This window comes from Micromonospora sp. LH3U1 (assembly GCF_028475105.1).
Classification (GTDB): Bacteria; Actinomycetota; Actinomycetes; order Mycobacteriales; family Micromonosporaceae; genus Micromonospora.
The window spans coordinates 6,899,702-6,956,069 of the sequence record NZ_CP116936.1; the positions used below are offsets into that span (position 1 = coordinate 6,899,702).

The window sequence follows — 56,368 nt, forward strand, 5'->3', positions numbered from 1 at the left end:
CCGACCCACGCCGACACCGCTGCCGATCAACTGCGACGGGCGGACAACCAGGCCCGGAGGCCGAGGACACCGACGGTGGTACCGATGGCGAGGGACGCGGCAATCAGCAGCGCGTGCACCCACAGAAAGCTGGTGGCGGCGCCGTCGGCCACCGTGCCGGACGCCCAGGACCGCGGGTCCTGCCAGATGGCCAGCGCGAACCGCGGCCAGATCACCCAGGTCCAGATTCCGACTCCGACCAGGAAGACGGCCCACCCTCGCGACAGCACCATGGCAGCCGAGTATGCCAGCGTGCCTGTTCAGCAGGCCGAACACGGACGCGACGTGGAGCTCTCACCCTCACCAGTCTGTTTCCAGCGGCAGCGGGGTGGGCACTGGGAAAAAGGACAGCTGAGGACCATCCACCGGAGGTGTCCCGTGCAACCCTCGATCTTCAATCCCTGGGCCTGGCGTGACCCGTCCGCCCTCGCCGGCGGGTACGGACAGACCACCCCCTCGGTCACGCCGCCGGACGTCCAGGAAGGTGGTCACGACGGCCCGGACGCCCCAGGCCCCGGCACTCCCGTCGACCTGGCGGGCTATCAGGTGGAGGCGAACGACGGGCGGATCGGCACCATCGACGAGGCAAGCAACGAGGCGGATGCCGGATACCTGGTGGTGGACACCGGGCCCTGGATCTTCGGCCAGAAGGTGCTGCTGCCGGCCGGCACGGTGGCCCGGGTGGATCACCAGGAACGGGTCGTGCACGTCGACCGGACTCGGCAGGAGATCAAGGACGCACCGCCGTTCGATCCGGATTCGGCCGACGCCGAGTACCGGGAACGTGTCGGCACCTACTACGCCGACAGTTACCTGCCGCCTCCGGGAGCCGTCCCGCGGGTAATGTGAGGCCGTGGTCCGGACGGGCAACTATGCGTCGGAGGCGGTCGACATGGTCGATGGCCTTCCGCTCGGTGCAGTGCCCGCATTCCCGACCAGCTCCGGCGATGGCCGTGAGCAACTCCTGAACGTCCTCCGTGCCGGTGGTCTGCGGTACCGCGCCGGCGCGCGATGGCGGACGGCTCGCTGAGCCGATCCCGCTGACCGAGAGGGGCCGAATGTGCCCCGCTCGGCGTGCGCCCACGCGTGACCCACCTTCGGATACGAGAGGCACCACCATGTCCGTCGCACGAATGCTCACCGGCGACCGGCCTACCGGCCGCCTGCACCTCGGCCACTATGTCGGCAGCATCGCCAACCGGGTGCGGCTGCACCGGCGTTACGAGAGCTTCTTCATCATCGCCGACCTGCACATGCTCACCACTCGCAACCGGCGCGAGGACATCGACCAGGTCTCCGGCAATGCCCGCGAGATGGTGACCGACATCCTCGCCGCCGGCGTCGACCCGGAACGGGCCACCTTCTACCTGCAGTCGGCCATCCCGGAGGTCGGCGACCTCAACACCCTCCTGCAGAACCTGGTCACCGTTCCCCGGCTGGAACGGGTCCCGTCACTCAAGGACATGGCCCGCGACGCCGGCAAGGAGGAGATGCCGTACGGGCTGCTGGGTTATCCGGTGCTCCAGGCCGCGGACATCCTCTGCGTCAAGGGGGAGGTGGTCCCGGTCGGCCGGGACAACGCCGCACACGTCGAGGTGACTCGGGAGATCGCCCGGCGGTTCAACCACCTGTACGGCCCGGTCTTCCCGGTGCCCGAGCTGATCTCGGCGGACACGTCGAGCCTGGTGGGCACCGATGGGGCGGCCAAGATGAGCAAGAGCCGGGGCAACGCGATCGCTCTCTCCGACGATGCCCCGACGGTGCGTCGAAAGGTGCTCGGCATGTACACCGATCCGAACCGGGTGCGGGCTGACGTGCCGGGCACGGTGGAGGGCAACCCGGTCTTCGCGTACCACGAGGTTTTCAATCCGGACCGGGATGAGGTGGCCGACCTGGCCCGGCGCTACCGGGCCGGGAAGGTGGGTGACGTGGAGGTCAAGGAGCGGCTGGTCGTCGCGCTGGAGGGGTTCCTGGCACCGATCCGGGAGCGCCGGGCCGAGATCGAAGCCGACCGGGGGTTGGTCGACCAACTGATCGTCGAGGGCACTGAACGGACCCGCCAGGAGGTACGCCAGACCCTGATCGAGGTACGCCGGGCGATGGGGTTGACCGGCGCGTACCAGCAGGTGCGGCGGCGGGCCGAACGGAGCCGACGCCGAACGGACGCCTCGACCTGACGCCGGGTCCGCTGCCGCGCCACCAGGCGGTGCCTCCCTGCGGCGGGACCGTATGAGCCGACGCGACCTCGGGCGTGGCGCAGAATGCGAGGATGAGGGGGATTTTCGGCATTCGTCCGGTGTCGGCTGCGGAAACTCACCGGACCACGATGTTCGAGATCTTCTTCGACCTGGTCTTCGTCTTCGCGCTCACCCGGGTCATCACGTTCATGGCGGGGTCGCCGAGCGCGCTCACCCTGGCCCAGGGGCTACTCCTCCTGCTACTGCTGCTCTACTCCTGGTCGCCGTACATCTGGGTGGGAAACCTGGTCCGCCCGGACGTTGGCCTGGTCCGCGCGGCCACCCTGGTCGCGATGGCGGCGATCTTCGTGGCCGCGCTGGTGCTGCCGGACGCGTGGCAGCAGGGCTCCGAGCTCTTCGACGCGCCGCTCACCCTCGCCCTTGCCTACGTGGTCGGCCGGGCCGTGCAGCTCGTGATTCTGTTCTGGGCGAGCACGACGAACCCCGCACTGCGCTCGACGCTGCGGTTCTTCACCGTGCCGGTGATCCTGGGTTGGGTTCCGCTGATCATCGGCGCGTTGCTCGGCGGCGCAGCCCAGACGGCGCTCTGGACGGTCGCGTTTCTGCTGAATGTCGGCGGTGCCCGGATCGCGGCCACCTTCCGGCCGTGGCAACTGCGCAGTGTGGACCACTTCACCGAGCGGTTCGGCCTGGTGCTCATCATCGCGCTGGGTGAGTCGCTGATCTCTGCCGGCGCAGGATCAAGGGCGATGGCACCGGTCGGTGTTGCCGTGCTGGCCGCACTGCTCGGCCTCACCTGCACGGTCTGCCTGTGGTGGCTCTACTTCGATCGGCTGGCGCCCGCCGCGAAGGAGGCCGTCAGCAACGTGCCGGGAGACCGGCGGGCCGACGTGGCCGGCGACGCGTACGGCCTCGGGCACTCCACGCTGATCATCGGCGTGATCTACGTCGCGCTCGGGATCGAAGAGGTGATCGCCCAGCTCACCGAGGAGTCACCCCACCCCGACGGGCTGGGGTGGGAAGCCGCCGCGGCGCTCTACGGAGGCGCCGCCCTCTACCTGCTCAGCAGGTTGGTCTTTCGCCGACTCACCATCCGCGCGGTGTACCCAACACAGGTCATCGCGGCGCTGTTACCCCTGGCCCTGCTGCCGATCGGCCGATCCCTGCCCCCGCTGGCGGCGCTCGCCCTGCTGACGGTCTTCCTGATCGGGGTGACCTGGTCTGAGCGGCGGGTGGACCGGCGCGACGAGCGGACCGGCCCGGCGCAGCCGCTCCTGCCGTGAAAGAAATCCTGACGCCGTGTCGATATCCCCGGGCCTCGTTCGTCGTCATGCTGTACGGCGACAGGCCGTACCGAGAGGAGCCGAAACGTGAAGTACATGCTGCTGTTCATGAGTCCCGCGACCGACGGGGAGGCCGTCGACAACGGGTGCACCTTCGAGGACTGGATCCGCTTCGACCGGGAGATGAAGGACGCCGGGATCTGGGTCTCGGGGCATCCCCTGCAGGACCTGACCACCTGCACGACCGTGCAGGTCGGCCCGGGCGGCGAGCGCACGATCACCGACGGTCCGTTCGCCGAGACCCGTGAGCTGCTCGGCGGGTACGACATCATCGACGTTCCGGACCTCGACGCCGCGCTGGACTGGGCGGCCCGTAGTCCGGGTGCCACCGGCGGCGGGTCGGTCCAGGTCCGTCCGATCGCCGAGATCGAGGTGCCGGCCTGAGCGTGCCGGGTGCGGGGGCAGCCGTCGGGTCGTCGGTGGAGGCGGTGTTCCGGGAGGAACGTGGCCGACTGCTCGCCTCGCTCGTGCACCGCTTCGGCGACCTCGACCTGGCCGAGGAGGTCGCCTCCGAAGCCATCGAGGCGGCGCTGGTGCACTGGCCGACCGACGGCGTCCCGAGCCGGCCGGGAGCCTGGCTGCTCACCACGGCTCGGCGTCGCGCCGTTGACCGGCTGCGCCGCGACCAGGTGCTGGCCACGCGGCTCGCCGTACTCCGGGCGGAGGCCGAGCGGGCGGAGGCCGCCCCTCCCGCCGACGCGGACCGCGACCTACCCGACGACCGGCTGGCGCTCTTCTTCACCTGCGCACACCCGGCCCTGGCCGCGCAGGACCGCGGAGCACTCACCCTGCGATTCCTCGCCGGCCTCACCACGACCGAGGTCGCGCGGGCCTTCCTGGTGCCACCCGCGACCATGGCCCAGCGACTCGTCCGGGCCAAGCGGAAGATCCGCGACGCCCGCATCCCGTTCCGGGTGCCGGGCGCCGACGAGCTGCCCGATCGCCTGCCCACGGTGCTCCAGGCCGTCTACTCGGTCTTCACCGAGGGGTACGCCGCCAGCTCCGGCCCGGATCTCCAACGGATCGACCTGGCCGAGGAGGCCATCCGGCTGGGCCGGATCCTGCGTCGGCTGTTGCCCGCAGAGCGGGAGGTCGCCGGGCTGCTCGGGCTGATGCTGCTCATCCACGCGCGGCGCGGCGCGCGTACCGGGCCGGACGGCGCCATGATCCTTCTCGACGACCAGGATCGTGGACGCTGGGACCATCCCATGATCGAGGAGGGGCGCGAGCTGGTGGTGGTCGCGCTGACCGGCCGAGCGCCCGGCCCGTACGGGGTGCAGGCCGCCATCGCCGCGCTGCACGACGAGGCCGCCGACGTGGCCAGCACCGACTGGCCCCAGGTGGTGGCGCTCTACGACGTGCTGCTCAGCCTGGTGCCCTCACCGGTCGTCGCGCTCAACCGTGCCGCCGCGGTGGCCATGCGGGACGGGCCGGAGGCTGGGCTCGCCCTGCTCGACGAGTTGGCCGACGAGCCGCTGCTTCGCGGCCACCACCCCTATCCGGCGGCACGGGCCGACCTGCTGCGCCGGCTCGGCCGCCACGACGAGGCCGCGGCGGCGTACCGCAGCGCGTTGACGCTGGTCGGCAATGAACCGGAGCGGGCGTACCTGCTCCGCCAGCTGGCGTCCGTCACCACCGACTGAACGGACCCGCCAGTCGCGGCCCCGCCCGCTGTAACCTTCACCGGTGAGTCTGCCCCTGCCTGCCGGTGAGTTCGCCGCGTACCTGTTCGACTGCGACGGCACCATCGTCGACTCGATGCCGATGCACTACCTGGCCTGGCAGCGGGCCCTGGACGAGTGGGGCTGCGAGTTCCCGGAGGACCTCTTCTACGCCTGGGGTGGGCGGCCGACCGCCGACATCGTCGTCACCCTGAACGAACAGCAGGGCCTGACCATGCCGGTGGCGACCGTCGTCGAACGCCGGGAGAGCTACTACCAGGAGCTTCTGCCGCAGCTCGCCGCCGTGCCCGAGGTGCTGGAGCACATTCACGACGCGCACCGGCGGGTCCCGTTCGCCGTCGTCTCCGGCAGCACCCGCGCGTCGGTCACCGCCTCCCTCGACGCGCTCGGCCTGCTGGACCGGTTCGACGTGCTGGTCTGCGCCGACGACTACACCCGGGCCAAGCCCGACCCGGAGGCGTTCCTGCTCGCGGCGGAGCACCTCGGCGTACCCCCGGAGTCCTGCCTGGTCTTCGAGGACACCGACCTGGGCATCCAGGCCGCGACCGCGGCCGGCATGGCATCGGTACGCGTGCCGCAACAGCGCACCCGCTGAGGTCTCAGCTGATCGTCAACAGGAGCTTGCCCGCGTAGGAGGTTTGCAGGCGCTTGTGCGCCTCCCGCACCTTGCCGAGCGGGAACGTCTCCGCGACGTGCACCACGAACGGCCCCGCCTCGATGAGTTCGTTGAGGCGCTGCAACTGTCCAGGGCTGGCTTCGCCGTCGTACGCCCGGACCACGACGCCGGGCCGCTCGCGCGGCTCCGGTCGCACACCGTTGGCGTACGCGACCACGCCGCCGTCGACCAGCGCCTCGGTGAGCCGGTCCAGGGTCTCGCCGGCGGCCATCGCCAGGATGGCGTTCACTCCGTCCGGTGCCGCATCCCGGATCCGGGCGAGCACGTCGGTCACGTCGCCGTGGCCGTCGAGGGACACGTCGGCGCCGAGGCGGGTCACCAGCGCGACGCCGTCCGCCCCGGAGGCCACAGCGATCACGTTCAGTCCCTGCCGTTTGGCCAACTGCACGGCCAGGTGGCCCTGACCGCCGCTCGCACCGAAGATCAACAACCAGGCGCCGGCCGACAGGCTGAGGGTGTCGAGCCCGGCCAGCGCGGTCAGCGCGTCGGTGGCCATGGCACCGGCGTGCTCCACCGGCACACCGTCGGGCAGCTTCGCCGCGTACTGCGCCTTGACCGCCGCGTACTCGGCGTAGAAGCCGCCCTTCGGCCGGGTGTTGGCGGAGACGTAGACCAGGTCGCCCACCGCGAGGTCGGTCACCTGGCTGCCGGCCGCGACGACGGTCCCGGCGCCGTCGGAGCCGGGCACGATCGGGAGGGCTGAGCCCTCCGGGACCAGCACACCCTGGCGCTCGTACGCGTCCCACACCCCGACGCCGGCACTCCAGACCTTGATCAGCACCTCGTCGTCGGCGATCTTCGGGATCGGCAGCTTCCGCAGAGTGATCACCTCCGGCCCGCCGAACTCGTCGAAGGCCGCGGCCTGCATCCGCTCTGGCACATCCCCGTCAACCATGTGGATTCCCTCTCCGTGCCGGCGTCACCGTCGCAGCATGCCGGCTCGGCGACAGACGTGGCCCGGGGCTGAGTGCCGTTCACCCACAAGGGCGACCGCATGCCCTCGGCGTGCCATGACGGGCGTAGCCGGGGCGGGGGCGGGAATGGCTGCCTACCCGGAGGCCGCGGACGTCGGGCGAGCACGGCGGTCACGCTGCCGGAAGGATCTAGGGAAGGGGCACCGTGCACGCTCCGTCGAAGCGCGCCACGGCCTGGCTCCTGGTGGCGCTGGCCGGGGCCTCCGGCTGCATCGACGTGATCTGCCTGACCAAGCTCAACGGGTACTTCGCCAGCGTGGTCACCGGCAACCTGGTGCATTTCGGCCACGCGTTCGCCACGACGGACGGCCGGTCGCTCGCGGGTGCGGTGGTGGCAGTTGGTGGATACGCCGTGGGGGTTGCCGCTGCCACGGCACCGTTGCGCCACACCCCGCCGGGTTGGAACGGCCGTACCGCGGTGGTGGCGTCGGCCGAGGCGGTGCTGCTGCTCGGGTTCACGGCAGGCTGGTGGGCCTGCTCGGCACGTCCCGGGTACGGCTTCGGGCTCGTGCTGCTGGGGGCGGCGGCCGTGGCGAGCGGCATCCAGAGCGTGATCACCGTTGGTGCCGGCGTACGGGGTGCGTCGACGACCTATCTGACCGGCTCGCTGACCGAGTTGGTCCGGCGTCGTGTCGTCGACCCGCACCGGATCGCCGATGTGGGTGGCATCGGTCGGTTGGCGGGGCTGGTGGTCGGCGCCGTGCTCGGCACGGTGGTGCTGCGGATGGCCCCCACCTGGGCACCGGTGCTGGCGGCGGTGCTGGTGATCACGGTGATCACGGTCGCTGTCGGTCTGACCCACCGCGCGGTAGCCACCGCTGGCCCTAGCCAGCGGCGTTGACGAGAGCCGCGATCAGGACGTCTGCGGCTCCTGACCACGCAGCGCCTGCTCGACGGCGTCGCGTACGCGGGCGTCCTCGCGCACCTTGCGCTGCGTCCGGTTGCGGCGCCGGTACAGGTACGCCCCGACGAGCACGGCGATCAGCACGACGAGCACCAGCACCAACATCCACGGCAGTGCCCAGCCGTGCGCGGTGACCTGGACCGGCTTGAGCGAGGTGGTGGAGCCCGAGGCGTCGGTGAGCAGCGGCGTGAGGGTCGCGGTCGCGGCCAGCGAGACAGCGGGAGCGACGCCGTGAACGGGCACGGTCACGTCCCAGCTCTCGCCGGGGAGCAGCTCCGGCGGCGCGGCGATGTCCTTCGCCCGGACCCGTAGTACGCCGAACGGGCCCGAGACCGATACCGCCTGCTGCCCGGACAGGGCGGCGTTGCCGACGTTGTGGATCGTGTAGGTGATGGTGGCGTCACCCTTGCTGAACGGGTTGGACGAGCCCCCGTACTTCACGTGCAGGTCTTCGATCGCGAGGTTCGGCTTCAGCTCGCCGCCGACCCGCAACTTGATCCGGATACCGAGGCGCCGGTCGACGTTGATGCCTTCGGCCTGGTCGGCCTGGGTCAGCGCGGTGAGGATGCCGCCGACGTAGTCACCGGGCGTGGCGTTGTCCGGAACGCTGATCTTGAAGGGAACCTGCGCGGTCTTCCCGGGCTGGATCACGACACTGCCGGCATTCGCCTTCGCCCAGGCGCCGATCGCAACGGATTTCTTGTCCTTGGTGAGCAGGTCGAGCTGGCCCGCGTCGGTCGTGAAGCCGTCGGCGGCGTACACGGACAGGGTCAGCGGCGCCGGGCCGCGGTTGGCCACGACCATGGCGTCCTCGACGGCGCCACCGGGATTGACGTTGTAGCTGTAGCTGGACCGAGCCTCGCCGTAGCCGTTGGAGGCCGTCCGGACCGTCCAGGCGACGTTGCCGTCCGCCGCCACGGCGGGGCCGGCACCGACGCCGATGGCCGCGACGGCGGCGAGCAGGGACAGCACGGTCGTACGGAGGAGCACGGCGGTCGAGGTCTTCCAGCGCGTTACGGACGGGTACATTTCGGATCCTTGAGGTGATCTTGGGAGGATTGCAAATGGGTGGCGGGGTAGGCCCCCGAAGGTGCCTACCCCGCCCGATGGGACAGTTCGGTCAGCTGCTCAGAGCAGTGATCGTGAGGGTGGTGCGGTAGCTACCCTTCGCGATGCTGTCCGGGATCTTCAGATCCAGGTCGGCACCGAGCCGGGCGCCGCCCCGCGCGTGACCCTGCGCGGCTGCGGCGAGGGCACTGGAGACCGAGAGACCCTTGCCCTGGTCGTCGAGGGACGACAGGACCGGAGCACCGGCCTCGGCACCCGCGCCACCGTCGAGCACGTACGGGTTCCAGCCCAGGTAGGAGCCGGAGAACGTCTTGTCGGCGTCGGAGAAGTCGCCGACGTTGGCCGAGATCGACCACGGGGCGAGCGAGCGGCGGCTGTCCGACACGAGGATCGGGTTGATCTTGCCGTTCGCCTCGAAGAAGGTGCCGTTGCGCTCCTGCGCGGTACCCAGGTCGACAAGACCGTTGTAGCCGTCGATCGTCCAGCCGAACTCGCCCGGAGCCGGGTTCGGCACGTTCACCTGGATGGCCTGGCCGTCACCGTTGAACGGGTGCACCGTCACGTTGTCGACGATCGAACCGACCGGCTGGCCGTCCGGGGTGTTGACGCAGGAGAGGCCGGCCTCGACCGACGCGTTCGGCGCCGCGCAGGTGCCGCTGCGCACGTTCGCCAGGACCAGCTTGTCGCCGCGCACCTGCACCTTGACGTAGCTGCGGACGTGCTCCTGGTTCTGCACGGAGTTGTACCAGTACTTGTTTGGGTCCAACGGGTCCGGGCCGTTGCCCCGGATGCCGGTGCCGGTGGCGTCCGGCTTCTTGATGTCGTAGTACTTCGAGCCGGAGGCCGAGTTGGCGGTCACGTAGATGACGCCACCCGGGCCGGGGAACACGTCGGCAGCACCCGGCTTCTCGGCCGGGTTCTCCTTCTGGCCGTTCTTGATCGAGTAGCTGCGCGAGTAGCTGTGGTCGTGACCCTGCAGCACCATGTCGATGCCGAGGTTCGAGAAGGCCGTCGTGAAGTCTTCCCGGCGCTGCTTGTTGTCCGTGTCGGTCGCGTGGCTGGCCGGCGAGTAGATGGAGTGGTGGTAGACCAGCACCTTCCACTTGGCCTCGGAGCCGTGCTTGTTCACCACGTCGGTGATGTACGAGACGTGCGCGGCGTCGCCAGCGTTGCTGCCGTCCGTCGGCAGCTTGTAGCTGTTGCTGTTGATGTCGATGAACAGCACGTCCTTGTAGACGAACCAGTAGTCACCACCGGACTTGGTGCCCGCCGGGTTCCCGTTGTCGTAGTACGGGGCCGTGCGGTCCGTGTTCGGGGTGAAGTGGTGCTGCTCGTAGGACTTGCCGCCCACGTCGTGGTTGCCGATGGTGGCGACGACCGGGTACTGACGCAGCTGGTCGGGCGCCATGAACGAGGTCCACTGGCCCTCGTCGTTGGCGGACTCGACGTGGTCGCCGCCCGAGACCAGCAGCTCGGCGTTCGGGTTGGCCGCGGTGGCGACCTTCAGGGTGTCCTCCCAGCCGGCCTGGTCCTTCAGCCGGTCGCCGGAGGAGCCGATCTGGGGGTCGCCGAAGAACAGGAAGTCGTAGTCGCCCTCGAAGTCCTGCGTCTTGAACGCGTACGCCGGGGACCAGCTGCCCTCGGCGCCGACCCGGTACGAGTACGCCGTCTTCTCGCGCAGGTTGCTGATCGTGGCGTGCCGGTTGAAGCCGGTGGTGGAGGTGTTCGCCCCACCGACGGCGTCGAAGCTGACGGCGTTGGCCGGGAACTCGCCGTTCACGATCTCGGCGGTCGGGGCGAGCTGGATCTTCTGTGCGGTGTCAGCGGAGGAGTACCAGGTCACGATTCGCTGGGTCTCGTTGGCGCCGACGCCGAGAATCACGCTGCTGATCGTGGTGGGCTCGGCCGCACTCGCGGTGGCCATCAGGCCACTACCGAGGGCCGCGCCCATTCCCAGGACCCCGGCTGCGACCCCGGCGACCAGGCGCCGCCGCACGAGCGCGGAGGCCCGTGTCGAGGTGCTCAATGTCATCGACATTGTTCCCTTTTCAAATAGAGAAATGGATTGTGCCTTCACCCGACACTGGGGAAGCAAATCAACGCTTTCGCTGCCCGATGAACCAACCATGAACGCGATCTTGCGAAGAACTGCACTTCCCGAACTACTTAGCCCTACTCATGATCCAGAAACGCGCTGCACAAACCAGATCAGCCCCATAATGGACACGGCCGCAGAAACACCGCCGGTCACCCAGAGTCCAGCTTTCGGCGCACGACGGCGCAGCACGAGCAGCAGCGGGAAGACGACGGCGATAATGGTCAACTGAACGACCTCGATGCCGACGTTGAACACCAGCAGCGACCACAGCAGGGTCCACGACCACGCTTCATCGATGCCCAGCGCGCCCGCGAAGCCCAGCCCGTGCACGAGGCCGAAGCAGAACACCACACCGAGGCGGATCCAGCCGGAACGGTCCAGGTTGAAGTGGCCGTGCCCGGTCGTGTCCAGGTCGGTCGCGTGACCACCGCGCCGCCAGATCCCCCAGAGGTGCCAGCCGGCGACGACGGCGATCGACAGCGCGATGACCGGTTCCACGATCGCCCCCGGCACCTCGACCAGGCCGAGCGCCGCGAGCATGAACGTCACCGAGTGCGCCAGGGTGAAACTGGTCGCCGCGAGCACGATCTCCCGAAGCCGCCGCGACCCGGCGATGAGCGCCAGCAGGAACAGAATGTGGTCGATCCCGGAGAGCAGATGCTCGGCGCCCAGCAGGAAGAACTCCCCGAACCGCTCGTACCACGCCTGCCCGGTCGAGAAGGATGGGTTCGCGGCGTCGAGTGCCGCACTGCCCGAACGGCCGTCGATCTGATAGGTGACGATCGTCTTGGTGCCCTTGACGAAGCCCTCGTCGTCAGGGAAGAGACCGCTGCGCACCTCGTGCTCGTCGACCTGCTCGGGGCAGGTCCAGTCCAGCAGCAGATTCGCGTACGGCACGCCGTCGCGCTCGCCGATCGTCGCGTCGCCCACCTGGGTCGGCTGGCATGCCGCACTCCCGGAGGTCACCGAGAACCGGTCGGAGACATACCTGCTGACCGTCGACACATGACTCTTCAGGGCTGCGGCCTGAGCATCGGTGTCGCCCGCCTCGAATGCGGCCGTTCCCGCCTGGAAGAGCGGATCGTCATCCCCGGAATCGGCGGCGGACACGACCAGGAGGTCATATTCGAGCTCCAGCGCCGTGCGAATGTGACCCTCATCTCCCGCTGTGATTTTCGTGTACACAGTCGACGAGAACCCGTGCGCGGACGCCGTTCCGGCGCCCAAAAACGGGATCACCGCCGCGGCGATCCCGACAGCGGTGACGATAACGGTACGGCGGACGCGCCCTAACATGCGACTCCCTCGGTTGGCCAGTGCACGCTGCACGCCGAGGGTGAACACCAGCCCGCGCACCGACGAACCGCCGGAGAACAACAAACCCGAGCGACTGCCCACAGATAATCGACGACCAAAATTGAGATAGGAATACGAAGAACTACGCGCACTTTCCGCCACCACTCGGAGGACGATCACCTTGCGCCCCCCGCTTCGAGCCGTTGCCATGCTGGCCGCGACCGCCGCGCTGGTCACCGCTTGCAGCTCCAGCGACGACTGGTCACAGCCGCACCCCGCGCCCAGCGCCATCGGCGCTCTCGGCCCCGGGTTCGTCGACCCCTCCACGAAGCCCGCTCCGGAGGCGACCATCACGCCTCAGCCCGGCTCGTGGGCCGACGTCCACCCGCCGAAGGACTACCGGGTCGTCCTGCTCACCAGCGGCGACGACAACCCGACCAAGGCGCTCGTGACGGCCGTCAAGGAGTGGGCCGACGACGAGCATGTCGACCTCAGGACGATCGTCATCGGCAATGCGCACGACGCCGTTCCCAGCATCGCCAAGGCCATGGAGATGGGCCCGGACCTCATCGTCAGCGCGGGCAACGACGTCATCGACGCGCTGGCGCTGGTCACTCCGAACCACCTGGACGAGAAGTTCCTCGTGGTGGGCGCGGAGTTGGCCGAGCCGACCCACAACGTCACCGCGGTCGACTGGGACGGTGCGTCGTTCCGTGGGGAAGGGCTCGGCATGTCCTCGACGTACGACCCGAACTCGTTCACGGCCGAGCGCTGCGCGGCGGCCATCAGGGCGGGCGTGGCGGCAGTCCTCAACGACCTGACCGGGATTGTGGTCTGGCTCTGAGGACCGGGCTCCGCCGCAGAGCCGGACGGCCCGGCGCGGAGGCTGGTGACCTCCGCACCGGGCCTGAGGATTACGCGGCCGAGCAGGTGGGCGTCATCCCCGCACCGGTGCCGGTGCCCTGGTAGCCGAACTCGGTCGACTGCCCCGGTGCGACGGAGCCGTTGTAGGCGACATTGGTGAACTGGACCGTGCCGGTGTTGCCGCTCCGGTTGGCGCTCCAGATGCTGGTGATGCTGGCGCCCGACGGCAGGGTCATGGTGACCGTCCAGCCGTTGACCGGCGCGGCGCCAGCGGTCACCCGCACCGTGGCGACGAACCCGCCCGTCCACTGGTTGATCGACACCGTCGCCGCACAGCCACCACCGGTTGGGGGAGGCGTGGTCGGGGGCGGAGTGGTCGGGGGTGGGGTGGTCGGGGGTGGGGTGGTGGGCGGCGGGGTGGTCGGGCCGTCGGACAGGACCGGCGTCTGCCAGTCCCGCCAGTCGGCCAACCGGCCGAGCGCCCTGCTGTGAATCCGGATCATGCCCGGCTCGTTCCCGGTCTTCAACAGGAACTTCCGGATGTTGTTCTGCAGCGGGGTACGCCACTCGGGGCGGTTGGCGCAGTGGCTGCCGTCCTGAACGTCCGACCAGTAGGTGATGTTGTCACCGGCGCCGAGCGCCTTGTAGACCTCCGCGCCGCCCAGGGCCGCCACGCTCGCCGACCGGGGGCCGAGGTTGGCGATGTGCGGGTTGTCCATGATGAACAGCCCTCGCGGCGCCACCATGGCGACCATCTCGTGCGTGTCCACCGGGAGCCTGTTCGGGCTGCCCGTGAAGGAGCCGAAGGCGTCACCCAGCCAGGGCTGCTCGCCGTACGCGCTGCTCAGGCTCTGCGCGCCCTCCCCGGGGATGCCCCGGAAGATGGGAACACCCGCGCTGCCGGACTCGATCGGCATGGTCAGGGCGATGCGCTGGTCGAACACACCGATCGCGAAGGCACCCTTGCCGTAACGGGAGCAACCGGTGACGCCCATCGCGTCGGCCTTGAGGATCCCGCCGCCGGACTGCTCGATGACGTCGATGATCCGGCTCACGCCCCAGCCCCAGGCGGCGAGCAGCCCGGTGCTGCTCGATGAGCCATAGATGCTGTAGAACGCGCCCTGCTTGTTGTTGCGGGGCGTGCCCTCGCGGCCGACCGCCAGAGGGTCGTAACTGATGACGGCGGCGCCGGCGGCCTTGATGGTTGCGGTGTCCGCGCCGAACCCGCCCACGACCACGACGGCCGGGAACGGACCGGTGCCGCTGGGCAGCTCGACCCGCGCCGAGAAGCTCGAGCTCCTACCGTTGTGCGACACGTTGACGGTGATGTTGCTGGTGGAGACCGTCCCCGTGACTGTCGCGGGCTTGACGGGCTTGTCGCCGTAGACGAACTTCTCCGCAAGCTCCTTGATCTCCGCCCGCCGGCAGCGCCAGTCGGACCTGGAGGTGATGGTCGTACCGTTCAGCTTCTTGAAGGGATCGGGAAGCTTGGCGTTGGTGGGCAGCGAACCCAGGTCGGGAAGGCCGGATACCGCGCAGTCGGCACCGTCGTCCTCGACGGGCGCGGCGGCCAGGATGCCGGCCGCAGCCGCCTCTGCGGATGTCGTTCTTGCTACTACCGTCACCGATCCAGCGATCGTGAGCGCTGCTACCGCGAGCGCGACGATCGTCGACCGGGTGATCGAGCGGCCCGAGCTGATGATCACCGGGGCTCTCCTTCCAGGCGTGGTGATGGGAAGGACGAAGCGTGATCGAAGATCACAAATGCCAGCCGCCCCAAGTGTCGGGCCAGCAATCGGAAAGTGTCAATGCTTGCCCGAAAGTTTCGGCGCGAGTGGCCGTCCTGCACACTCATTCGACGCAGAGGCACAGCCGCCAGGACATGCGTGTCTGTCGAGGTTTGGGCTGCCTGGTATGCCCATGCCCGGTTAGGCGACACGGTCGCACCGCACCGAAAAAACTCCGACAACGAGGTGTTCCGATCCGGCGGATCCGCCGGGTTGGCAGGCACCGGCCTGCCGGTCACCGTCGGCGTTCTCGGTGTGGTCGTGTTGCTCCGTTGTCGATCCGGGCGCGTCCCGTTCGTGTGGAGAGGGAGCGGGTGACGCGGTGTCGTCCGCCGAGTCGAGGGGTGAGGGCATGCGGAAACTGGTTGTCGTCGAGTTTGTGACGCTGGACGGGGTCATGCAGGGGCTGGGATCGCCGGACGAGGACCGGGACGGCGGGTTCGAGCACGGCGGTTGGGCGGGGCCGTTCTTCGACGACACTCAGGCATCCGCCGCTGTGGAGGGGCTGCGGTCGACGACGGCGTACCTCTTCGGTCGCAGGACCTACGAGAAGATGATCGGCTTCTGGCCGAGCCAGCCCGACGACAACCCGATGGCCGCACACCTCAACGCGACCCCCAAGTACGTCGCCACTCGTACTCTGATCGACCTCACCTGGCCCAATGCCCGGCGGCTCGACGGAGACCTCGCGTCGGCGGTCGCGGAATTGAAGTCAGAGGGTGAGGGCACCATCGTCGTGCTGGGCAGCGGGGTGCTGGTGCAGGCACTCGTCGCGAACGACCTGGTCGACGGGTACCGACTGTTCCTGCACCCGCTCCTGCTCGGCTCCGGCAAGCGGTTGTTCCGCGAGACGGGCCGGCCGAGACGACTGCGGCTGACCTCCTGCACGCCGACCAGCACCGGCGTGCTCATGCTCGAGTACGAGGTGTCGTAACCGTTCAGGCGCTGGTTCAGCGGGAGGCGGGCCCACGGTCCACGAACTCGTACGTGGTGGTCAGGCCCTCGGGCAGGTCGGGAACCAGGGCGTTGGTGCCGTCGACCACCTGGACGTAGCGCTTGCCCTGGAAGATCGAGTAGCTGCCGTCTGCGACCTGATCGATCCGGAAGAGCTGCGTCGAGGCGGCCGGGTCACATGCCTGGCCGCGTACGCTGCCCGGCGCGGCGTCGTGCACGACGGTCATGCAGACCGCGCTGGTGCCGGACGGCGCGGCCAGGATGATCCGGTACCTGTTCCCCTCGGGGCGTAGGACCCACAGCGCCCCGTCGGCGACGCCCTGCTCGGTGGTGGCCCGCACCTGGTCGGTGCCACGGCCGATCGCCAACGCGGCCCCGGCCATGCCCGGCATCACGATCTGGACCTGGCGTTTGCCGGCGAGGATCTCCTGCGGTCCGGCTGAGGCGGTCACGGACGGGGCGACAGATGGTGGGGCCTGACTGGCTGGGCCGACACCCGGCGTCTCGACGTTGCCCCGTACCTGCAACAGGGCGCTGCCAGCGGCAACGGCCACGACGGCCAGCCCCGCTGCGCTCACGGCCGCCCGCCGCCGCCGACGCCGGTCGCTGCGGTGGCGCAACGTCTGCGCTCCCGGCAGCGTGGCGACTCGCCGCACCTCGTCGGCGATCGCGGTGAGGTCATCGCGCGGATCAGCCATGGGAGGTCTCCTCCTGGTGCTCATCGGTCAGCAACCCGGCCATCACTCTCCGACCGCGCGCGAGGTACGTCTTCACGGTGCCGACTGGTGCCTGCATCTCGGCCGCCACCTCGGCGACGCTGAGATCGTTCAGATGGTGCAGCACGACGGCCCGGCGCTCGTTGGCGCTCAGCCGTTGCAGCGCCTGCAACAGGGCGACGTGGTCCTCGTTGAGTCCGGGCACGCCCTGGTCGACTGCGGCTCGGCGATGTGCGCGTACCCGGTTGAACGCCTTGCGCCAGCTGCTCACCGCGATCCGGGAGGCCACCCGGCGGACCCAGGCCTCCGGGCTGTCCGTCTCCCGTACCGTCCGCCAACGCTGCCAGGCCCGCATGAACGCCTCGGCGACGGCGTCCTCCGCCTCGGCACGGTTGCCGGTCAGCGCGTACACGTGACCCACGACCCGACCCGCACAGGCCGCGTAGAGGGCGTCGAACTCCTCGGCATCACGCATCCGACCGGTGCCCTCCCCTGCCTCGTCCCCTGGTCACCGCGCATGCAACCCGCCTGGGTCGACCGGTCACGTCGGCACGGGGGCAGTTTGTGACCACCGTCACAGCGGAGTGATCAACCTAACGACCTGGCCAGACGTCAACGTGCCGTCCCGGGAGAAGCCCGTGGCGGAGAGGACGATGTGCGACGACGGCAACGACGCGCCCTGACAGCCGGCGTACTCGCGACCGCGCTGGTCGCGGCGGGCCTGACGGCCCAACCGGCGAGCGCGCAGGTGACGCCTGGGGCCACGGTCTCCGGCGCTCCCGGCGCCTTCACCCTGATCACCGGCGACCGGGTGACACTGGACGCGGAAGGTCGCCCGGAGATCCAGCGGGGCCCGGGGCGGGCCGGCATGCGGTTCGTGAGCAGCCGGGAAGATGGTCACCAGTACGTCGTCCCGGTGGACGCGATGCCGCTGCTGCGGGACGGGCGGCTCGACCGACGCCTGTTCGACCTCACCGCGCTCGGCGAGTTCGGCTACGACGACCGGGCAGCCGAGTTGCCGCTGCTGGTCGCGTACCCGGAAAACATGGCGGCGCAGGCGCGGGCCGCGACCGTCGGGGGTGACGGCCGAGTGCGGGTCGACCTGCCCGCCGCCCACGCGCTGGCCGTGCGGGCGAACCGGGACGACCGGGTCACACTCTGGGGGTCGCTCACCCGCGGGACGTCGTCGGCGCGCACCCTCGCCGCCGGAATCACCAACATCTGGCTGGACGGCAAGCGCAAGGTCTCCCTCGATCGCAGCGTGCCGCAGATCGGCGCCCCGGCGGCCTGGCAGGCAGGATTCGACGGCACCGGCGTCACCGTCGGCGTACTCGACACCGGGATCGACGCGAGCCACCCCGACTTCGCCGGGCACCTCGCCGAGGTCCTGGACTTCACCGGAGGCAACGACCCCAGCGACGCGGTTGGCCACGGCACCCACGTGGCGTCGACCATCGTCGGTAGCGGCGCCGCGTCCGGCGGCAGATACCGCGGCGTGGCACCGGGCTCGAAGCTGCTCGTCGGCAAGGTCTGCGCCACCACCGAATGCCAGGACTCGGACATCATCACCGGCATGCAGTGGCTCGCGCCGCAGGCCCGGGTGGTCAACATGAGCGTGGGTGGCACCGACGCGCCCGGCCTCGACCCGTTGGAAACCGCGGTCCAGGAGCTGAGCCACCGGTACGGCACCCTCTTCGTGGTCGCGGCCGGCAACGAGGGGAAGCCGAAGTCGGTGTCCTCGCCGGCCTCGGCCGACGACGCCCTCGCCGTCGCCGCAGTCGACGCGGACGACCAGCGGGCCTACTTCTCCAGCCGCGGTCCACGCGTCGGCGACAACCACATCAAGCCCGAGATCAGCGCCCCCGGCGTCGACATCGTGGCCGCCGCCCCGGGCGGCGACTACGCCACCATGTCGGGTACGTCGATGGCGACTCCGCATGTGGCCGGCACCGCCGCGATTCTCGCCGGGCAGCACCCGGACTGGACCGGCCCGCAGCTCAAGGCCGCCCTGATGGACTCGGCAAAGCCGACCGGCGAGGACACCATCTACGAGCAGGGCGCCGGCCGGGTCGACATCGCCCGCGCGGTCGCCCAGCCGGTCGCCGCCGACGTCGCCGCCATCGACTTCCCGGTCCAGCGCTGGCCGCACGCCGACGACATCCCGCTCACCCAGGTCGTCGGTTACCGCAACACGGGCACCGCGCCGGTCACCCTGGCGCTGACCGTCGCCCCGGCTCCGGCCGGCATGCTCACCGTCAGCCCGGCCACGCTGGTGGTGCCGGCCGGTGGCCGCGCCGAGGCGACGATCACCGTGGACACCCGGGTGGACGCCCCCGACGGCGTCTACCAGGGAGCGCTCACCGCGACCGGCGCCGGCGACCTGCGGGTACGGACGCCGTTCGTGCTCAACCGCGAAATCGAGAGCTACGACGTACGGCTCAACCACACCGGACGCGACGGCAAGCCGGCCACGGAATACACGACCGTGGCGGCGAATCTGACCACCGGCGAGTTCAGCACCCTCGCCGTGCAACCGGGCGGCGGCACACTGCGGCTGCCCAAGGGCCGGTACGCGCTCTACAGCACCATCCACGAGGGTGCCGTGTCGACGCTGCTCGCGCAGCCGGTCCTGGACGTACGCGGCCCGATCACCGAGGCGGTCGACGCCCGAAGCGCCAAGCCGGTCGCGTTGACGGTGCCGCAGCGCGACGCCGCGCCCATCTCGATCAACGTGAGCGCGAACTGGAACGACGGCATGCGTTACCCGGGTGTCCAACTCAGCGGGGTGTCCGTCGCCGACATCTTCTTCGGCCGGATCGGGCCCGCCGTCGCGGCGCCCGAGTTCGCCGCCACGCTCGGCGTGGGACTCGCCCGCCCGGGCAAGGACCGGACCTTCCGGAACAGCCCCTACACCTACGACCTGGCGTACGTCCGCCAGGGCGACATGTTCACGGGCCTGACCAGGGCGTTGTCACCGAAGAACCTGGCCACCGTCAAGGCGACCTACCGAAGCCAGTCCACGGCGACGACGGCCGTCCGGTTCCACCGCGCGTCGGCGCCCGGCGGCTCGGGCCCGATCGGTTCGAGTACGCCGGTCGACCTGCCGTTCCACGGCACCGAGTACTACAACACCGACGGCGGCATCATCTGGACGTCCACCTTCGTCGAGGGGGACAACCTCACGACTCAGGAGTCGACCTTTACGCCGGGCCGGACGTACACCCAGACCTGGAACGCCGCACCCTTCAGCCCCACCGTGGCCCAGGCACCGACCCTGTCGCCCCTGGGGTACGCGGGCCGCGACGGCGACACCATCTCCATAGCGTCGCTGCCCCTGTTCGGCGACGCGACTGGTCGCCCCGCGAGCCGCGACGACCGGCCGGTGCAGCTCCGGCTGTTGCGCGACGGCAAGGAGATCGGCACCTCGGACAGCCCGTGGGCCGAGTTCGCGGTGCCCGCCGGTAAGGCCACCTACCGTCTGGAGGCGACCGCCACCCGCGACGCCCCGGACACCCTGTCGACGTCGGTCTCGGTGGCCTGGACCTTCACCTCGGCGCACACGACGTCGCCGGAGCGGTTGCCCCTGACGACGGCCCGGCCGACGCCCGTGCTCGACGACACCAACACAGCCCGGGTGGGCCGGATCATGACCATCCCGGTGGCGCTGGACCGGCAGGCAGGCTCGAAGGCCGCGCCCAACCGCACGCTCGGCGTGTCCGCGTCGTTCGACGACGGCCGGACGTGGGTCGCGTTGCCGGTGTTCCGGGACGTCGCCCTCATCAGTCACCCCCGGCGGGCCGGATTCGTCTCGCTGCGACTGACGGCTACCGACACCGCCGGCAACTCGGTCACGCAGACGATCCAGCGGGCCTACCGGATCGCCTGACCCACCGCCGGTTCCGGGGCGGAGGCTGATTGACGGCCGCCGCCCCGGAACCGGCCAAGGTGTATTCGTCAGCGCCTCAGGCGGTGAGGGCACCGTCGATGGCGATGGACGCACCGCTGATGAAGGTCGCCTCGTCGCTCAGCAGGAACGCGGTGAGTGCGGCAACCTCGTCGGACGTGCCGGCACGTCCGGTCGGCTGCATCGACAGGTAACGCTCCGCGGTCGACGGGGCCTGGCTGACGACACCCTGCCAGAGTGGAGTGTCGATCAGACCGGTGACCAGGGCGTTGACCCGCACACCGGAGCGCGCCACGTCGAGTGCCGCCGAGCGGGTCAGGCCGATGACCCCGTGCTTCGACGCGTTGTAGGCGGCCTGCGTCGCGTCACCCCGGACGCCGGAGACCGAGGCGTTGTTGACGATCGCGCCACCGCCAGAGGTGATGATCGCCGGGATCTCGTACTTGAGACCGTAGAAGACGCTCGTCAGGTTGAGGGCGAGCGACCGGTGCCAGTTGTCGCTGTCGGTCTCGCGGACGCTGGCCATCGGGCCGCCGCCCGCGTTGTTGAACGCGCCGTCCAGTCGCCCGAACTCGGACACCGCGGTGTCGACGAGCCGCGCCATCTCCTCCTCGACCGTCACGTCGGTCGGCACGAACAGGGCGCTACCGCCCGCGTTCCTGATCTGCGCGGCCACCTCCTCGCCCCGGTCCTTGTCCCGGGCACCGATGACGACGCGGGCACCCTCCGTGGCCGCCCGCTGCGCGAACGCCAGGCCCATGCCCTGCGTGCCGCCGGTCACGACCAGCACCTTCGAATCCAACCGTCCAGACATCTCGTCTCACATTCACTCGACTGGTAAGCCGCTGCGACCGCAGGGCTTCGCGAGCCGGAACGCTAGCCGTTTCTGGAACAGTCGACAAAGTAACTGCGCTCACAACAGGTCCTCGACAACCTCAGCTTTCCGAACAAATGGCGTGTTTCTCCCGCCCTGCCGGCCCGGAACTCCGGTATAGCTACCCGTCTGGGGCTGTAATCGCTGGCACATTCTTTGGTGGCCGTTCCACAACGCCGTTAGCGTTGGGCGAACCCGAGCAAGATCGGACAATTCACCTTTAAGGAACAGTCATGCCTACACGTCACGCCGTCCCGGAGTCTCAGCGGTGGAAGGCCCTGTTGTTCATCTCCATCGCTCAACTGATGGTGGTGCTCGACGGGGCCGTCATGAACATCGCGCTCCCCTCGGCGCAGCAGGCGCTGCACTTCACCGACGGGAGCAGGCAGTGGGTGGTGACCGCGTACGGTCTGGCCTTTGGCGGTCTGCTGCTGGTCGGTGGCCGGATCGGTGACATGGCCGGACGCAAGCGCACCTTCCTGATCGCGCTGGCAGGCTTCGCGATCGCCTCCGCGATCGGTGGCCTGGCGGCCAACGCCGCGATGCTGCTGACCGCTCGCGCGCTGCAGGGCGTGTTCGCGGCCCTGCTCGCGCCGGCCACGCTCTCGTTGATCTCGCTGTCCTTCACGCAGCCGAGGGAGCGCGCGAAGGCCTTCGGCGTGTTCAGCGCGGTCTCGATCGCCGGTGGCGCCGTCGGCCTGATCGTCGGCGGTCTGCTAACCCAGTATCTGAACTGGCGCTTTGCGATGTTCGTCCTCGTCCCGATCGCGATCATCGGCATCCTGGGTGCCAGTCGCACCGTCCACGACGACGGAGAGCGGCACCGCTCCCGCCTCGACATTCCCGGCGTCCTGCTGGCCAGCCTCGGACTCGTCGGCCTGGTCTACGGCTTCAGCGTCGCCGAGAGCCACGGGTGGTCCGCTGGTGTGACCATCGGATCGTTCGTCGCCGGCGTGCTGCTGCTGACGGCCTTCATCGTGGTTCAGGCGCGGGTCAAGTCTCCGCTGCTGCCGCTGCGCGTCCTGACCGAACGCAACCGGGCCGCCGCGTACCTCTCGGTTGGTCTTGCCATCGTCAGCATGTTCGGGATGTTCCTCCTGCTCAGCTACTACTTCCAGCAAGTCAAGGGATGGTCGCCGGTCATGGCGGGCCTGGCGTTCATGCCGATGGCGGTGCCGCAGGCCATCGGGGCCACGCAGATCGGCGCCCGCCTCGCGCACCGGATCGCCCCCCGGCCGATCATGGTTGGCGGCTATCTCGTCACCACGGTCGGTCTCGTACTGCTCGCCCTGCTCGACGCGAACAGCGGCTTCCTGGAGATCGCGTTCGCCGAAGCGGTGATCGGGCTCGGCATCGGCACCGCGTTCATGCCCGCGATGAGCATCTCCACCCACGGCGTCGCTCCCCAGGACGCCGGCGTCGCCTCCGCGATGATCAGCTCTTCACAGCAGGTCGGCGGCTCGATCGGCACCGCACTGCTCAACACCATCGCGACCAGTTCGGCCGCCACCTACCTGCTCTCCCACGGCGGCTCGGCGGCCCCGACGCACGAGCGGAACGAGGCGCTCATGCACGGCTACTCGGTCGCGTACTGGGTCGCCGTCTGCTTCGTGGTCGCGGCAGCCCTGGTCTCCGCGGTCATGGTGAACGCCGGGGCTCCGAAGCACGTCCCGGCCTCGGCGGACGAGCTCTCGGATGTCACACCGGTCGCCGTGCACTGATCGGTGCGACTCCGCGTGCGGTAGCGGCCTCGCAATCCAGTCGATTCCCCAGCAACGGCGCTCATCGGCGGTTTCCGCAGTGCCGGTGACGGTCGCCACGCTGGACCTACTCTCCCCTCACGGAAGAGTACGGTCGGTGCCGGTCGTCGTGGTGGGACTTGAAAGGCCTCCTGCGACGACCGTGCCATGTCCCGGGTGACGACATCCGCGGACCGCCCCGCCGACCTCTGCTGATCGGTGGGCGATGGTTGGGCGCGTCCCAGGTGACGCCCGAGTGGAAATGGCTGTATGTCTCCTGTGCTGTCCGCGCCGCCCCGGCCGCGTCTGTCCCGCCCGTCCTGGCTGTCGCCGAAGGTGTTCCGCACCGAGGTTCTCGCTGGCCTGGTCGTTGCGCTCGCGCTGATCCCGGAGGCGATCTCCTTCTCGATCCTGGCCGGGGTCGACCCCCGGGTGGGGCTCTTCGCCTCGTTCACGATGGCGGTGACCATCGCCATCTGCGGCGGCCGCCCGGCGATGATCTCCGCCGCGACCGGAGCCATCGCCCTGGTCGTCGCGCCGCTGGTCAAGGAGCACGGCTTGGACTATCTGATCGCGGCGGTGATCCTCGGTGGCGCGATCCAGATTCTGCTCGCGGTCCTTGGCGTGGCGAAGCTGATGCGGTTCATTCCGCGCAGCGTCATGGTCGGTTTCGTCAACGCCCTGGCCATCCTGATCTTCGCCGCCCAGGTTCCGCACCTGCTCGGCGTGCCGTGGCTGGTCTACCCGCTCATCGCCGTCGCCCTGGCAATCATGGTCGGGCTGCCCCGCCTCACCCGCGCGGTTCCGGCACCGCTGGTCGCCATCGTGGTGCTGACCGTGGTGACCGTGGCCGCGCACGCGGCGGTGCCGACCGTCGGCGACGAGGGCGCCCTGCCGGACAGTCTGCCCACCCTCGGCCTGCCCCAGATCCCGTGGACGCTGGACACCCTCACCGTGATCGCCCCCTACGCACTGGGGATCGCGCTGGTCGGGCTGATGGAGTCACTGATGACCGCCAAACTGGTCGACGACATCACCGACACCCATTCCAACAAGACCCGCGAGTCCTGGGGACAGGGCGTGGCCAACATCGTGACCGGGTTCTTCGGGGGCATGGGCGGCTGCGCGATGATCGGCCAGACAATGATCAACGTCAAGGCGTCCGGCGCCCGGACCCGACTGTCGACCTTCCTGGCCGGCGTCTTCCTCCTGATCCTGGTGGTCGCGCTCGGCGACGTGGTCGCGGTGATCCCGATGGCTGCCCTGGTAGCGGTGATGATCATCGTGGCGGTGTCGACGTTCGACTGGCACTCCGTCGCGCCGAAGACGCTCAAGCGGATGCCGTACGGCGAGACGATCGTCATGCTCGCCACCGTCGCGACCACCCTGGCCACCCACAACCTCGCCGTCGGCGTCGTGGTCGGCGTGCTCACCGCCATGGTCATCTTCGCGCGTCGGGTCGCTCGCCTGGTCGATGTCACAAGTGTTCTGGACCCGGACGGCGGCACCCGCATCTACTCCGTACGCGGCGAGTTGTTCTTCGCTTCCAGCAACGATCTCGTGGGTCAGTTCGACTACGCGAACGACCCGGACCACGTGGTCATCGACATGACCCACGCCCACGTCTGGGACGCCTCCTCGGTCGCCGCCCTGGACGCGATCACCACCAAGTACGCCACCCGGGGCAAGACCGTCGAGATCATCGAGTTGAACAAGCCCAGCGCCGACATTCACGCCACCCTTGCGGGCCAGCTCGGCGTCGGCCACTGATGGCCGCCACCAGCCGTGCGGTAGGGCCGGGGCACACCGAAGGCCGGTTGATGCAGATCGGCGAGGCCGCCGAACGCATCGGGCTGAGCATCCGCACCATCCGCCACTACGAGGACGCGGGCCTGATCGTCCCCTCCGCACGCAGCGAGGGCGGCTTCCGTCTGTACGCCGAACCCGACCTCGACCGCCTCGCCGTGGTCAAGCGGATGAAACCCCTCGGGTTCACCCTCGACGAGATGCGCGACCTGCTCGCCGTCCTCGATGCCCTCGACACCGCAACGGGCACCGACCGGGACACGCTGCTCGATCGGCTGGGCATGTTTCACACCGCCGCCACCACCCGCGTCACCGCGCTCCGCGACCAACTGACCATGGCCGAGGGCTTCGCCAGCACGCTGCGCGACAGACTCGACCACCACGGCGACCCCACGGTCAGAGCGGCACGGTTGCCCCGGGCCATGGACAGGTGACCGAGGACACGGTGCACTGACTCGTCCGGAAAGGTGAAATTGAATGCGTGAGCAGAGCAGGCGCCGCCGAGTGATGTCATGAGGTGCACTCTGCCGATCCGCGATCCGGGTCCCTCCAGTGCTGGCGCCGTCCCCACACCGGACCAACCGCCGCAGGCGACGACAGCCCATCGGCAGCGATGGGCGGTGGAGACGATGGGCGTCGGGCCCGACGACCAGGTGTTGGAGATCGGATGCGGTCGGGGAGCCGCCGTTTCCCTGGTCGCCAGCCGACTCACGACCGGCCGGATCGTCGCCATCGACCGCGCCGCGACGATGGTGCGGCTCGCGACCGAACGGAACATGGGCCACATCAACGCCGGTAGGGCCGAGATTCGATGTACCGAATTCGAGTCGGCCGACCTCCCAGCTCACCGCTTCACCAAGATCTTCGCGGTGAACCTCAGCCTGTTCTGGCTGGGCGACGCGACGCAGCAGGTCGACCGGATGCGGAGCCTGCTGGCACCGGGGGGACAGCTCTACGTGTTCGGCGAGCGGCCCACGGCCGCACACGCCACAGCAAACCTCACCGCGACCGAACTGCTGCTCGAAGCTCACGGCTTCGCCACCACCAGATCGAGCGCCACTCGCGGTCAGGGTCAGGTGCTCACCTGCGTCAGCGGCACACCAATCGAGTGAGGCTGGTGCTTTCGGCAGCGCACACCCGCTACGTGAACCGGGCGGGCTCGGCGTTGCGCCGGGCCCGCCCGTTCCGTTGCGTTCGATCCTGGACGCCGGCCGGTGGCCGTGCGTCAGTGGGCCTAGCGTTGCAGGGTCAGCAGGCCCGGCCGGTAGGGCAGGAGGCCGTAGTCGCCGCCGGAGCTGGGGGAACGGCCCTGGTAGAGCAGTTGCAGGTTGCAGGGGTCAACGGTCATGGTCTGGTCGGCGTTGGTCCGTAGCAGCTCGCCGTGGCTGATGTCGTTGGTCCAGGTGGCGCCGCTGTTGGCTTTGCCGGCGAAGGGGTTGCTCTCGGTCGCGGCCTGCGGGGTCCACGAACCGCCCAGGCTGGTCGCGGTGAAGGAACGGAAGTAGCGGCCCTGCGAGCCGATCGCCTCGACGATCATCAGGTACCGGTCCTGGCCCTGGAGCTTGTAGACCTGAACGGCCTCGAACAGGTTGTTCGTGGTGTCGCTCATGATCGTCGTGTAGGTGGAGCCGAAGCTGCCCGGGAAGTTCCCGATGGGCATGCTGGCCCGGTAGATCTTGCCGTTGTCGCCGGCGAAGAACAGGTACATGTTCGTGCCGTCACCGATGACCGCCTGATCGATCGGCCCGGTGCCGGAACCGGAGATACTCCCGGTGAACAGCGTCTGCGCCCCCGACCACCCATTCGGGTTCGTGGGATCACTGGAGGTCCGGTAGGAGAACGCCGTGCCACCCCACTGGTAGGCCAACACCCAGATGTTGCGCGGCGCGAAGTAGAACAACGACGGCGCGACAGTGGCCGAGTTCATCGCGTTCTGGCTGGCCGACGCCATCTCCGAGTAGTTCGTGAACAGCCCGAAGTTCATCGACCCCCAGCTCGACCCGAAGTCGTGCGTCGTCGCGTAGACCAGCTGCCGACCGTTGTACGGAGCGACGGTGAAGTCCTTCAGCGACACCCACCCCGACCTCGGGTTCGCCAACGAACCCGTCGACGACCAGCGGTACGTCGACGGCAGGTTGCACGTGCCGCCCGGCGGAGGCGTCGTCGGCGGCGGAGTGGTGGGGTTGCCCCCGCCATCGACGCGGACGAGTTGCCACTGCTGGTTGCTGCCGCCCCAGTCGTCGTACTGCACGATGTTGCCACCGTCGGCGGTCGAAGCGCCCTGCACCTCCACCGCCTTGTTGCTGTTCCTGCTGATCAACCGGACGTAGCCACTGTCGGAATCGGCCAACCGGAACTGCTGGTTGGTGCCGTTGCCGTCGGTCCACTGCACGATGCTGGCACCGTTGGCGGTCGAGAAGTTGTAGACGTCCAGCACCTTGCCGGACAGCCGCGACTTCACCCGGTAGTAGCCACCGCCGGAGTCGACGAACTGCCACTGCTGCTGGTTGCCGTTGTTCCGGGCCCACTGGGTGATCCGCGCGCCGTCATTCGTGGCCAGGTTGTACACGTCCAGGGCCTTGCCGCTGTTGCGGTTGATCAACACGTACCACGCGCTCGTGTCGACCGTCGCCGCGGCGGCGGGTGACGACACCACCGCTGCGGCACCACCACCGACCGCCACCGCCATCGCGCCAGCGGCAAAGACCCGCAGCAACCACCCACGCCGCCGCGATGGCGGCGCGATCGATGGAGACCTATCAAGGGCAGACATGATCCTCCTTCAATGACCAAGCCGAACGGTCTGCCCGAAGATGGGCGTACCGCGACACGTTGCGGGGCGCATGCGTCGGAGAAGTTAGCGCTAACAAGACGCCTGCATGCCCTGATGCACGCCTGATTCGAGGTCGACGAAGCAGGCTCGCCCGGTAAGCCAGAGGTGTCGTCGTCCTTAGCCATCGACTGTGAGCGATAACATGCCGTTCGTCAAGACGTAACTTGCTGGGAACATCAGTCGATGATGGACCGCAGCCCTTGGCGCGATCTCTCCTCACCGACTCCCCGCAGGCCACCACCTCTGCCGACGTCGCAGGACTGCGGCAGGGGCAGTTGAGGATGGCGGCACGTTGACGCTAACATCGACGCCCACCCATGGTGGAGCGTGCCCGAACCGGCCCTTGGCGCGGGAGGGCGCACCTCTCAGCCCGGCACCTTGGACGCGTGGACGGCCGTCGCGGTGACAGCCGCCTGAGCCGGCATGTCCGAAGGCCACACGTCAGCCGTCGTCGTGGCAACGGAGCCGGGGCCTGCGGCGGTCGGGGAGACATCGCCGTGCGTTCGCCAGCGGGCGGGCAGCGGCACGGCCAGATCCTTCAGCGACATGGTTGGCCGCTCCACCAGGTGCCAGGAGAGTGCCGCGAGGACACCGTGCCGGCAGTCGACGCCGCCAGGTACGTGATGAATCCGTACCGCACGCCGATGAGTAGGGCGAACACCTGCTGGCCGCCGCCAGTGCCGCCAGCATGAAATAGCAGAGCACCTCGTACCGCAGGGTCCACAGTGAGCCGTTCACCGGACCGCCACTCGCGATACCGCGTCCGTACGGCACGTCGGTCAGGATGCCGGAGATCGTCCACTGGTCCATGGCGAACAGCCAGTTCGCCCGCAGGTACGGCAACGGACCCTGCGGGTGGTCCCAGAAGCCGTCGAGGGTGCCGCGCTCGTGATACGCGATCGCCGGTATGATCAGCTTCGATACGTGCCGCAACGGGTCCCCAACTGAGTGGATCTTGAATCACCGCTCGCAGGTGTTGAGGTGGAACGAGTTGACCTGGCCTGCTAGGGGGCTGTTTGTGCGCCCGAAGGGACTCGAACCCCTAACCTTCTGATCCGTAGATTCCCAAAACTGCTTCGCGTCCGCACCCGTTCGCCCCGGTGGCTCCCGCCCGTGGCTCCCACCGACCCACGGCCGGAGCCGTCGGCCAGTTGTCGCCGTACTACCGCGCGCTCGATGCGTCTTCCTCGTTCCAGATGGAAATGACGTGCCCTTCTCCGTACTCCCCGATGACGCGAGAGCTCGCCTCATCGAGAGACGTGGCAAGGATGCGCAGGCGAATGCCAGGCTTGTCGTCGATCCAGATGAAGCCTACGTATTCCCGCATCGGCGGGCTCGGGTCTACGTGCACGTTGCTCTCCATAGGGTCACTTGAGAGCTGCCCATCAGCGTTCGGGTTCGCAACCGCACGCCTCGGGCTCGCGGGATCTCCTCGGTCAGCTTGCCCGCCCCACCCGTGCGCTGTTCGAGCGGTAAGGAATCGGTGGCTCCCAACATGGCTCCCACCGCCGCTCGAAGCCTGATTCCGGGGGACATGAAAGAACCCCCGACCTTGCCGTTTTGGCTGGTCGGGGGCTTCCTCTTGCTCTGTGCGCCCGAAGGGACTCGAACCCCTAACCTTCTGATCCGTAGTCCGAAGTAGATGTTGGTCTTCCCCAAATAGCACTCTATTCCAAATCGAGTCGGTCCGCAACCTCCCTAGTCCAACCCCGTCCAGCCACGTCCTTGCTGGTCCGGGCGCTGCGTGCGACTGCCATCGCTAACCATCGATTAGCGCGTGGGCTCGCGATAGCCGAAGAAATCCGGCTGCGTCCAGGTAAATCCACGCCCGTCCCCCGTCGCCCGAGCAGCCACCGAGCAGCCACGGATCTATCGCGGCGTTGGTCGACGTCAGCCAGCCGGCGGTAGATGCCCGATCGATCGGCTCGTAGATCGACCGCCTCGGCCAGAAGGGAAAGAGGTGTGCTTATGGATCGACCCGTCGAGACGATGTGTTGAGCGCGGTGAGAACCGGCCGACGGCCGGGTGCGGGAGTCCTGGTCGGTCGACGACCCGGACCGGGCGGGACTGGCGGCGGTCGCCCTCGCGTTGCGGGCCCATCTGGCCGCGCACCTGGGCCGCCTCGGAGTCTGCGCGGACGAGAAGTGCGCCGACGTCTACGCCGATGCCCCACCGGCCGCTCACCGCCGGTTCTGCTCGCTCACCTGCCAGAACCGGACCCGGACGGCGGCTTTCGCCGCCGCCGGGCCCGATCAGGGTGACGCGGGTGACGCGGCCCTGCTCCGCGAAGGGTTGGTGCGAATCCTCGAACGCGCTGGCCACGACATCGTCGCGGCCGTCGCAGACGCGCAGGCCCTGCTCACGTACGCGGCCAACTGCCGCCCCGACCTCGTCGTCACCGACCGGACGCGCCCAAACCCAGACGGACCGGCCGGGACGAGGGGGATGCTCGTCGGACGAGCAGCCACCGAGCAGCCACGATCGCTGCGGACCCAACGCGATGCACCAGGACGGACACGCCCGCTTCAGCCAGTACGGCCGGTGCGTCTGGCGGGCCAACGTGACCGCCTTCCTGATGGATGTGGCGAGATAGTTGGCGTCGGCCAGGCTCAGCGGATCCTGGGCCGACACGAACACCGCCGTGGGCATGCTCTCCTCGGGTTGGTCACGGTGCTCCAGTGAGAAGATCTCCACTTCTATCCCGCTGACCTCACCTTCGTGGGTTGTCATCACCGTCCGGGAGTGCCGCCGGGCCCGGTCACCCGAACTACCCGACGCCTCCCCGGCGTGGACCTTGACGCACCATGGCGGACACCCGTCGAGGCGTGCCCCCGTGTCCGGCTCGCGATCTGATTCAACGTTTCAAGCATCTCGAAAGGTTGACGCACGTTTGGCGCCGCGAGGCGGACACCGTGTCCCCCAAACAGCGCCAAGACCCCAACGTAGGGTTCCGCGTCTGTTGAGCAGTCGGGGGAACGGATGTACCGGAAACACGGCGTTCATCAGCCATTGACATTAGTTGATCCGTGTGGTTAGCGTGAGAGCGCTCTCACGCGTTGATGGCTCACATTGCTTGTCTAGGAAAAGCACTCTCGGTCGCCCCGGGCGGGAGTGTCCGTCGCCCACTCGCCGTGTCCGGCCGCGGGGTCGCCCCGGGCATGGCGTCGATCCGTCATCCCCAATGGAAAAGCGAGGCTCCCCGACATGAAGATCAGGAATGCAGGTTTCGCGGACCGAGCGCTATCACGCAGCCGCCGGCGCCTCATGGTCCTCCTCACCGCGGCCGTCACTGCGCTGGTCGGCAGCGTGGTCATCCAGCAGCAGCCCGCACAGGCCGCGTGGAACCTCGTGTGGGCCGACGAGTTCAACGGGTCCGGCGCGCCCAGCAGCGCCAACTGGAACTACAACGTCGGCAACGGCCTCAACCCCGGCCTCAATACTTTCGACGGCTGGGGCAACGGCGAGTGGGAGTGGTACCGCCCCGAAAACTGCACGCAGTCCGGCGGCAACCTCGTGATGCGCGCCAACTGGCTCACGACGCCCATCACGGTCAACGGCCGCAACTTCTACCAGACGTCGTGCCGCATGACGACGGACACGAAGAGGTCCTTCCAGTACGGCCGCATCGAGGCACGCATGGCGCTCCCGACCGCCGCCGGCTCGTGGCCGGCTTTCTGGATGCTCGGTGACTCGTGCGACGAGACGTCCACGAACGCCTACAACCCAGCGCAGACCTACTACGACCGCCTGCCCACCAACTGGGCCAGTTGCGGCGAGGTCGACATCATGGAACACGCGAACGCGAACGCGACCGTGACGAACAACATCTTCTGGGATCTCCGAACCGGCGTGTTCCCGTGGACAGCGGGTCAGAACGCCAACTACGTCGCGAACCCCGCCGTCAACAACGCCGCGGCCTTCCACGTCTATGCGATCGAGTGGACGGCCGCGCAGATCCGCTGGTACATCGACGGTGTGCAAACGCACGTGATCGACACGACACCGGCGACCTTGGAGGAGTTCCGCAAGCCGTTCCACGTCATCTTCAACCTGGCGCTGGGCGGCACGTACCCCGGACAGAACCCCGTGCAGAGCCAGTTCCCGCTCACCGCATCGATCGACTACGTGCGCTACTACCAGGACGGCGGGGGCACGACGCCGCCTTCCACGGGCGGACCCGCGACGCAGATCAACGGGCCGGGCGGCAAATGCGTGGACGTGGGCGGAAACGACACGGGCGGCAATGGCGCGGCCGTGCAGCTGTGGACGTGCCAGGGGCCTTCTGTTTCGAGGGACCAGCAGTGGAGTTGGGACGGCCAGACCCTGCGGACGTTGGGCCGGTGCCTCGACGTCACCGGCGCGGGTACGGCCAACGGCACGAGGGTGCAGCTCTGGGACTGCAACGGCAGCGGCGCACAGAACTGGGTCCAGGAAGGTAACCGGTTGCGCAACCCGAACTCCAACAGGTGCCTGGACTCCCCGCAAGGCTCGACAGCGGACGGCGCGCGACTACAGATATGGGACTGCAACGGATCAGCCGCACAGTCCTTCGTGAAGGCCGCGTGACGGCCGGCCGAGGGGCACGCTGACGGTCAGGGCGCGGGAGCGGACAGGCTCCCGCGCCCTTTCCGCGCGTTCCGGGATACGACCAGCGCCGGGTTTGTCCGGCGCGCTTCGCCACGACAACGCCCGAAGCGGATCTACGCCGACCGCGGCTACGACTACGACTGCTACCGCCGCGACCTACGCGCCAAAGGCATCACCCCGGTCATCGCCCGACGCGGCACCGACCACGGCTCCGGACTCGGCACTCGACGATGGGTCGTCGAACAGACCATCGCCCTACTGCACTGGTTCCGCCGCCTCCGCATCCATTGGGAGATCCGCGACGACATCCACGAAGCCTTCCTCACCCTCGCCTGCGCCATCATCTGCTGGCGCCGACTCCAACACTCAAAGAGTTAGGAGTTCTTAGGGGAGTTGTGTGTCGTTGACGATCCGTCGTACGGCCGCCACAGCCACCTTGAGTGGGATCCGCTCCTGCTCAACGATGTGTTCACCAGCCCCCACAGGACTGCCACTGCACCCCGGCTACCTCACCCAACGCCTACGCCTCCTGATCGGCCGCGCCGGACTCCCACCGATCCGCCTGCACGACCTGCGGCACGGCGCCGCCTCCCTCGCCCAGTCCGCCGGCGTGGACATCAAAACCATCCAACACCAACTCGGGCACTCCAACATCCGCCTCACCGCCGACGTCTACACCACCGTCCTTCCGCCGGCAGCCCGCAAAGCAGCCGACGCCACCGCCACCTACCTCATCGCTGCTGCCAAACCGGGCGCGGAAATCAAGCGGCAAATCGAACTCACCCGCGACCCCGACCCACAGGATGAGACGGCGAAGAACACGCCACGCCAAGAACCGGACAACAACAGAATGAAGGCCTGCCGGCAGCGCAAGGTCAAGCAACGGCGCAAAGCCACGCTGCGTCGCACCTACCGCACGGCAAAGCCCAACTGATACCTGCGTAAACGCAACACCGCTGACGAGACGCAGCGAGCACGACCAGGCCAACTCCCGACGAGCGGGCAACCGAACCCAGCAAGGTTGCCGCCGTTCACCGGGCGTTGGCCTGGTCGTGCTCACGTCGCCTCGGGCCTACCAAGGCCATGATCAGAAACACCGACACCCCTGCTGCCAACGTGTTGACCCGGAGAGTTGCCGTTAGATCCCAGAGACCCCAGAGTCGTAAAACGTCAAAGCCGCGAGGTCTCAGCCCTCGAGCAAGTTGCGCTGCTGCGCCGCCTGACGCTCAGCCTCGTCCTTGACCGCCGGCAGTGGCGCCACGGCCGCGGACGATGCGAGCGGAGTCATTCGCAGGCCATAGCCGCACCGAGATCCGGCCTTGATGATCAGCGGTGCCTGCGGTGGCGCGGGCCAGGCCAGGAAGTGAAACCGCTCGCCGGACTGATCGACCACCTTGTCGTAGTGGCGATCCCGGCCACTGGCATACATCCGCAGCCGGTAATAACCCGGGCCGCCCGAGCTGAGCACCGGAAGTTGCGGTCGTTCCTCCAGCGGCGACAGTTCGAGCTGCTCGACGGTCAGGTGACCGTTAGGCACGTAGAGACTGACCTCCGCGACGTCCTCCCAGGAAGCGAGATCGTTCCACTGCTCCTCGGTGTCCAAGCCTGGTTGCACCAGCGACGCGGCTGCGGTGACCTCGACGTAGCCGCGGTCAATGCCAGTGGCGATCAGCGCCGCGGAGTCCATGACGCCGGCCAGACCGGTGCAGTAGTCCATGGTCTCGAACGGTGTGTCCACGTCGCGGTCGGTGACGAAGAAGCCGTGATCCTGAACATGTATGCGCACCGGATGCGTCATGGGCATCATTCTGCCCTACCTTTCCTCGGGCTTTCGGGGCGCAGCATCGCGGGGCGCCTAGTTGTGCCGGCGCCCCGCGACGTGCTGCGCTGTTGGATCGTGTCGGTCAGCTTCCGATACCGACTCGGTACGGGTCGCTGTGGAGCACGCGGTAGTCGTAGAAGAAGGCAGCCATCAAGGCGCCCTGGGCGTTGTTCTCACTACCGGTGATCATGCATGCGCTGGCTCCGGACGGGCCGCTGAGGTTCGTGGGCGCGTTGATGCTGCAGCCGGAGAACGTACGTCGGCTACCGCCGAACGCAAGACCCTGGAAAGTCGTCGCCAGCGGGTACTCGTCGCAGCTCTTGCCGGCGATGCTCGGCGCGTCCCCGCAGGCCCGACTGCGGTTGAGGTTGATCGTCGCAGTTTCGACGTTACGGTTGAGCGGGTTGTCGAACGTCGCCCCCGGCAACCCGGAAGCCTGAGCACGCGACACGTGCGAGGCCAGGCTCGGGTAGCTGCTCTGGCTGTAGAGCACCTGCGCCGGGTACCACGGCACTACGCAGCCCACCCGCGCCGGACGGAAACCGTTCGCGCCCACGACGTTGTCGCACATGATCTCCGCCATCGCGAACGATTCCGTCGCCTGCGGGTAACCGACAGGCTGCAGGCTCAGGACCCACGTCGTTGTGCACTCTCCGACAGCGCCGACAGCCGTCGCGGTGGTCCGAGCGCCGGCTTCCCCGACACGGCTGGTGTTGTTCGCTGGCGCCAGCGACTGCACCGGGAACGACGAGGTGCCGTTGAGTACGCAGTCACCGACGGCCGACATCGTGCCGGTCACCGTGGAATTGCGGGCGTCACCCCACCCCGACCACGGCGACACACCGATCTGGTGGATCCAGTTGGGCAGGCTCACCGACCCATAGGTGAAGTCGTAGACGTCCATGCTCAATGCGCCTGTGACGGTGGGCCGGCCGTTCACGGTGCGCTCCGTGGTCAATGTCAGGCCGGTGATCAGGCACGCCTCCGTGCGCGACCCCGCCGCCGGAAGACCGTCACCGCTGCTGCTACACCAGGACGGGAACTGGCGTCCCATTTTCGCACCCAGAAATCCCAACCAGTGAGACGGGGCTGCTCCGTGGCTGCTCGGACGTCGGGGAAGCCTCTTGAGGGGTGCAACCGCCAAAAAACGGCCTCTGACCTGCGCAAACGTGTGTCACAACCGTGTCCCACACGTGACCCATACGAAAGCAGGGAATATAGCCGATTGGCTATATTCCCTGCTCAAGTGGTGCGCCCGAAGGGACTCGAACCCCTAACCTTCTGATCCGTAGTCAGATGCTCTATCCATTGAGCTACGGGCGCTTGTGCTCAGCCAGTCTACACACCCGGCTTTCGCGCGGAGACTCCGGGATTCGAACCCGGGAGGGGCTTTAAGACCCCAACCGCATTAGCAGTGCGGCGCCATAGACCAGACTAGGCGAAGTCTCCTCGGTGGCCAGCAGACCACCGCGCCCGAGGATACAGGTCGCCACCCACCGGGAGCAAAACGACTTCCGGGGTACGCCCACCAGGGCTGCCCGCCCCCGTGTTTCGCCGCTGTGCGGCGGCGCGTTCGGGACTACGCTCCATCGATATGCAGGAGCAGCCGTCCAGCGAGCCGACCCGTCGAGAGCCTGCTGAAAGAGCGCGTCGGCGCTCCCCGCAGGCCACCTTCACGCCGCCGACTGCCACCGAGCAGCCCGCGGAGACGGCGGCACCGCCGGCAACCCCTCCGGCGAGCCAGCGTCCTCGACGGGCCAAGGCCGCCCCGGCTGTGCTGTTCCAGCCACCGGAGCCGGACCGCCCGCTGCCCCGACAGCCGAGGCCCGCACCGACCGGCCCAGCGAGCATCGACCAGCCCGACCCGCCGAGCAAAGTCGACCAGCCAGGCCCGGTGAGCAAATCAGCGGACGTGGACCAGCCAGGCCCGGCGGCGGGCGTCGAGCCGGCTCTCCGGACGCCGAAGGCCCGGACCACCCCGGTTCGCAAGGCCGCCACCAGGAAAGCGGCCGAAGCGTCGGCCGAGGTGACCCCGAGCACGCCGGCAGCGACCCCGAGCAAGCGTGCCGCGAGCCCCACCAAACGAGCGGTGACGCCTCGCAAGAGCACCACGCCGAGAAAGTCCGCAGCGGAAACCGTGGTAGAGCAGCACCCGGCAACTGAGCAGCAGACCGCGCCGGCGCTGGCGCGTACCCCGGAAACGGAGCTGCGGGCCGTTGTCGCCCGCGTACTCGATCATCCGGGCTTCGCGCCGGAGCTGTTGGCCCTGGCTGCGGTGCGGGCGCTCGGGCCGGGCGCGGCCGAGTGGGCCGCGCGGTTGCGCGCCCGGTATCCGGACGCGTCGGCGGACGGCCTGGCCCGGTTGGCCACCCGGCGGTTCGTCCGCTCGGCGGGCGCGGGCGGGGCGACCGCGGCGCTGGCCGGTCTCTTCGCACCGCTGGCCGAGCTGGCCGTGGTGCTGTGGTCGCATTCGAACCTGGTGCTGCACCTGGCCGCGGCGTACGGCAAGGATCCCGCGCACCCCGACCGGGCCGTCGAGCTGCTGGTGCTCACCCAGGTGCACCCGGACACGGCGAGCGCGGAGGCAGCCCTCGCTGCCGCACAGACGGCGGGTGACCCGGTCGAGGGGGAGTGGCCGAGGGCGGCGGAGGCCGCTTGGCGGCTGGCCGCGCCGCTGACGGCGCAGGCCAGCGGCTGGGTTGCGTTGCGGCTGGTGGCCCGACTGCTGCCGGGCGCGGCGGTGCTCGCGGCTGCGCTGGGTGACGCGGCGGCGGCCGACCGGCTCGCGGCCCGAACGGTGGCCGTCTACCGCACCGGCCCGCGCTGACCGGTCAGAGCCAGTCGAACCACTCCCGGGGCAGCGACGCGTAGCCGACGAACGCGACCACGTCGAGCAGGGTGTGCGCGATGACCAGCGGCATCACCCGTCGGGTGCGCAGGTAGAAGAAGCTGAACACGACGCCCATCACCGCGTTGCCGACGAACGCGCCGAAGCCCTGGTAGAGGTGGTACGAGCCGCGTAGCAGCGCGCTGGCGGCGATGATCGCGGCGAGCCGCCACTGGAGCTGGCGCAGCCGGGTGACCAGGTAGCCGACCACGATCACCTCCTCCAGCACGGCGTTCTGCACGGCGGCGAGGATCAGCACCGGGACCGCCCACCAGACCTCCGGCAGCGAGGCCGGCACCAGCGTGGCGTTGATGCCCAACTGGGCCGCCACCCAGAACAGGGCCAGCCCGGGCAGGCCGATCAGCGCCGCCAGGCCGGCGCCGCGGGCCAGGTCCTGACCGGGCCGCCGGGCGTCCAGGCCGAGGGTCCGCGCCGGGTCGCCGGGGTCACGGCTGAGCAGGTGCACGGCGAGCAGCACCGGAAGCAGCGCGAAGACGATGCCGAGCAGCTGGTACGTGAGGTCCAGCCAGGGTCGGGCCGACGCCGAGGTGTTCAGCGAGGCGGTCTGCTTGGAGAGCGGACCTTCGGCGGTCAGCTTCGCGATGATCGAGACCACCGCGTAGACCGCGGACTGGCCGAGCGAGAGGCCGAGGACCAGCAGCGTTTCGGTGCCCAGCAGTCGGCGGGACACCGGGCGGGTCAGCTCAACGGTCACCGCACCACTCTGCCCGACGGGCAGCACCGGTGACATGGCCGACCGGCCAGCATGAGCCGATCGCACATTCTGTGCGACCAGTAGACACGCTCCGTGGAGATTCTATGGGCGCCCGATCCGCTGCCGTCTGGAGTAGGAGCGCCCCCGTGGACAACCTCGCGCGGTTGCTGAAGGAGAGCTGGACCCTGGTCGAGGACGAGCGGGCCCAGCTGAGCGGCCATTTTTACGCCCGGCTGTTCCTGCTCGACCCCGCCCTGCGGCAACTCTTTCCGGTGCAGATGACCGGCCAGGGCGACCGCCTGTTGGAAGCGATCATCACGGCAATCCACACGGTCGACGATCCGGAGAGCTTCGACGAGTTTCTCCGGGCGCTGGGCCGCGACCACCGCAAGTTTCATGTCGACGACCGGCACTACGCGACGATGGGCGTCGCGCTGCTGGACGCGCTGCGGAGCACCGCCGGCAACGGATGGAACCTGGAGTACGACCAGGCGTGGCGGGAGGCGTACGCGGCGATCGCCGCCCTGATGGTGGCCGGGGCGGCGGCCGACGACGACCCGCCGTTCTGGCACGCCGAGGTGCTCACCCACGAGCGGTACGGCCCGGACTCCGCCGTGCTGACCTGTCGGGCGCTACAGCATCCGCTGCGGTGGCAGGCGGGGCAGTACGTCAGCCTGGAGGTGCCGCGCTACCACCCCCGGGTGTGGCGGAACTACTCGGTGGCGAACGCCCCGAACGACGACAACGTGCTGGAGTTCCACGTGCGGTCGCCGGGGGCCGGCTGGGTGTCCGGCGCGCTGGTGCGTCGGGTGCGGCCGGGTGACCTGCTCCGCCTGGCGGCGCCGATGGGGTCGATGACCCTCGACCGTTCCTCGGAACGGGACATCCTCTGTGTGGCCGGCGGGGTCGGCCTGGCGCCGATCAAGGCGCTGGTGGAGGAGCTGGCCACCTTCAACCGGACCCGTTGGGTGCACGTCTTCTACGGCGCCCGGCAGGCGGCTGACCTGTACGGCCAGGCCGGGTTGGAGGAGTTGGTCGCCGTACACCCGTGGTTGTCGGTCACCGCGGCCTGCAGTGAGGACCCGGACTTCGACGGTGAGCTGGGCGACATCGCGGACGTGGTCGCCCGGTACGGCCCGTGGACCACCCACGACTGCTACGTCTCCGGCTCGGCCCGGATGGTCCGGTCGACGCTGCGGGTGCTCGCCGCGGACGACGTGCCGCCGCCGCACATCCGCTACGACACCTTCGGTGACCTCTAGACGTTCCTCCCCCCACACCGGGGCGCGTGCCCCCGCCCCCTGGGGCACGCGCCCCGGTCCCCCAATGGTCAGTAGCGCCAGGGGTGCCCGGTCTCGCGGTATTCCTCCACCGGCACCAACGGCACGCCGGGTGCCATCCGGTCGACGTAGAGCCGTCCCTCCAGGTGGTCGATCTCGTGTGCGACCAGCCGAGCCATGCCGAATTCGAACGAGGTGATGATCCGGCTGCCGTCCCACTGGGCATGTTCCACGTCCAGTCGCAGCGGCCGGGGCACCAGACCTCGGTGATCGAAGAAGGAGAGGCAGCCCTCGTACTGCTCGTCGGTGTCCGGGGCGGCGTCGACCACCCGGGGGTTGAGCAGGACGACCGGCTCGGCCAACCGGTCGGGGGGCCGCACCACGGCCGCCGCCCGGCCGATGCCGAACTGCGGGGCGGCGACGCCCACCCCCTTGCTGAACGGGTGCAGCTCGTCGAGCCGGGCCAGGGCCGTGGTGAGCCGGTCGACCACGTCCCGGGCAATCTGCTCTTCCCCGGGCAGGTCGAACGGGCGGACGCGCTGGCCGAGCAGGTCGGCGCCGCGTTGCACGATGCCGAGGCCGCGCATCCGGTCGCTGGGCCGGACCCGGGTACCGTCGGTGCCGCCGTCCGGGTCGGGTTCCGGGCGGGCGCGGAAGCGCCACTGCATCCGGTAGCGGGCGTTCAGCGGTGGGTCGTCGGTCTGCCAGTCGAAGATCGCCCGGTCATCCTCGTCATGGCGCTGCGGTGCCGTCCGCAGGGGGCCCTCCTCCGCGGAGAGCGAGGTCTCCACACCCCAGACCTGCGGGTCGAGCGTCGCGGGCAGATCCAGGCGTACGGCGAGCTGTCGGGTCGGTAGGCGGACGGCACGTTGGAACCAGGGGCCCCACTTGTCGTACCCGACGCTGTACGCGTACTCGATGGTGGCCCGGTCGCCCGGGTAGAGCGGGAAGCGCCGCTCCCCGTTCTCGAAGAGCAGCCAGATCTCCTTGAACGCGTCCCGATCGTGTTTAGCGCGCCAGTGCATGGGCTCCGGGTCACCGCCGTTGTCGTCTCGGCGGGCCTGTAGTTGCAGCTCGGCGAACGTGAGTGGGTGCTCCCGGTGGTGCCGGTTGGAGCGGCCGGGGTCGTTCGGGTATCGGTCGACGGCGACCCGGACCAGGTAGCGGGTGACCGGCTCGGTGCCGGCGTTGTACAGCTCGCGGTAGATGACGCACCGGTAGCCGTCGTCGGTGTGGGTGAGGGTGGCGAGTTCCCGTTCCACGACGAGGCCGGTGCCGGGTGGCAGCCACTGTCCGGGTTGGTACAGCTCACGGTGCGGCTGACCCGCGCGGGCGTGCCGTAGGTCGTCGTACTCCCGGAAGCGCTGCCAGATCGCCCCGCTGGCCTCCAGGACGGCCTCCGCGCGGCGGGCGAAGTCCTCGGTCGGGCGGTGCCGGCGCCCCTCGACGTGGCTCACGTAGGACGGGTCGAACCCCATCAGGACGGCCAGTTGTTTCTTGGACAGCCCTCGCCCGGTCCGTTGCCGGGCGAGCTCGGCCGCGAACGAGTCGGCAGCCCGTTCGAGGGGTGAGGTCGTCATCAGCTTCCTCGTGGCCGGGGATATAAGTTTCACGTTCCGTGCCCGAGCGCACACGTAACTGGCATCTTTTCGACATACCGCTTGACAATCCACCGATGACCATCGATCGTCCGGCGGCGTTTCTCAGCGCTACCGCCGGGTAGTCCCGGCAGAGCAGCAAGCGCTGCTGCCGGGAGCCTGGGTGACCTGGGCCTCCCGATCCGACCAAGGTGAGGCTTCCCTTAGACCCGGGGGCATGGTTAGGCTAGCCTTAGCTCAGGACGGCATGTGTCGTCCGCCGGGGCACACCCCCGGCCACGCGGACGGGGAGTGACTCAGGTGACAGCGGTGCTGCCGAGGCGGGACGCCACCGCCACGCCACTCGCCCCCGTCACCGCGGCGCTCCGGGCCATGTTCGGCACCGACGACCTTCCCGGGCTCGCCCGGGGCCTGCTGGTCGACGACGAATTCGGCTGGGCGCCCGCCACCACCCTGATCGACGGCAGTCGGCTGCCGGAGCTGCTGCGAGGCGCTGCCGTCCGCTGGGGCGGCACCCCGCACGCCTGCGCCGCGCTGGCCTGGAAGTCGTACAGCTACTGGACGGCGCTGCCGGTCGTGCTCGGCTGGGCCTCGGCCCGACGGGTGCCGCTGCTCGACCCGGCCGATGTGCTGATCCACTTCGAGGACCACCGGCAGCTGCTCACCATGGGCCTGCGCCGTGGCACCACCGTGGCGGTGCTGCCGAGCGACCCGCTGGCGCTCGCCGGCCTGCCGGAGGTGCGGGTCGTCGCCGACGAGGCAGAGCTGCTGGCCGCACTGCGCGCCTCCCTCCTCGACGCCCACCTGGCACCGCTCATCACGGCGATCCAGTCGGAGGTCCGGGTGGGCACCCGGACGCTGCTCGGCTCGGTCGCCTCCGGCATCGCGCACGGCATCCTGCGAGCGGCGGACGGTCTGCCCGGCTCGACGGTGCAGAGCATCGACACCCTGCTCGCAGCGCTCGACCTGGGCGACCTGATCGAGCTGGTGCCGGGGCCGACCGGTGAGCCGACCGTGCAGCGGCGCACCTGCTGCCTCGCCTTCACCCTGCCCCGGCCGAAGGTCTGCCAGGGCTGCTGCGTCCGCTAGCCCTGCCCGAGCCTCGTCGGCTCAGTCGGTCAACGACCTGACGTCCCACACCCACACACCGCCGGTGAAGACCGGCTGGATCCCGGTCAACTCGGTCATCCCCCGACGTAGCGCGGTCTCGTGCTCGTGCGGCCCGAGGATGACCACACCGGCCCGCCAGTAGCGCAGGTCGTCCACCGCCCGAACCCGGCTCTGCGGGGTGATCGGCGGCACCGCCCCGGTGCGCCGAATGGTGGCGAAGAAGCTGCTGGTGGGGCGGGGCGGCGCTCCGAACAACGCGACCCGCGGGGCCTCGGCGTTCGGGCGGGTGTCCGGGCCGAGGAAGTAGCCGCGGGCCAGCGGCATGTCCAGCCGGGTCGCCGCCGACCAACGCAGCGGCTCCGCGTAGGTGCTGTCCGGCAACGGCAACGTCACCACGCTGCGCCCACCAGTCACGTACGGACGCCAGGCCCCACTGGTCACGAAGGTGGGGACCGGGTCGAGGTGGTCCACGGGCAGCGGGGTGGGGACGATCGGCAACAGGGCCATCGTGAGCACGGTCGCGGTGGCGAAGCGGATCTGCCCTCTGACGGCCGGATGTGAGCTAGCCAACTCGCGGGCCCGTTCGGCACCGTAGGCGAGCAACAGCCCGATGATCGGGGTGATCGCCAACGCCCATCGGGTCGGCACCACCGAGTGCAGGATGGGCAGGTTCTCCAACGCCGCCCACGGCCCCGGCACACCCGTACCCCGGTTGTCGAAGCGGACCTCCCGGCCCAGCGAGAGCACCGCGAAGAGGAGCCCCAGCGCGGCCAGCGCGAGCACCACGACCGAGCGGCGCAACCACCAGACCAGTGCGATCACCAGCACCACCAGCGCCCAGCCGAAGAAGCTGTTCTCCTCGGTCGGGTTCTTGGCCAGGCCCGCCGCGGTGCGCTGGCTACCAGCAAGCGACTCCCGGGAGTACGCGACGAACGAGGCCAGGTCACTGGAGTAGCCGCGGATGAGGCGGGACAGCCCGGAGTACGCGTCCGGCCCGAAGAACTGCACGTACAGGGGGTACGCGAGCAGCAGCGCGGCGACCCCGGCGGCGACGGCCAGGCCGGCGAGAAAGGGCCGGGCCCGTGACCGCAGATCCGCGCGAGCCAGGGCGAGCACGGCGACGATCACGCCGAGCCCGATCGCGGTCATCAGCAGGATCTCCAGGTTGAGGAATGCCTGCCAGACGATCACGAGCGCGAGAAGGACCCCGTTGCGCAGCCAGCGGCCCGGTTCGCCGAGTCGTATCGTGCGCCAGATGATCAACGGGACGACGAACTGCGACACGATGTTCGGATGCCCATTGGCGTGCGAGACCATGGCGGGCGCGAACGCGCAAAAGCCGGCGCCCAGCCACGCCGGCCCGCGGGTGCCGATCAGGACCCGGGAGAGCACGAAGTACCAGGCCGTGGCGGTGGCAATCATGCCGGCGGTGAGAAAGACCAGGAATGTCGCCCGCGGACCGAAGAGCAGGGTGATCGGCGTCAGTGGCAATGAAATGGATAATACGGACGTATTAGCCATCAGATTGACGCCGTCTGGAACGTTCATCTGATCGGAATGGAACGGATACGCAAAATGCGTGACGACTCGCGCACCGTGCGCCATCATCCATTCGAACTGCGACTGATCGGACTGGTTGTCCCGCACGTCACTGCCCGGGTCCAACCAGAGCCGACCGGTTACCCAGAAACCGAGCACCACGAAGCTCAGCACAGCGGCGAGGTCGGCCCACATCCCTCTACGGGAAGGCCGAGCGCCTCCAGGGGCCCCTTCCACCGACGACGCGGCAGCCGGGCCGCCGCTGTCGCTGGGCACGTCCGGTTCGGGAGTAGTCATGACAATTCATAGGGTAGTCAGCCTATGGCGCTGCCGTGACATGTTTCGGGGTACTGCCGTACTATGTGCCGGGTTCGCCGACCGCCGATCGCGGACCCACCCCCCGACCACAATTCGGCCACCCCGATGCCTCGATTCTTCCGCCGTCTCAGCGGATGATTCACTCTGTCGGTCCAGGCACGGGTCGAGTTCAAACCGTGAGGAATCGACGCATGGCAGAAATCACTGGGGATCAGCGCGTGCAGTCCGAGGTGCTGGAAGGCCTGGCGACAGCCGTCAACCACCGACGCTGGTTCATCGAGCTGGCCGTGCCGTACCTCGGCGACGACCCGATCGAGATCGGTAGCGGCCTCGGTGACTACGCACTGGAATGGTCAGAGCGACTGCCCCGGTTCACCGCCACCGAGGCCGACCCGGACCGGCTGGTGCAGCTCAAGGAGCGCCTCGCCGACCGACCGAACATCGATGTCCGGCAGATGCTGCTGCCCCACAACGACCGGGGCCACTACAGCGCTGCGGTCTCGTACAACGTCCTGGAGCACATCGAGGACCACGTGGGCGCGCTGAGCAGCATGCGCGACCTGGTCCGACCCGGCGGCGCCGTGATCATCATCGTGCCGGCGTTCCAGTTCGCGATGGGCCCGGCCGACATCGCCACCGGGCACGTCCGCCGCTACACGAAGAAGACGCTCGGGGCGGCGATGACCGAGGCCGGCCTCACCATCGAGAAGATCCACTACGCCAACGCGTTGGGGCTGATCGGCTACTTCATGGCCACCAAGGTCTTCCGGCTGATGCCGAAGGAGGGCCCGATGGTCAAGGTGTACGACACCGTCGTCCTCCCCGCCACCAAGGCCGCCGAACAACTCGTCCGCCCCCCGTTCGGCCAGTCCGTCTTCGCCGTAGCCCGCGTCCCCTCCTAACCCACCCCACCCCACCCTCACCCCCGCGATCTTGCACTCGCGGTCGCCCTTGTGTCCCTGATGTCAGGGATGTCGGGGCAGTAAGTGCAAGATCGCCGGGGTCGAGGAGGGTTAGTCCTTGATTTGGTACGTCGGGCGGATCACCGCTCGAGCCAGGGTGTGGAACGTGAGGTTGAAGCCCACGTAGGCGGGGCTGGCATCGGGGGTCAGGTCCAGGCGGTCCACGTCGACGGCGTGCACCGCGAAGACGTACCGGTGCGGGCGGTCGCCGGCCGGCGGAGCCGCCCCGCCGTAACCCTGCTCGCCGTAGTCGTTGCGGACCGAGAACGCGCCACCGAGGTCGGTGCCCGCCGCGCCACCGGCACCGCTGGGCAACTGCGTGACGTCGACCGGCACGTTCACGAGCACCCAGTGCCAGAAACCGCTGCCGGTCGGCGCGTCGGGGTCGTAGCAGGTCACCGTGAAGCTCTTCGTCTCAGCGGGAAAATCCGACCAGGTCAGCTGCGGGGAGACGTTGTCACCCCCGGTGCTGCCATGCGCGTGCCGGGCATCCATCGGCTCACCGTTCTGCACGTCGTCACTCGTCAGCGTGAACGAGGGCAGCGTCGGCAGCAGCTCGTACGGGTCCGGGGCGATCGGTCGTTCCAGGGTCATCGGGACGCGTCCTTCCGGTGTGCGGAGTTACCAGCCCCTTCTTACCCCGCCGCGGCCCCTCCGACGACCGGAAGCACGCGCTGACCGACGGTGGTTTCCCGGAGCTACGGTTGAGTTCGGGCAACGTTCCTCAGGGGGACACCGTGGCCGGAATCTGGCGGGACTTCGTGACAGCCGTCCTCACCGCGTTCCGCCGCCAGGACGAGCGAGCCATCGCCGAGGAACGCCGACGCGCGGTCGAGCGACTGGCCGAGGAGACGATCCGCCGGGACCGGCGGGCCGCAGACCCGCCGGAGTGACAGACCCGCCGGAGTGACAGACCCGCCGGAGCGACCGGAACTCCGGATGCCGAGCCGCCCCGGGGTTGACGGTGACGATGTCCTGATGGGGCGGATCTTCGGGGGCACGGCCGGTGGCGTTACGAGGCGTGGGTTTCGGTCGCGTAAGGGCGAGGAACTTTCAACCTTCCCCGTGACGGGGGAGGTCGGTGAGCTAATGGATGCGTGAAAGTTCTCGCGATCATCGTCGGCGGCGGCATCGGTGCCACCCTGCGATACGTCCTGTGGCTCAATTTCGCCGCAGCCACGCCACCGCACTTCCCCTGGGTCACTTTCATGATCAACATCGTGGGCGCCTTCGCCCTCGGGGCCGTGATGACGCTGCTCGCGGCGCACCGACTGCCGGGGCCATGGGGCAAACCATTCCTCTCCACCGGACTCATCGGCGGCTTCACGACCTGGTCGCACTTCATCGTCGAGTCCGATCAACTGATCGGGGCGCGGCGTAGCGGGCTGGCCATCATCTACATCGTCGTGAGCATCGTCGGCGGAGTCATCGCCGCAGCGCTCGGCGCTCGCCTCGCGGAACTCAAGGTGGGCCATCCGACAACCGGGCGGGCGTGATGTGGCTCGGCATCGGAGTGTTCCTGGCTGGCGGGCTCGGGGCGCTGGCGCGCGCCGGAGTCGACGCGGCGGTGAAGCCCTGGTGGGCAGCACGTGTCTCCGGGTCCAGCAAAGCCTTCCCGGCCAGCACTTTCTTGATCAATGTCTCGGGCGCCTTCCTGCTCGGCATCATCACCGGCTATGCCGTGAAGAACGTCACCGGTGGGGCGCAGGACTTCACCACGATCGTCGGCGTCGGCTTCATCGCCGCCTACACCACCTTCTCCACCGAGGAGTGGCACACGCTGGGACTACTGCGCAAGAACGCGGCGGTCGAGGCGTTCAACGTGCTCGCCAGCCTCGGTGCGAGCCTCGTGCTGGCCGCGTTCGGCCTCTGGCTCGGCAGCCAGATCTAGCGAAACGGGAACGGGAAGAGCGGAGGGTGTGGGATTCGAACCCACGAAGACATCGCTGCCTTACCGGTTTTCAAGACCAGCGCCATCGGCCACTAGGCGAACCCTCCTGGGCCGCCACCCGCAGGTGAACGACCACGCATAGTCTGCCACGGCTCCCGTCGGGCGGCCCGGCGTCCCTCCCCGAATGCGCCGGCCAGGCGGGCTGGACAATCCACAGTGGTCGGCGGCATGAGCTGGGTGCGCCTGCGGCGCGCTGGGGCGTCGGGTAAGACTGAGCCCATGCGAGCCATCACCATTCCGCAGCCCGGTGGACCCGATGCACTGGTCTGGGCCGAGGTGCCCGACCCCGAGCCAGGCCCCGGCGAGGTGATCGTGGATGTGCGGGCCAGCGGCGTCAACCGCGCTGACCTGCTGCAACGGCAGGGGCACTACCCGCCGCCGCCGGGCGCACCCGCGTACCCCGGCTTGGAGTGTTCTGGGGTGATCACCGTGGTCGGCGCGGAGGTCGTCGGGTGGGCGGTCGGGCAGCAGGTCTGCGCGCTGCTGGCCGGCGGCGGGTACGCCGAGCGGGTCGCGGTCCCGGCCGGGCAGTTGCTGCCGGTGCCGGCCTGCGACCCGGTCGACGCTGGCGCGCTGCCCGAGGTGGCCTGCACGGTCTGGTCGAACCTGGTCCAGGTGGCGGGGCTCAGCGCCGGTGACACGCTGCTGGTGCACGGCGGCGGCAGCGGGATCGGCACCTTCGCGATTCAGCTCGGGTCGGCCCTCGGCGCTACCGTCCTGACCACCGCGCGGGCGGCCAAACACTCGCGGCTGCGCGAGCTGGGCGCGTCCCACCTGATCGACTACCAGGAGCAGGACTTCGTCGAGGAGGTTCGGCACGCCACCGATGGTCACGGGGCCGATGTCATCCTCGACATCATGGGTGGGTCCTACCTGGGCCGGAACGTCTCCGCGCTGGCCACCGGCGGGCGGCTGGTGACGATCGGGATGCAGGGTGGGCGTAAAGCCGAGTTGGATCTTGGCGCGCTGATGACCAAGCGGGCGAGCGTCGCCGCGACGTCGCTACGCTCCCGACCGCTCGCGGAGAAGGCGGAGATCGTCCAGGGCGTACGGGACGAGGTGTGGCCGTTGATCGAGACCGGCAGGATCCGACCTGTCGTGGACCGGCGGCTGCCGATGTCCGAGGCGGCGGAGGCGCACCGGCGCGTCGAGTCGAACGATCACTTCGGCAAGGTGCTGCTCACGCGCGGGTGACGCAGGCGGGCGAAGGGCTGGTCGCTCGGGTGACGCGCGCTGGCGTCAGGCGGGCGAGTCCGCCGGCGTGGGGTCCTCGGTCGGTCGGGGCAGCATCAGTCGGGCACCCGGCCCTTCGCCGGCCAGGGCGTCCTCAGGGTTGTAGAGCGCGCAGCGCTGCATGGAGAGGCAGCCGCAGCCGATGCAGCCGTCCAGATCGTCGCGGAGCTTGGCGAGCAGTCGGATCTTCTCGTCCAACCGGCCCCGCCAGTCGGCGGAGAGTCGCGCCCAGTCCTGTGGGCTGGGCGTGCGGGCTTCGGGGAGCGAGTCCAGTGCCGCACGGATCTCGTCGAGCGAGACGCCGACCTGCTGGGAGATCCGGATGAAGGCGACCCGCCGCAACTCGGCGCGGGCGTACCGGCGCTGGTTACCGCCGGTACGGTCGGCGCGGATCAGCCCGAGTCGCTCGTAGTAGCGCAGCGCCGACGGCGCCACGCCGGAGCGGACGGACAACTCGCCGATCGTCAGTAGATCCAGCATCACCAGGTCCTTGAGTTGAAGTGCACTTCAACTCAGAGAGTAGTGGCATGGCCACCACACCGACCACCGACAGCGGCTCCCGGGCCGACGCTCGTTGTTTCTGGGATCAGCGGGCGGGTGCGGCGGCGGGACGGCGGCGGGCGCGTTCGCGACCGAGGATCCAGATCGCCTCGACGCCGTCCTTCCAGGTGATCTTCTTGCCCTCTTCCCGGCCACGTGCCCGGTAGCTGATTGGCACCTCGTACGGCCGGATCCGGCGGCGCAGCAGCTTGCCGGTCACCTCGGCCTCCATGCCGAAGCCGCGCGAGCGCACCTCAAGCGACCGGTAGAGCGCCACCGGCATCAGCTTGAAGCAGGTCTCCAGGTCACCGATGTACGAGTTGAACAGCACGTTGGCCGCCATCGTGACGCCCTTGTTGCCCATCACGTACCAGAAGCTGTAGGCGCTGTGGCTGCCGAAGGTGCGATTGCCGTAGACCACCGTGGCCCGCCCGTCGAGCACCGGGTCGAGCAGCTTGGGGATGTCCTGCGGGTCGTACTCCAGGTCGGCGTCGAGGATGACCATGTAGTCGCCCTCCGCGCTGTCGACCGCCGTCTTGATGGCGGCACCCTTGCCGGCGTTGCGCTGGTGGGTGATGACCCGCAGGCGTGCGTCGTCGGCGCGGCCGAGGACCTCGCCGGTGCCGTCCCGGCTGCCGTCGTCGACGACGACGAGCTCGATCTCGCAGGGGTAGTCAACCGCCAATGCCTGCTTGAGGGCATCCGCGATGCGTTCTTCCTCGTTGTAGACCGGCATGAGGATCGAGAGCTTCACGGAAATCTCCACGGTGGCGGCGACACGTCAGGCATAGCCTAGCCTGGTTGGATTGCGCGTCGCTTGCCGCCACCGTCGGGCCGTCGGCGTGGCGGGCGCAGGCCGATGGTGTTTACTTCGCGCCATGTCGGCTGCCGGCTCCCTGCTCGCGGCGGTTCCCGCCGCCGCGGTGCTCCTGCTCACCGCCGCGATGAGGCCGCGCGCGGCCGGCGCGGTGGCACCGCTGCCGCTCGCCGTGGTGCGCGCCGCCCTGCTCAGCGGGGCGTACGCGGTGCTCGTCGTCGAACTTCTCGGCGCGTTGCACGCGCTGACCCGGCCGGCGTTCGCTGCCGCCTGGCTGCTCTTCCTGGCCGCTGCCGCGACAGCAGTCGGTGTGCGGCGACGACGAGCCCCGCGTCTCGCGCAGCCGCCCACCGCCACACCGCAACCGGTGCCGGTCGGCGCCGGGGTGTCCGGTGGCAGCCCCGAGACGACCACCCCGGCCGTCGAGCACGGTGCGGCCGGGCCCGACGCCGCACCGAACCGGACCGGTCGGGCACCCTCCGGCCTGCTCGCCGTGGCGCTCGACACCTGGCGTACGGCAGGTCGGGGCGAGCGGCTGCTCGCCGGCACGATCGGCGGGCTGGTCCTGGTGGAGTTGCTGGTCGCGCTGCTGGCCGAGCCGAACAACTTCGACTCGCAGACGTACCACCTGCCGAAGGTGGAGCACTGGGTGGCCCAGGGCGACCTGGACTTCTGGCCCACCGCCATCCACCGGCAGGTGACCATCCCGCCCGGAGCCGAGTACCTGCTGCTGCACCTACGCCTGCTCACCGGTGGGGATCATCTGTACAACCTGGTGCAGTGGGCGGCCGGAGTGGTCTGCCTCCTGGTGGCCGCACGGATCACCGCGCAACTCGGCGGCGGCCGGAGGGCCCAGTTGCTCACCGCGTTCGTGCTGGCGACCACGCCGATGGTGGTGCTCCAGGCGACCAGCACGCAGACCGACCTGGTCTGCGCGGCGTGGGTGGCCTGCGCGGCGACCCTGGTGCTGGACGGGCTGCGCCGGCGGACCGGCTGGGGCACGGTGCTCGGGTTGGGTGCGGCCACCGGCCTGACCGCGGTGACCAAGACCAGCGGCCTGATCGCGGTCGGCCCGCTGCTGGTGCTCTGGGGATTGGCCCAGCTCAGGCTGGCCCGGGCCGAGAGCACGACACCGGCTGGGGCTGCTAGCCCGGCTACGGCTACCGGGGATCGGCGGTGCCGGGCGGTTGGCGGGCTGGCCCGCACGGTCAGCGGTTCGGTGCTGATCCTGCTGGTCGCGGCCGTGGTGGTCGGCCCGTTCCTGGCCCGGGTGACCGCCGAGTTCGGGCACCCACTGGGGCCACCCCGGCTCCGCGAGTCGATCCCGATGGAACGGCACGACCCGGCGTCGATCCTGGTCAACGCTCTACGGATCGGGCACACGGCGTTCGACACGCCGCTGGCGCCCCTACGCCGGGCCGGAGCTGAGGTGATCATCGACGGCGCGGACGCGATCGGAGTCGACGCGCAGGCCCGCGCGATCACCTTCGGTCGGGAGGTCTTTCCGGTGCCGGCCTGGTATCCGGACGAGGACCGGGTGGCGTTTCCCCTGGCCGGGGCACTGGCGGTGATCGGTGCGGTCGTCGCGCTCGCCCGTCCGCGCCGGATCGACGCCGAGCAGACCGGGCCACTGCGCGCGTACGCGGTGGTGGTGCTGACCACCGTCCTGCTGCACACCTCGATGATCAAGTGGCAGCCGTGGGGAAATCGGCTGATCCTCTACGCCCTGGTGCTCGCGGTGCCGCTGGCCGGGCTCTGGCTGGACGCGCTTCTCCGTCGGCGGTCGGGTGGCGCCGCGGCGGCGGTCGGCCACGGGTGGCGGTCGGTGGCCACGCTGGCGGCCGTCTCCATGCTGGCCGCCTCGGCGTTGGCCGGGGTGCTCGCCCTGTCGTACGGCTTTCCACGGCGGCTGGTCGGCGCTGGCTCGGTCTTCACCACCTCGGACTGGGACACCCGGTTCCTACGCCGCCCACAGTGGGCCGACGAGTTCCGCTGGGCCGCGACGGCGGTCCGCGACAGTGGTGCCCGACGGATCGGGCTGGTCGAGCAGAACGACAACTGGGAGTACCCGTGGTGGTTGCTGCTGCGGCAGCCGGACGGACGCTCGCCGGAACTGGTGGCGTTGCAGTCGGTGCTGCCGGATCGGCCGCCGGCCGATCCCTCCTCGGTCGACGCGATCGTCTGCACCGGTAGTCAGCCGGCCTGCGCGAAGCTGGTGCCGGCCGGCTGGCGGCTGGAGTTTCGCGGTTACGTCGGTTACGCGCTGCCGCCAGGCCGCTGACCCAGCGGAGCCGCTGCCGAGCAGCGTGCCGCCCGGATAGTCCGATCCGGGCGGTTCAGCATTCCGCGCCCAAGAATCCGAGGCGCATTCACATCCATTGATCCGCACGTTACCGTCTGGTAACTCAATCGACGTCCCGCGATTGAGCCGAAAGGAGTGCGTCGATGCCTGCAATCCCCGCCAGGCCCGAACGCGCGACCCGACGACGGGCCATCACCATCGTCGTCGCCGTCGCCGCTCTCGTCCTACCGATGCTCGCCGGACCCGCCGCCCCCGCCAGCGCCGCCGACCGTCCAACCGTTCAACCACTCCCCGCCAACCTTGAGGCCATCCGGGCCGCCGAAGCCACCACCCTCTACGGCAGCCCGCAGATCCGCCCGATCGACCAACGCCGCACCGCGCTCATCACCATGGGTGACAGCCAGATCTCCGGGGAGGGGGTCGGCAACTACGTGCCCGGCACCCACCAGGACGGCAACTGGTGCGACCGCTCGTACGACCAGGCGGTGTTCCGCACCGGCATCCCGTCGGACGCGCGGTACAACATCGCCTGCTCCGGTGCCACCCCATGGAACCTGATCGCCGGTGGTCCCACCCAGCACAATGAGCTCAACCAGGGCGACTACCTGGGGATCAAGGCCCGCAACACGCACGTGAAGCTGATCTGGGTGGTGGTCGGCGCGAACGGCGACGGCACCATCCAGTTCGGACCGGTCGCCACCGACTGCGCGATCAGTCGGGTCTTCCTCCAGGGCAACTGCTACCCCACCTACACCGACCAGTGGACGATCCGCACCGACGGCAGCCGCCGGGCGGTGGCGGACGCCCTCACCGACATCCGGCAGACCATGACCAAGGCCGGCTACCTGCGCTCGGACTACGAACTGGTGCTCATGTCCTACCCGAGCCCGGCCAGCCCGGACGTGGAGGACAACCCGAACTTCCCCGGCTGGTACTCCGGCGGCTGCCTGCTCTACCTGGCCGACGCCGCGTTCGCCCGGAACAAGGCGGTGCCGATGTTCGAGACGGCGCTGCGGGCGGCGGCCACCCAGACCGGCACCCGCTATCTGGACGCCAGCCGACTCTTCCAAGGCCACGAGGTGTGCACCGACAACACCTCGGTCCGCGGCCTCAACATCGAGATCGGGATCTGGAACGAGAACGCCGCCCGGCAGTCGTTCCACCCCAACGCGCGCGGGCACGGCATGTTCGCCCAGTGCATCACCCAGTTCTGGAACTCCGGGCAGAACCAGGCCACCTGCGTCGACCCGGCCAGCACCGGCAGCGGGGTGCTCTACTCGGGCCTGATGCAGTTCAAGCAGTTGCGCAACCTGGCCACCAACACCTGTGTCGACGGCAAGGGCTACGACTCACGCAACGGCACCAACCAGCAGTCGTACGGCTGCCACGGCGGGCGCAACCAGGGATTCTGGTACGACTCGACCAGGCGGTCGCTGCACTCGGAGCTCTCCCACGACCGCTGCCTCGACGTCGCCGGCGGCTCGATGACCTCCGGCACGGCGGTCAACATCTACGACTGCAACGGCACCCCCGCACAGCAGTTCACCTTCGTCGGTAACCAGATCAAGCCGGCCAGCGCCAGCGCCCTCTGCGTGGCGTTCGACAACCCGTCGTCGGGCACTCCCCGGCTGCGGTTGGCCACCTGCTCCACCAGCACCCGGCAGCAGTTCTCGTTCGAGGCCCGCACCGCCTCCAACCCGGTCGGCTACGGGCACGACGACTTCATCGGCTCCCGCGTCTACTGAGGTACGAGGGGGCCCTGGCGTCAACCAGGGCCCCCTCGCTCACTTGGCGCGGGGGATGAGGATGAGCCGGGCCACGCCCTTGTCGCCGTCCTTCGCCCCGGCGACGCCGAGTTTCGTACCGACCTTGACGTCGCTGGCCTGCACGGTGGCCCGCCGCTCGACGACCCGCAGGTCGTCGCCGAAGGTCCACGTCATGGTGAAACCGTCGGTGGACTTGACGGTCATCGAGTCGCCGTCGATCGCGGTCACCTCGCCGCGCTGCACGACGACGGTCTTCGTACCGTCCTTGGTCTGCACCACCGCCTCACCGTGCAGGGTGTTCTTGCGCAGCAGCACGCGGGCCTGGCGGCGCTTGCGCCACTCCTCGCCGCGCTTCTCCCGGGCCTTATCCTGGGCCGTGGGTGAGGCACCCGGCGCCGAGGTGGCCGGCGCGGCGACGGTCTGCACGTCCAGCTCGTTGGCGTCGAAGCCCATCGCGGCCAGCGCCTGGCCCTCCACGCCCATCGCCGCGGCGACGTCGACAGCGGCCTCCCGGGCGGGCTGGCTGGCCACCTCGGCCGCGCCGCAGCCGGTGAGACCGAGCGCGACAGCCGCCAGCAGTGCCGTGGTGCCGGTGGCGAATCCCCAACGTGGCATGACTCTTCCTCTCGTCAGTGGAGTCCTCAGCCTTCCCCGGAACGACGAGCGGAGCGTCAGGCCGACGTTCGAGCCAGGTAAGGATCACCGGGCAGCCGGACCGTGAAGGCGGCACCGCCCTCCGGTGCGTGCCCTACGGCGATCTCGCCGCCCAGTCGTCGGACCAGCCCAGCGGCCAGCGCCAGACCCAAACCGCTGCCCACCTTGCGCACTCCCCGGTAGCGCTGGTGCAGCGCACCGCGTTCGAACGCCACCGCCAGGTCGTCGTCGGTGAAGCCGGGCCCGCCGTCCCGGACCTCCAACACACCGCCGGAGGCCGGGTCCGCGCCGGCCGGCCGGACCGCGAGCACCACCGGCGACCCCGGGGGTACGACCCGGAGCGCGTTCTCCAGCAACCCGTCCAGCACCTGCCGGATCCGCCCCGGATCGGTGTACGCGGGCACCGGCTGACCGGACGTCTCCACCCGGAACGGCACCCCCACGGCCGCGCACCGGCCGGACCAGGTCCGCTCCGCGTCCAGCGCCAGCTGGGTCAGGTCCACCGGCACCGGTTCGAGAGGGAAGTCGGCGGCCTCCAGTCGGGCCAGCGCCAGCAGGTCGCCGATCAGCCGGTCCAGGTGTTGGGCCTCGGCCAGCATGGTCCGGCCGGTGTCGACGGTGTCATCCGCGCCGAGCACCCCGTCGGCGAGCGCCTCGGCGTACCCCCGGATCGCGGTCAGCGGGGTGCGCAGTTCGTGCGAGACGGACAGCAGGAACTCCCGCTGTCGGCCCTCGCTTGTTGCCAGTGCGCCGGCCAACCCGTTCAACGCCTCGGCCAGGTCGGCGACCTCGTCCGGCGGCTCGACCGGCACCCGGACGGCACGGTCGCCGGCACGTAGCCGGGCGGCGGCGGTGGCCGCGACGCGGATCGGCCGGGCCAGCCGACGGGCCAGCAGCAGCCCCGCCACCACACCGGCGGCCAACCCGGCCAGGAGCGGCAACCAGAGGCTGAGCAGCACCTGGGTCCACAGCCCGTTCGCCGAGGGACGGGACAGCACCACCCCGTTGCCGTGGGGCAACGCCCGGCCCTCGACCAGGGCACGTTTGCCGTTGACAACGCGTCGGACCGACACGTTGCGGCCCTGCTCGATCCGCTGCACCACCCGTGCCGGCAGGCCCGACCGGTCGACCGCCCCGCGCCTGATCAGGTACGCGTCGATGCCCTGGTTGCGCAGTTGCTGGATGAGCCGCTCCTCGTCGGCGCTGCGACCCCGGTCGAGGCGGGTCCGCAACACCTCGGCGGCGAGCCGAGCCTGCGCGGAGAGCGCCTTCTGATCGCTTCGCTCCGCGCCGCGGATCGCCAACGGCACCGCGACGATCGCGGTGACCAGCACCGACACCAGCGCCACCGCGCAGGTGACCAGCACCGCCCGGGCGGTCAGCGTACGGCCGAACCGGCTACGTCGAGGTGTGGGCGGTGGGCGGGTGCCGACCACCGGCAGGGCCATGGTCGGCGACTCGGCGCGCCCGGGTTGGTCAGGCATCGACCGCGTACCCCACGCCGCGGTGGGTCCGGATCACGCTGGTCGAGCCCAGCTTCGCCCGCACCTGGGCGATGTGCACGTCCACGGTGCGAGTGCCGGCGTGCGCCGCGTAGCCCCAGACCCCGGCCAGCAACTCCTCCCGGCTGAAGACCCGGCCCGGCCGGGCCATCAGGTGGGCCAGCAGGTCGAACTCGGTGGAGGTGAGCTGCACCGGGACGCCTGCGGCGGTAACCGTCCGACGAGCCGGGTCGAGCGTCACCGGGCCGACGACGCGCGGCCGGTCCGCGCCCTCCGGGCCGCCGGCGGAACGGCGCAGCACCGCGCGTACCCGGGCGACCAGTTCCCGTGGACTGAACGGCTTGGTGACGTAGTCGTCGGCGCCCAACTCCAGGCCGACGATCCGATCCACCTCGTCGTCCCGGGCGGTGAGGAAGATGACCGGGGTCCAGTCACCGTCCTCGCGCAGCCGGCGGCAGATCTCGGTGCCGGGCAGGCCCGGCAGCGAGATGTCCAGGACGCAGGCCACCGGGCGCAGCCGGCGGGCGGCGCTCAGGCCAGCGTCACCGTCCCGTTCCAGGTGGACGCCGAACCCGTCACGGGTCAGGTACAACCGGACCAGGTCGGCGATGGCCGGCTCGTCCTCGACCACGAGGACGAGCCCGCGGTGCGGCGGTTCGACGGTCACCGGCCCATGATTGCCGACCCGGTGCGCTCGGCGCGCTCGGTGCGTGTTCGGGTTCGGTAAAGGCGGCGCAGAGCCCGGTGGGGCGTCAGCTCACCACAGCGGGACGGAACACGCTGGGCCGCACTGCGGCCGGCGCGTCACCGATGGTGGCGACGATCCGCTCACGGGGCATCCGCAGGCGGGTCCGGAACGCGTGGTTGAGCAACGCGTCGAGCTGCCAGACCCGCTTCGGGTGACTCGTACGGATCAGAAACCGCTCACGGATCCCGTCGATCGCGGTGGCCGCCAGCTCGACCGAGTGCAGCCGCGGGTCCGGGCTCCAGGTCACGTTGCTCAGCTCGCGCAACTCGGTGTTGAGGTGCA

The 56,368-nt window shown here is 69.4% G+C and carries 51 protein-coding genes, 3 tRNA genes and 1 pseudogene (1 of these 55 only partly in view); 28 read left to right on the forward strand and 27 right to left on the reverse strand.

Annotated features, from left to right (window positions below; all coding sequences use genetic code 11):
* Positions 1-26: 26 nt before the first annotated feature.
* Entirely contained in the window at positions 27-272 is a 246-nt protein-coding gene (locus PCA76_RS31680) for an SCO4848 family membrane protein (protein WP_272614159.1), read from the reverse strand.
* 145 nt (positions 273-417) lie between these two features.
* On the opposite strand from PCA76_RS31680, the gene PCA76_RS31685 reads away from it, so the two are divergent.
* From PCA76_RS31685 to PCA76_RS31710, 6 genes are all read left to right on the forward strand, one after another.
* Positions 418-888 carry a PRC-barrel domain-containing protein gene (locus PCA76_RS31685; protein WP_272614161.1) on the forward strand — a complete coding sequence of 157 codons (471 nt, stop codon included), beginning with the start codon at positions 418-420 and terminating at the stop codon, positions 886-888.
* A gap of 269 nt (positions 889-1,157) precedes the next feature.
* On the forward strand, positions 1,158-2,216 hold the full coding sequence (gene trpS, locus PCA76_RS31690; protein ID WP_272614162.1) for a tryptophan--tRNA ligase: 1,059 nt from the start codon (positions 1,158-1,160) through the stop codon (positions 2,214-2,216).
* 92 nt (positions 2,217-2,308) lie between these two features.
* The gene (locus PCA76_RS31695; RefSeq protein ID WP_272614163.1) at positions 2,309-3,520 is read left to right on the forward strand and encodes a low temperature requirement protein A; all 1,212 of its coding nucleotides are present in this window, start codon (positions 2,309-2,311) and stop codon (positions 3,518-3,520) included.
* Positions 3,521-3,616: 96 nt separating this feature from the next.
* Positions 3,617-3,964, forward strand: coding sequence for a YciI family protein (locus PCA76_RS31700; protein ID WP_336298083.1), 348 nt, complete (start codon positions 3,617-3,619; stop codon positions 3,962-3,964).
* Positions 3,965-3,966: 2 nt separating this feature from the next.
* The gene (locus PCA76_RS31705) at positions 3,967-5,223 is read left to right on the forward strand and encodes an RNA polymerase sigma factor (RefSeq protein WP_272614165.1); all 1,257 of its coding nucleotides are present in this window, start codon (positions 3,967-3,969) and stop codon (positions 5,221-5,223) included.
* A gap of 43 nt (positions 5,224-5,266) precedes the next feature.
* Positions 5,267-5,857 (forward strand): HAD family hydrolase, encoded by a 591-nt coding sequence (locus tag PCA76_RS31710; protein ID WP_272614167.1) that lies wholly within the window; start codon positions 5,267-5,269, stop codon positions 5,855-5,857.
* Between the two features lie 4 nt (positions 5,858-5,861).
* Here PCA76_RS31710 and PCA76_RS31715 read toward each other — a convergent pair whose 3' ends face one another.
* Positions 5,862-6,833: an NADP-dependent oxidoreductase gene (locus PCA76_RS31715; protein WP_272614169.1), complete on the reverse strand. Its 972-nt coding sequence runs from the start codon at positions 6,831-6,833 to the stop codon at positions 5,862-5,864.
* Positions 6,834-7,057: 224 nt separating this feature from the next.
* On the opposite strand from PCA76_RS31715, the gene PCA76_RS31720 reads away from it, so the two are divergent.
* Positions 7,058-7,753 (forward strand): YoaK family protein, encoded by a 696-nt coding sequence (locus PCA76_RS31720; protein WP_272614170.1) that lies wholly within the window; start codon positions 7,058-7,060, stop codon positions 7,751-7,753.
* A gap of 12 nt (positions 7,754-7,765) precedes the next feature.
* Here the strand turns inward: PCA76_RS31720 and PCA76_RS31725 are convergent, their stop codons facing one another.
* From PCA76_RS31725 to PCA76_RS31735, 3 genes are all read right to left on the reverse strand, one after another.
* Positions 7,766-8,845, reverse strand: coding sequence for a WxL protein peptidoglycan domain-containing protein (locus PCA76_RS31725; protein ID WP_272614172.1), 1,080 nt, complete (start codon positions 8,843-8,845; stop codon positions 7,766-7,768).
* Between the two features lie 91 nt (positions 8,846-8,936).
* Positions 8,937-10,916: a purple acid phosphatase family protein gene (locus PCA76_RS31730; RefSeq protein ID WP_272614173.1), complete on the reverse strand. Its 1,980-nt coding sequence runs from the start codon at positions 10,914-10,916 to the stop codon at positions 8,937-8,939.
* A 144-nt stretch (positions 10,917-11,060) separates the two neighbouring features.
* Positions 11,061-12,515 carry a HupE/UreJ family protein gene (locus PCA76_RS31735; protein ID WP_272614174.1) on the reverse strand — a complete coding sequence of 485 codons (1,455 nt, stop codon included), beginning with the start codon at positions 12,513-12,515 and terminating at the stop codon, positions 11,061-11,063.
* Between PCA76_RS31735 and PCA76_RS31740 the strand changes: the two genes are divergently transcribed.
* Entirely contained in the window at positions 12,487-13,122 is a 636-nt protein-coding gene (locus tag PCA76_RS31740; RefSeq protein ID WP_272614175.1) for a hypothetical protein, read from the forward strand. The genes PCA76_RS31735 and PCA76_RS31740 overlap by 29 nt on opposite strands.
* Before the next feature lie 70 nt (positions 13,123-13,192).
* Here PCA76_RS31740 and PCA76_RS31745 read toward each other — a convergent pair whose 3' ends face one another.
* Positions 13,193-14,848, reverse strand: a complete 1,656-nt coding sequence (locus PCA76_RS31745; RefSeq protein WP_272614177.1) for a glucuronyl esterase domain-containing protein — start codon at positions 14,846-14,848, stop codon at positions 13,193-13,195.
* A gap of 433 nt (positions 14,849-15,281) precedes the next feature.
* Here PCA76_RS31745 and PCA76_RS31750 point away from each other — a divergent pair, with 433 nt between their 5' ends.
* Positions 15,282-15,863, forward strand: coding sequence for a dihydrofolate reductase family protein (locus tag PCA76_RS31750; RefSeq protein ID WP_272614179.1), 582 nt, complete (start codon positions 15,282-15,284; stop codon positions 15,861-15,863).
* 16 nt (positions 15,864-15,879) lie between these two features.
* Here PCA76_RS31750 and PCA76_RS31755 read toward each other — a convergent pair whose 3' ends face one another.
* Positions 15,880-16,581, reverse strand: coding sequence for an RICIN domain-containing protein (locus PCA76_RS31755; protein WP_272614180.1), 702 nt, complete (start codon positions 16,579-16,581; stop codon positions 15,880-15,882).
* On the reverse strand, positions 16,574-17,074 hold the full coding sequence (locus tag PCA76_RS31760) for a sigma-70 family RNA polymerase sigma factor (protein ID WP_272614181.1): 501 nt from the start codon (positions 17,072-17,074) through the stop codon (positions 16,574-16,576). The genes PCA76_RS31755 and PCA76_RS31760 overlap by 8 nt, the downstream gene beginning before the upstream one ends.
* A gap of 180 nt (positions 17,075-17,254) precedes the next feature.
* Here PCA76_RS31760 and PCA76_RS31765 point away from each other — a divergent pair, with 180 nt between their 5' ends.
* The gene (locus tag PCA76_RS31765) at positions 17,255-20,485 is read left to right on the forward strand and encodes a S8 family peptidase (protein WP_272614183.1); all 3,231 of its coding nucleotides are present in this window, start codon (positions 17,255-17,257) and stop codon (positions 20,483-20,485) included.
* Between the two features lie 76 nt (positions 20,486-20,561).
* Here the strand turns inward: PCA76_RS31765 and PCA76_RS31770 are convergent, their stop codons facing one another.
* A complete protein-coding gene (locus PCA76_RS31770; RefSeq protein ID WP_272614185.1) occupies positions 20,562-21,317 on the reverse strand; it encodes an SDR family NAD(P)-dependent oxidoreductase in 756 nt (251 codons plus the stop codon).
* A gap of 293 nt (positions 21,318-21,610) precedes the next feature.
* Here PCA76_RS31770 and PCA76_RS31775 point away from each other — a divergent pair, with 293 nt between their 5' ends.
* The 4 genes from PCA76_RS31775 to PCA76_RS31790 all read left to right on the forward strand — a co-directional run bounded on the left by PCA76_RS31775 (position 21,611) and on the right by PCA76_RS31790 (position 26,034).
* Positions 21,611-23,098, forward strand: a complete 1,488-nt coding sequence (locus PCA76_RS31775; protein WP_272614186.1) for an MFS transporter — start codon at positions 21,611-21,613, stop codon at positions 23,096-23,098.
* Positions 23,099-23,386: 288 nt separating this feature from the next.
* Positions 23,387-24,886: a SulP family inorganic anion transporter gene (locus PCA76_RS31780; RefSeq protein ID WP_272614187.1), complete on the forward strand. Its 1,500-nt coding sequence runs from the start codon at positions 23,387-23,389 to the stop codon at positions 24,884-24,886.
* On the forward strand, positions 24,886-25,356 hold the full coding sequence (locus PCA76_RS31785) for a MerR family transcriptional regulator (RefSeq protein WP_272614189.1): 471 nt from the start codon (positions 24,886-24,888) through the stop codon (positions 25,354-25,356). Before PCA76_RS31780 ends, PCA76_RS31785 begins: the two co-directional genes overlap by 1 nt.
* 78 nt (positions 25,357-25,434) lie before the next feature.
* Positions 25,435-26,034 carry a class I SAM-dependent methyltransferase gene (locus tag PCA76_RS31790; protein ID WP_272614190.1) on the forward strand — a complete coding sequence of 200 codons (600 nt, stop codon included), beginning with the start codon at positions 25,435-25,437 and terminating at the stop codon, positions 26,032-26,034.
* 122 nt (positions 26,035-26,156) lie between these two features.
* Here PCA76_RS31790 and PCA76_RS31795 read toward each other — a convergent pair whose 3' ends face one another.
* The 3 genes from PCA76_RS31795 to PCA76_RS31805 form a co-directional block, all read right to left on the reverse strand.
* Positions 26,157-27,695, reverse strand: a complete 1,539-nt coding sequence (locus tag PCA76_RS31795) for a non-reducing end alpha-L-arabinofuranosidase family hydrolase (protein ID WP_272614191.1) — start codon at positions 27,693-27,695, stop codon at positions 26,157-26,159.
* A 425-nt stretch (positions 27,696-28,120) separates the two neighbouring features.
* Entirely contained in the window at positions 28,121-28,303 is a 183-nt protein-coding gene (locus PCA76_RS31800) for a hypothetical protein (RefSeq protein ID WP_272614192.1), read from the reverse strand.
* 614 nt (positions 28,304-28,917) lie between these two features.
* The gene (locus tag PCA76_RS31805; RefSeq protein WP_272614193.1) at positions 28,918-29,118 is read right to left on the reverse strand and encodes a hypothetical protein; all 201 of its coding nucleotides are present in this window, start codon (positions 29,116-29,118) and stop codon (positions 28,918-28,920) included.
* Between the two features lie 662 nt (positions 29,119-29,780).
* Here PCA76_RS31805 and PCA76_RS32930 point away from each other — a divergent pair.
* The 4 genes and pseudogenes from PCA76_RS32930 to PCA76_RS31825 all read left to right on the forward strand — a co-directional run bounded on the left by PCA76_RS32930 (position 29,781) and on the right by PCA76_RS31825 (position 33,276).
* Positions 29,781-30,437, forward strand: a complete 657-nt coding sequence (locus tag PCA76_RS32930) for a CGNR zinc finger domain-containing protein (RefSeq protein WP_442930181.1) — start codon at positions 29,781-29,783, stop codon at positions 30,435-30,437.
* A gap of 429 nt (positions 30,438-30,866) precedes the next feature.
* Positions 30,867-32,321, forward strand: a complete 1,455-nt coding sequence (locus tag PCA76_RS31815) for a ricin-type beta-trefoil lectin domain protein (protein ID WP_272614195.1) — start codon at positions 30,867-30,869, stop codon at positions 32,319-32,321.
* A gap of 102 nt (positions 32,322-32,423) precedes the next feature.
* A pseudogene (locus PCA76_RS31820) lies at positions 32,424-32,720 on the forward strand (transposase); the annotation flags it as partial.
* Positions 32,721-32,805: 85 nt separating this feature from the next.
* Entirely contained in the window at positions 32,806-33,276 is a 471-nt protein-coding gene (locus tag PCA76_RS31825) for a tyrosine-type recombinase/integrase (protein WP_272619781.1), read from the forward strand.
* Positions 33,277-33,528: 252 nt separating this feature from the next.
* On the opposite strand, the gene PCA76_RS31830 is transcribed toward PCA76_RS31825, so the two are convergent.
* From PCA76_RS31830 to PCA76_RS31845, 4 genes are all read right to left on the reverse strand, one after another.
* The gene (locus PCA76_RS31830) at positions 33,529-34,140 is read right to left on the reverse strand and encodes a hypothetical protein (protein ID WP_272614197.1); all 612 of its coding nucleotides are present in this window, start codon (positions 34,138-34,140) and stop codon (positions 33,529-33,531) included.
* Positions 34,141-34,246: 106 nt separating this feature from the next.
* On the reverse strand, positions 34,247-35,104 hold the full coding sequence (locus PCA76_RS31835; protein ID WP_272614198.1) for a NucA/NucB deoxyribonuclease domain-containing protein: 858 nt from the start codon (positions 35,102-35,104) through the stop codon (positions 34,247-34,249).
* Positions 35,105-35,411: 307 nt separating this feature from the next.
* Positions 35,412-35,487: transfer RNA gene (locus PCA76_RS31840), tRNA-Arg, on the reverse strand.
* A 35-nt stretch (positions 35,488-35,522) separates the two neighbouring features.
* Positions 35,523-35,613, reverse strand: a tRNA-Ser gene (locus PCA76_RS31845).
* A gap of 145 nt (positions 35,614-35,758) precedes the next feature.
* Here PCA76_RS31845 and PCA76_RS31850 point away from each other — a divergent pair.
* Entirely contained in the window at positions 35,759-36,991 is a 1,233-nt protein-coding gene (locus tag PCA76_RS31850) for a hypothetical protein (protein WP_272614199.1), read from the forward strand.
* Between the two features lie 4 nt (positions 36,992-36,995).
* On the opposite strand, the gene PCA76_RS31855 is transcribed toward PCA76_RS31850, so the two are convergent.
* Positions 36,996-37,766 carry a CPBP family intramembrane glutamic endopeptidase gene (locus PCA76_RS31855; RefSeq protein ID WP_272614201.1) on the reverse strand — a complete coding sequence of 257 codons (771 nt, stop codon included), beginning with the start codon at positions 37,764-37,766 and terminating at the stop codon, positions 36,996-36,998.
* Between the two features lie 146 nt (positions 37,767-37,912).
* Between PCA76_RS31855 and PCA76_RS31860 the strand changes: the two genes are divergently transcribed.
* Complete coding sequence (locus PCA76_RS31860; protein ID WP_272614203.1) at positions 37,913-39,028, forward strand: globin domain-containing protein; 1,116 nt, start codon at positions 37,913-37,915, stop codon at positions 39,026-39,028.
* A gap of 68 nt (positions 39,029-39,096) precedes the next feature.
* On the opposite strand, the gene PCA76_RS31865 is transcribed toward PCA76_RS31860, so the two are convergent.
* Entirely contained in the window at positions 39,097-40,626 is a 1,530-nt protein-coding gene (locus PCA76_RS31865) for a peptide deformylase (protein WP_272614204.1), read from the reverse strand.
* 330 nt (positions 40,627-40,956) lie between these two features.
* On the opposite strand from PCA76_RS31865, the gene PCA76_RS31870 reads away from it, so the two are divergent.
* The gene (locus tag PCA76_RS31870) at positions 40,957-41,733 is read left to right on the forward strand and encodes an IucA/IucC family C-terminal-domain containing protein (RefSeq protein ID WP_272619783.1); all 777 of its coding nucleotides are present in this window, start codon (positions 40,957-40,959) and stop codon (positions 41,731-41,733) included.
* A gap of 21 nt (positions 41,734-41,754) precedes the next feature.
* Here PCA76_RS31870 and PCA76_RS31875 read toward each other — a convergent pair whose 3' ends face one another.
* Positions 41,755-43,590, reverse strand: a complete 1,836-nt coding sequence (locus PCA76_RS31875) for a hypothetical protein (protein WP_442930182.1) — start codon at positions 43,588-43,590, stop codon at positions 41,755-41,757.
* A 212-nt stretch (positions 43,591-43,802) separates the two neighbouring features.
* Between PCA76_RS31875 and PCA76_RS31880 the strand changes: the two genes are divergently transcribed.
* Positions 43,803-44,513, forward strand: a complete 711-nt coding sequence (locus PCA76_RS31880) for a class I SAM-dependent methyltransferase (RefSeq protein WP_272614206.1) — start codon at positions 43,803-43,805, stop codon at positions 44,511-44,513.
* Positions 44,514-44,624: 111 nt separating this feature from the next.
* Here PCA76_RS31880 and PCA76_RS31885 read toward each other — a convergent pair whose 3' ends face one another.
* Entirely contained in the window at positions 44,625-45,167 is a 543-nt protein-coding gene (locus PCA76_RS31885; RefSeq protein WP_272614207.1) for a YbhB/YbcL family Raf kinase inhibitor-like protein, read from the reverse strand.
* A gap of 143 nt (positions 45,168-45,310) precedes the next feature.
* Between PCA76_RS31885 and PCA76_RS31890 the strand changes: the two genes are divergently transcribed.
* The 3 genes from PCA76_RS31890 (at position 45,311) to PCA76_RS31900 (ending at position 46,464) form a co-directional block, all read left to right on the forward strand.
* Entirely contained in the window at positions 45,311-45,466 is a 156-nt protein-coding gene (locus PCA76_RS31890; protein WP_272614208.1) for a hypothetical protein, read from the forward strand.
* A gap of 204 nt (positions 45,467-45,670) precedes the next feature.
* A complete protein-coding gene (locus PCA76_RS31895) occupies positions 45,671-46,069 on the forward strand; it encodes a fluoride efflux transporter FluC (protein WP_272614209.1) in 399 nt (132 codons plus the stop codon).
* Positions 46,069-46,464 carry a fluoride efflux transporter FluC gene (locus tag PCA76_RS31900; protein WP_272614210.1) on the forward strand — a complete coding sequence of 132 codons (396 nt, stop codon included), beginning with the start codon at positions 46,069-46,071 and terminating at the stop codon, positions 46,462-46,464. The genes PCA76_RS31895 and PCA76_RS31900 overlap by 1 nt, the downstream gene beginning before the upstream one ends.
* Positions 46,465-46,484: 20 nt before the next feature.
* Here the strand turns inward: PCA76_RS31900 and PCA76_RS31905 are convergent.
* Positions 46,485-46,571 (reverse strand) — tRNA-Ser (locus tag PCA76_RS31905).
* A gap of 172 nt (positions 46,572-46,743) precedes the next feature.
* Between PCA76_RS31905 and PCA76_RS31910 the strand changes: the two genes are divergently transcribed.
* A complete protein-coding gene (locus tag PCA76_RS31910; RefSeq protein WP_272614211.1) occupies positions 46,744-47,718 on the forward strand; it encodes an NAD(P)H-quinone oxidoreductase in 975 nt (324 codons plus the stop codon).
* Between the two features lie 45 nt (positions 47,719-47,763).
* Here PCA76_RS31910 and soxR read toward each other — a convergent pair whose 3' ends face one another.
* Together soxR and PCA76_RS31920 are read right to left on the reverse strand one after the other, a co-directional pair.
* Positions 47,764-48,237 (reverse strand): redox-sensitive transcriptional activator SoxR, encoded by a 474-nt coding sequence (gene soxR / locus PCA76_RS31915; RefSeq protein WP_272614212.1) that lies wholly within the window; start codon positions 48,235-48,237, stop codon positions 47,764-47,766.
* Between the two features lie 106 nt (positions 48,238-48,343).
* Complete coding sequence (locus tag PCA76_RS31920) at positions 48,344-49,051, reverse strand: glycosyltransferase family 2 protein (protein ID WP_272614213.1); 708 nt, start codon at positions 49,049-49,051, stop codon at positions 48,344-48,346.
* A 124-nt stretch (positions 49,052-49,175) separates the two neighbouring features.
* On the opposite strand from PCA76_RS31920, the gene PCA76_RS31925 reads away from it, so the two are divergent.
* Together PCA76_RS31925 and PCA76_RS31930 are read left to right on the forward strand one after the other, a co-directional pair.
* Positions 49,176-51,395: a glycosyltransferase family 39 protein gene (locus tag PCA76_RS31925; protein ID WP_272614214.1), complete on the forward strand. Its 2,220-nt coding sequence runs from the start codon at positions 49,176-49,178 to the stop codon at positions 51,393-51,395.
* Positions 51,396-51,559: 164 nt separating this feature from the next.
* A complete protein-coding gene (locus tag PCA76_RS31930; protein WP_272614217.1) occupies positions 51,560-53,161 on the forward strand; it encodes a ricin-type beta-trefoil lectin domain protein in 1,602 nt (533 codons plus the stop codon).
* 39 nt (positions 53,162-53,200) lie between these two features.
* Here the strand turns inward: PCA76_RS31930 and PCA76_RS31935 are convergent, their stop codons facing one another.
* The 4 genes from PCA76_RS31935 to PCA76_RS31950 all read right to left on the reverse strand — a co-directional run.
* Positions 53,201-53,797, reverse strand: a complete 597-nt coding sequence (locus tag PCA76_RS31935; RefSeq protein WP_272614219.1) for a hypothetical protein — start codon at positions 53,795-53,797, stop codon at positions 53,201-53,203.
* 56 nt (positions 53,798-53,853) lie between these two features.
* Positions 53,854-55,284, reverse strand: coding sequence for an ATP-binding protein (locus tag PCA76_RS31940; RefSeq protein WP_442930290.1), 1,431 nt, complete (start codon positions 55,282-55,284; stop codon positions 53,854-53,856).
* A gap of 28 nt (positions 55,285-55,312) precedes the next feature.
* Positions 55,313-56,005 carry a response regulator transcription factor gene (locus tag PCA76_RS31945; RefSeq protein WP_272614222.1) on the reverse strand — a complete coding sequence of 231 codons (693 nt, stop codon included), beginning with the start codon at positions 56,003-56,005 and terminating at the stop codon, positions 55,313-55,315.
* An 85-nt stretch (positions 56,006-56,090) separates the two neighbouring features.
* A protein-coding gene (locus PCA76_RS31950; RefSeq protein WP_272614224.1) for a hypothetical protein crosses the window boundary here: on the reverse strand, positions 56,091-56,368 show its 3' portion. Its footprint extends 235 nt past the window's final position; the window shows 278 of its 513 coding nt (coding positions 236-513); the start codon falls outside the window, past its right edge; its stop codon occupies positions 56,091-56,093.

Coding starts and splice junctions, on each gene's coding strand:
- PCA76_RS31680 (WP_272614159.1), bottom strand. CDS start 272: ATGGTGCTGTCGCGAGGGTGGGCCGTCTTCCTGGTCGGAGTCGGAATC.
- trpS (WP_272614162.1), top strand. CDS start 1,158: ATGTCCGTCGCACGAATGCTCACCGGCGACCGGCCTACCGGCCGCCTG.
- PCA76_RS31695 (WP_272614163.1), top strand. CDS start 2,309: ATGAGGGGGATTTTCGGCATTCGTCCGGTGTCGGCTGCGGAAACTCAC.
- PCA76_RS31700 (WP_336298083.1), top strand. CDS start 3,617: ATGCTGCTGTTCATGAGTCCCGCGACCGACGGGGAGGCCGTCGACAAC.
- PCA76_RS31715 (WP_272614169.1), bottom strand. CDS start 6,833: ATGGTTGACGGGGATGTGCCAGAGCGGATGCAGGCCGCGGCCTTCGAC.
- PCA76_RS31725 (WP_272614172.1), bottom strand. CDS start 8,845: ATGTACCCGTCCGTAACGCGCTGGAAGACCTCGACCGCCGTGCTCCTC.
- PCA76_RS31730 (WP_272614173.1), bottom strand. CDS start 10,916: ATGACATTGAGCACCTCGACACGGGCCTCCGCGCTCGTGCGGCGGCGC.
- PCA76_RS31740 (WP_272614175.1), top strand. CDS start 12,487: ATGCTGGCCGCGACCGCCGCGCTGGTCACCGCTTGCAGCTCCAGCGAC.
- PCA76_RS31750 (WP_272614179.1), top strand. CDS start 15,282: ATGCGGAAACTGGTTGTCGTCGAGTTTGTGACGCTGGACGGGGTCATG.
- PCA76_RS31755 (WP_272614180.1), bottom strand. CDS start 16,581: ATGGCTGATCCGCGCGATGACCTCACCGCGATCGCCGACGAGGTGCGG.
- PCA76_RS31760 (WP_272614181.1), bottom strand. CDS start 17,074: ATGCGTGATGCCGAGGAGTTCGACGCCCTCTACGCGGCCTGTGCGGGT.
- PCA76_RS31770 (WP_272614185.1), bottom strand. CDS start 21,317: ATGTCTGGACGGTTGGATTCGAAGGTGCTGGTCGTGACCGGCGGCACG.
- PCA76_RS31775 (WP_272614186.1), top strand. CDS start 21,611: ATGCCTACACGTCACGCCGTCCCGGAGTCTCAGCGGTGGAAGGCCCTG.
- PCA76_RS31780 (WP_272614187.1), top strand. CDS start 23,387: ATGTCTCCTGTGCTGTCCGCGCCGCCCCGGCCGCGTCTGTCCCGCCCG.
- PCA76_RS31785 (WP_272614189.1), top strand. CDS start 24,886: ATGGCCGCCACCAGCCGTGCGGTAGGGCCGGGGCACACCGAAGGCCGG.
- PCA76_RS31790 (WP_272614190.1), top strand. CDS start 25,435: ATGAGGTGCACTCTGCCGATCCGCGATCCGGGTCCCTCCAGTGCTGGC.
- PCA76_RS31795 (WP_272614191.1), bottom strand. CDS start 27,695: ATGTCTGCCCTTGATAGGTCTCCATCGATCGCGCCGCCATCGCGGCGG.
- PCA76_RS31800 (WP_272614192.1), bottom strand. CDS start 28,303: ATGTCGCTGAAGGATCTGGCCGTGCCGCTGCCCGCCCGCTGGCGAACG.
- PCA76_RS31805 (WP_272614193.1), bottom strand. CDS start 29,118: ATGGAGAGCAACGTGCACGTAGACCCGAGCCCGCCGATGCGGGAATAC.
- PCA76_RS31825 (WP_272619781.1), top strand. CDS start 32,806: ATGTGTTCACCAGCCCCCACAGGACTGCCACTGCACCCCGGCTACCTC.
- PCA76_RS31830 (WP_272614197.1), bottom strand. CDS start 34,140: ATGACGCATCCGGTGCGCATACATGTTCAGGATCACGGCTTCTTCGTC.
- PCA76_RS31850 (WP_272614199.1), top strand. CDS start 35,759: ATGCAGGAGCAGCCGTCCAGCGAGCCGACCCGTCGAGAGCCTGCTGAA.
- PCA76_RS31865 (WP_272614204.1), bottom strand. CDS start 40,626: ATGACGACCTCACCCCTCGAACGGGCTGCCGACTCGTTCGCGGCCGAG.
- PCA76_RS31875 (WP_442930182.1), bottom strand. CDS start 43,590: ATGACTACTCCCGAACCGGACGTGCCCAGCGACAGCGGCGGCCCGGCT.
- PCA76_RS31880 (WP_272614206.1), top strand. CDS start 43,803: ATGGCAGAAATCACTGGGGATCAGCGCGTGCAGTCCGAGGTGCTGGAA.
- PCA76_RS31885 (WP_272614207.1), bottom strand. CDS start 45,167: ATGACCCTGGAACGACCGATCGCCCCGGACCCGTACGAGCTGCTGCCG.
- PCA76_RS31900 (WP_272614210.1), top strand. CDS start 46,069: ATGTGGCTCGGCATCGGAGTGTTCCTGGCTGGCGGGCTCGGGGCGCTG.
- PCA76_RS31910 (WP_272614211.1), top strand. CDS start 46,744: ATGCGAGCCATCACCATTCCGCAGCCCGGTGGACCCGATGCACTGGTC.
- soxR (WP_272614212.1), bottom strand. CDS start 48,237: ATGCTGGATCTACTGACGATCGGCGAGTTGTCCGTCCGCTCCGGCGTG.
- PCA76_RS31925 (WP_272614214.1), top strand. CDS start 49,176: ATGTCGGCTGCCGGCTCCCTGCTCGCGGCGGTTCCCGCCGCCGCGGTG.
- PCA76_RS31930 (WP_272614217.1), top strand. CDS start 51,560: ATGCCTGCAATCCCCGCCAGGCCCGAACGCGCGACCCGACGACGGGCC.
- PCA76_RS31935 (WP_272614219.1), bottom strand. CDS start 53,797: ATGCCACGTTGGGGATTCGCCACCGGCACCACGGCACTGCTGGCGGCT.
- PCA76_RS31940 (WP_442930290.1), bottom strand. CDS start 55,284: ATGGCCCTGCCGGTGGTCGGCACCCGCCCACCGCCCACACCTCGACGT.